Origin of the sequence: Vibrio sp. 10N.239.311.G01 (genome assembly GCF_041465805.1) — a bacterium.
GTDB classification, from domain to species: Bacteria; Pseudomonadota; Gammaproteobacteria; order Enterobacterales; family Vibrionaceae; genus Vibrio; species Vibrio crassostreae_C.
Genome location: NZ_JBFSRM010000005.1, coordinates 133,395 through 191,065, shown reverse-complemented (window position 1 = coordinate 191,065; position 57,671 = coordinate 133,395). Strand labels below are relative to the sequence as shown.

56 protein-coding genes and 1 pseudogene (1 of these 57 only partly in view) are annotated in these 57,671 nt (G+C 45.6%); 52 read left to right on the top strand and 5 right to left on the bottom strand.

Annotated elements, in window-relative coordinates; all coding sequences use genetic code 11:
• Together AB6D06_RS06090 and AB6D06_RS06085 are read left to right on the top strand one after the other, a co-directional pair.
• Window positions 1-323: the 3' end of a methyltransferase gene (locus AB6D06_RS06090; RefSeq protein WP_017062270.1), read on the top strand. Its footprint begins 751 nt before the window's first position; the window shows 323 of its 1,074 coding nt (coding positions 752-1,074); its start codon lies off the left edge, out of view; it ends in the stop codon at window positions 321-323.
• A gap of 23 nt (window positions 324-346) precedes the next feature.
• Window positions 347-1,588: an NAD(P)/FAD-dependent oxidoreductase gene (locus tag AB6D06_RS06085; protein WP_372110034.1), complete on the top strand. Its 1,242-nt coding sequence runs from the start codon at window positions 347-349 to the stop codon at window positions 1,586-1,588.
• A 128-nt stretch (window positions 1,589-1,716) separates the two neighbouring features.
• Here the strand turns inward: AB6D06_RS06085 and AB6D06_RS06080 are convergent, their stop codons facing one another.
• Both AB6D06_RS06080 and AB6D06_RS06075 read right to left on the bottom strand, forming a co-directional pair.
• Window positions 1,717-2,223 (bottom strand): hypothetical protein, encoded by a 507-nt coding sequence (locus tag AB6D06_RS06080; RefSeq protein ID WP_017062268.1) that lies wholly within the window; start codon window positions 2,221-2,223, stop codon window positions 1,717-1,719.
• Window positions 2,224-2,363: 140 nt separating this feature from the next.
• A complete protein-coding gene (locus tag AB6D06_RS06075; RefSeq protein WP_017062267.1) occupies window positions 2,364-3,497 on the bottom strand; it encodes a flagellar assembly protein FlgT in 1,134 nt (377 codons plus the stop codon).
• Between the two features lie 192 nt (window positions 3,498-3,689).
• On the opposite strand from AB6D06_RS06075, the gene AB6D06_RS06070 reads away from it, so the two are divergent.
• On the top strand, window positions 3,690-4,325 hold the full coding sequence (locus AB6D06_RS06070; RefSeq protein WP_017064137.1) for a FlgO family outer membrane protein: 636 nt from the start codon (window positions 3,690-3,692) through the stop codon (window positions 4,323-4,325).
• Between the two features lie 9 nt (window positions 4,326-4,334).
• The gene (gene flgP / locus AB6D06_RS06065; protein ID WP_017062265.1) at window positions 4,335-4,766 is read left to right on the top strand and encodes a flagellar assembly lipoprotein FlgP; all 432 of its coding nucleotides are present in this window, start codon (window positions 4,335-4,337) and stop codon (window positions 4,764-4,766) included.
• A 257-nt stretch (window positions 4,767-5,023) separates the two neighbouring features.
• Here flgP and AB6D06_RS06060 read toward each other — a convergent pair whose 3' ends face one another.
• From AB6D06_RS06060 to flgA, 3 genes are all read right to left on the bottom strand, one after another.
• Entirely contained in the window at window positions 5,024-5,449 is a 426-nt protein-coding gene (locus AB6D06_RS06060; protein ID WP_017064136.1) for a flagella synthesis protein FlgN, read from the bottom strand.
• Window positions 5,450-5,515: 66 nt separating this feature from the next.
• Window positions 5,516-5,833 (bottom strand): flagellar biosynthesis anti-sigma factor FlgM, encoded by a 318-nt coding sequence (gene flgM, locus AB6D06_RS06055; protein WP_017062263.1) that lies wholly within the window; start codon window positions 5,831-5,833, stop codon window positions 5,516-5,518.
• Between the two features lie 178 nt (window positions 5,834-6,011).
• Window positions 6,012-6,758, bottom strand: coding sequence for a flagellar basal body P-ring formation chaperone FlgA (gene flgA, locus AB6D06_RS06050; RefSeq protein WP_017064135.1), 747 nt, complete (start codon window positions 6,756-6,758; stop codon window positions 6,012-6,014).
• A gap of 77 nt (window positions 6,759-6,835) precedes the next feature.
• Here flgA and AB6D06_RS06045 point away from each other — a divergent pair, with 77 nt between their 5' ends.
• From AB6D06_RS06045 to AB6D06_RS05810, 48 genes and pseudogenes are all read left to right on the top strand, one after another.
• Window positions 6,836-7,762, top strand: a complete 927-nt coding sequence (locus tag AB6D06_RS06045) for a chemotaxis protein CheV (RefSeq protein ID WP_017066180.1) — start codon at window positions 6,836-6,838, stop codon at window positions 7,760-7,762.
• 11 nt (window positions 7,763-7,773) lie between these two features.
• Window positions 7,774-8,601 carry a protein-glutamate O-methyltransferase gene (locus AB6D06_RS06040; protein ID WP_004736174.1) on the top strand — a complete coding sequence of 276 codons (828 nt, stop codon included), beginning with the start codon at window positions 7,774-7,776 and terminating at the stop codon, window positions 8,599-8,601.
• Between the two features lie 255 nt (window positions 8,602-8,856).
• Complete coding sequence (flgB, locus tag AB6D06_RS06035) at window positions 8,857-9,252, top strand: flagellar basal body rod protein FlgB (protein ID WP_004736175.1); 396 nt, start codon at window positions 8,857-8,859, stop codon at window positions 9,250-9,252.
• A gap of 4 nt (window positions 9,253-9,256) precedes the next feature.
• Window positions 9,257-9,670: a flagellar basal body rod protein FlgC gene (gene flgC, locus AB6D06_RS06030; RefSeq protein WP_004736176.1), complete on the top strand. Its 414-nt coding sequence runs from the start codon at window positions 9,257-9,259 to the stop codon at window positions 9,668-9,670.
• Between the two features lie 17 nt (window positions 9,671-9,687).
• Window positions 9,688-10,401, top strand: a complete 714-nt coding sequence (gene flgD, locus AB6D06_RS06025) for a flagellar hook assembly protein FlgD (protein ID WP_010439286.1) — start codon at window positions 9,688-9,690, stop codon at window positions 10,399-10,401.
• A gap of 49 nt (window positions 10,402-10,450) precedes the next feature.
• Entirely contained in the window at window positions 10,451-11,755 is a 1,305-nt protein-coding gene (gene flgE, locus AB6D06_RS06020) for a flagellar hook protein FlgE (protein WP_017062260.1), read from the top strand.
• 253 nt (window positions 11,756-12,008) lie between these two features.
• A complete protein-coding gene (gene flgF / locus AB6D06_RS06015) occupies window positions 12,009-12,758 on the top strand; it encodes a flagellar basal-body rod protein FlgF (protein ID WP_017095944.1) in 750 nt (249 codons plus the stop codon).
• 21 nt (window positions 12,759-12,779) lie between these two features.
• On the top strand, window positions 12,780-13,568 hold the full coding sequence (gene flgG, locus AB6D06_RS06010) for a flagellar basal-body rod protein FlgG (protein ID WP_004736180.1): 789 nt from the start codon (window positions 12,780-12,782) through the stop codon (window positions 13,566-13,568).
• 88 nt (window positions 13,569-13,656) lie between these two features.
• On the top strand, window positions 13,657-14,433 hold the full coding sequence (gene flgH, locus AB6D06_RS06005) for a flagellar basal body L-ring protein FlgH (protein WP_004736181.1): 777 nt from the start codon (window positions 13,657-13,659) through the stop codon (window positions 14,431-14,433).
• Between the two features lie 94 nt (window positions 14,434-14,527).
• Window positions 14,528-15,619, top strand: a complete 1,092-nt coding sequence (locus tag AB6D06_RS06000; protein ID WP_017062257.1) for a flagellar basal body P-ring protein FlgI — start codon at window positions 14,528-14,530, stop codon at window positions 15,617-15,619.
• 10 nt (window positions 15,620-15,629) lie between these two features.
• A complete protein-coding gene (gene flgJ / locus AB6D06_RS05995) occupies window positions 15,630-16,547 on the top strand; it encodes a flagellar assembly peptidoglycan hydrolase FlgJ (protein ID WP_017064131.1) in 918 nt (305 codons plus the stop codon).
• A gap of 220 nt (window positions 16,548-16,767) precedes the next feature.
• Entirely contained in the window at window positions 16,768-18,648 is a 1,881-nt protein-coding gene (gene flgK / locus AB6D06_RS05990) for a flagellar hook-associated protein FlgK (protein ID WP_372099477.1), read from the top strand.
• Window positions 18,649-18,658: 10 nt separating this feature from the next.
• Window positions 18,659-19,849: a flagellar hook-associated protein FlgL gene (flgL, locus tag AB6D06_RS05985; protein WP_017064129.1), complete on the top strand. Its 1,191-nt coding sequence runs from the start codon at window positions 18,659-18,661 to the stop codon at window positions 19,847-19,849.
• A gap of 418 nt (window positions 19,850-20,267) precedes the next feature.
• On the top strand, window positions 20,268-21,404 hold the full coding sequence (locus tag AB6D06_RS05980; RefSeq protein ID WP_372099475.1) for a flagellin: 1,137 nt from the start codon (window positions 20,268-20,270) through the stop codon (window positions 21,402-21,404).
• 648 nt (window positions 21,405-22,052) lie between these two features.
• Window positions 22,053-23,186, top strand: coding sequence for a flagellin (locus tag AB6D06_RS05975; protein ID WP_120459687.1), 1,134 nt, complete (start codon window positions 22,053-22,055; stop codon window positions 23,184-23,186).
• A gap of 757 nt (window positions 23,187-23,943) precedes the next feature.
• A complete protein-coding gene (locus AB6D06_RS05970) occupies window positions 23,944-25,074 on the top strand; it encodes a flagellin (protein WP_372099473.1) in 1,131 nt (376 codons plus the stop codon).
• An 81-nt stretch (window positions 25,075-25,155) separates the two neighbouring features.
• Window positions 25,156-25,581, top strand: a complete 426-nt coding sequence (gene flaG / locus AB6D06_RS05965) for a flagellar protein FlaG (protein WP_017066380.1) — start codon at window positions 25,156-25,158, stop codon at window positions 25,579-25,581.
• 22 nt (window positions 25,582-25,603) lie between these two features.
• Window positions 25,604-27,631 carry a flagellar filament capping protein FliD gene (fliD, locus tag AB6D06_RS05960; protein WP_372110033.1) on the top strand — a complete coding sequence of 676 codons (2,028 nt, stop codon included), beginning with the start codon at window positions 25,604-25,606 and terminating at the stop codon, window positions 27,629-27,631.
• Between the two features lie 3 nt (window positions 27,632-27,634).
• Window positions 27,635-27,940 carry a flagellar protein FliT gene (locus AB6D06_RS05955; protein WP_017060688.1) on the top strand — a complete coding sequence of 102 codons (306 nt, stop codon included), beginning with the start codon at window positions 27,635-27,637 and terminating at the stop codon, window positions 27,938-27,940.
• A gap of 12 nt (window positions 27,941-27,952) precedes the next feature.
• The gene (gene fliS, locus AB6D06_RS05950; protein ID WP_004736194.1) at window positions 27,953-28,363 is read left to right on the top strand and encodes a flagellar export chaperone FliS; all 411 of its coding nucleotides are present in this window, start codon (window positions 27,953-27,955) and stop codon (window positions 28,361-28,363) included.
• Between the two features lie 228 nt (window positions 28,364-28,591).
• Window positions 28,592-30,058, top strand: a complete 1,467-nt coding sequence (locus AB6D06_RS05945; RefSeq protein WP_017064122.1) for a sigma-54 dependent transcriptional regulator — start codon at window positions 28,592-28,594, stop codon at window positions 30,056-30,058.
• A gap of 184 nt (window positions 30,059-30,242) precedes the next feature.
• Window positions 30,243-31,283, top strand: a complete 1,041-nt coding sequence (locus tag AB6D06_RS05940; RefSeq protein ID WP_017066378.1) for a PAS domain-containing sensor histidine kinase — start codon at window positions 30,243-30,245, stop codon at window positions 31,281-31,283.
• Between the two features lie 33 nt (window positions 31,284-31,316).
• The gene (locus AB6D06_RS05935) at window positions 31,317-32,726 is read left to right on the top strand and encodes a sigma-54 dependent transcriptional regulator (protein ID WP_017064121.1); all 1,410 of its coding nucleotides are present in this window, start codon (window positions 31,317-31,319) and stop codon (window positions 32,724-32,726) included.
• Window positions 32,727-32,858: 132 nt separating this feature from the next.
• On the top strand, window positions 32,859-33,170 hold the full coding sequence (fliE, locus tag AB6D06_RS05930) for a flagellar hook-basal body complex protein FliE (RefSeq protein ID WP_017060684.1): 312 nt from the start codon (window positions 32,859-32,861) through the stop codon (window positions 33,168-33,170).
• 16 nt (window positions 33,171-33,186) lie between these two features.
• Entirely contained in the window at window positions 33,187-34,929 is a 1,743-nt protein-coding gene (gene fliF, locus AB6D06_RS05925) for a flagellar basal-body MS-ring/collar protein FliF (protein ID WP_017060683.1), read from the top strand.
• A complete protein-coding gene (gene fliG / locus AB6D06_RS05920; protein WP_017060682.1) occupies window positions 34,922-35,983 on the top strand; it encodes a flagellar motor switch protein FliG in 1,062 nt (353 codons plus the stop codon). Before fliF ends, fliG begins: the two co-directional genes overlap by 8 nt.
• 124 nt (window positions 35,984-36,107) lie before the next feature.
• Complete coding sequence (gene fliH, locus AB6D06_RS05915) at window positions 36,108-36,908, top strand: flagellar assembly protein FliH (protein WP_017060681.1); 801 nt, start codon at window positions 36,108-36,110, stop codon at window positions 36,906-36,908.
• Window positions 36,908-38,227: a flagellar protein export ATPase FliI gene (gene fliI, locus AB6D06_RS05910; RefSeq protein ID WP_372110032.1), complete on the top strand. Its 1,320-nt coding sequence runs from the start codon at window positions 36,908-36,910 to the stop codon at window positions 38,225-38,227. Before fliH ends, fliI begins: the two co-directional genes overlap by 1 nt.
• Window positions 38,228-38,246: 19 nt before the next feature.
• Entirely contained in the window at window positions 38,247-38,684 is a 438-nt protein-coding gene (fliJ, locus tag AB6D06_RS05905; RefSeq protein WP_017060679.1) for a flagellar export protein FliJ, read from the top strand.
• Window positions 38,685-38,866: 182 nt separating this feature from the next.
• Window positions 38,867-40,987 carry a flagellar hook-length control protein FliK gene (locus AB6D06_RS05900; RefSeq protein WP_372110031.1) on the top strand — a complete coding sequence of 707 codons (2,121 nt, stop codon included), beginning with the start codon at window positions 38,867-38,869 and terminating at the stop codon, window positions 40,985-40,987.
• A 90-nt stretch (window positions 40,988-41,077) separates the two neighbouring features.
• The gene (gene fliL, locus AB6D06_RS05895) at window positions 41,078-41,566 is read left to right on the top strand and encodes a flagellar basal body-associated protein FliL (protein WP_017060677.1); all 489 of its coding nucleotides are present in this window, start codon (window positions 41,078-41,080) and stop codon (window positions 41,564-41,566) included.
• 7 nt (window positions 41,567-41,573) lie between these two features.
• The gene (fliM, locus tag AB6D06_RS05890) at window positions 41,574-42,617 is read left to right on the top strand and encodes a flagellar motor switch protein FliM (RefSeq protein ID WP_017066374.1); all 1,044 of its coding nucleotides are present in this window, start codon (window positions 41,574-41,576) and stop codon (window positions 42,615-42,617) included.
• Window positions 42,618-42,646: 29 nt separating this feature from the next.
• Entirely contained in the window at window positions 42,647-43,057 is a 411-nt protein-coding gene (gene fliN / locus AB6D06_RS05885) for a flagellar motor switch protein FliN (RefSeq protein ID WP_004736208.1), read from the top strand.
• Window positions 43,057-43,497, top strand: a complete 441-nt coding sequence (gene fliO, locus AB6D06_RS05880; RefSeq protein WP_017060675.1) for a flagellar biosynthetic protein FliO — start codon at window positions 43,057-43,059, stop codon at window positions 43,495-43,497. Before fliN ends, fliO begins: the two co-directional genes overlap by 1 nt.
• Entirely contained in the window at window positions 43,484-44,413 is a 930-nt protein-coding gene (gene fliP / locus AB6D06_RS05875; protein ID WP_017068982.1) for a flagellar type III secretion system pore protein FliP, read from the top strand. Before fliO ends, fliP begins: the two co-directional genes overlap by 14 nt.
• 11 nt (window positions 44,414-44,424) lie before the next feature.
• Window positions 44,425-44,694, top strand: coding sequence for a flagellar biosynthesis protein FliQ (gene fliQ, locus AB6D06_RS05870; protein WP_029235191.1), 270 nt, complete (start codon window positions 44,425-44,427; stop codon window positions 44,692-44,694).
• 6 nt (window positions 44,695-44,700) lie between these two features.
• Window positions 44,701-45,483: a flagellar biosynthetic protein FliR gene (gene fliR, locus AB6D06_RS05865; protein ID WP_017060672.1), complete on the top strand. Its 783-nt coding sequence runs from the start codon at window positions 44,701-44,703 to the stop codon at window positions 45,481-45,483.
• A 9-nt stretch (window positions 45,484-45,492) separates the two neighbouring features.
• Window positions 45,493-46,623: a flagellar biosynthesis protein FlhB gene (gene flhB / locus AB6D06_RS05860; RefSeq protein WP_372099467.1), complete on the top strand. Its 1,131-nt coding sequence runs from the start codon at window positions 45,493-45,495 to the stop codon at window positions 46,621-46,623.
• Window positions 46,624-46,833: 210 nt separating this feature from the next.
• Window positions 46,834-48,933 (top strand): flagellar biosynthesis protein FlhA, encoded by a 2,100-nt coding sequence (gene flhA, locus AB6D06_RS05855; RefSeq protein WP_017064115.1) that lies wholly within the window; start codon window positions 46,834-46,836, stop codon window positions 48,931-48,933.
• A gap of 27 nt (window positions 48,934-48,960) precedes the next feature.
• On the top strand, window positions 48,961-50,523 hold the full coding sequence (flhF, locus tag AB6D06_RS05850; protein ID WP_029235190.1) for a flagellar biosynthesis protein FlhF: 1,563 nt from the start codon (window positions 48,961-48,963) through the stop codon (window positions 50,521-50,523).
• Window positions 50,524-50,536: 13 nt separating this feature from the next.
• Complete coding sequence (locus tag AB6D06_RS05845) at window positions 50,537-51,424, top strand: MinD/ParA family protein (protein ID WP_017060668.1); 888 nt, start codon at window positions 50,537-50,539, stop codon at window positions 51,422-51,424.
• Window positions 51,417-52,151, top strand: coding sequence for an RNA polymerase sigma factor FliA (locus AB6D06_RS05840; protein WP_017060667.1), 735 nt, complete (start codon window positions 51,417-51,419; stop codon window positions 52,149-52,151). Before AB6D06_RS05845 ends, AB6D06_RS05840 begins: the two co-directional genes overlap by 8 nt.
• Window positions 52,152-52,193: 42 nt before the next feature.
• Entirely contained in the window at window positions 52,194-52,562 is a 369-nt protein-coding gene (cheY, locus tag AB6D06_RS05835) for a chemotaxis response regulator CheY (RefSeq protein ID WP_016767062.1), read from the top strand.
• A gap of 105 nt (window positions 52,563-52,667) precedes the next feature.
• A complete protein-coding gene (locus AB6D06_RS05830; protein WP_017064113.1) occupies window positions 52,668-53,399 on the top strand; it encodes a protein phosphatase CheZ in 732 nt (243 codons plus the stop codon).
• A 9-nt stretch (window positions 53,400-53,408) separates the two neighbouring features.
• Entirely contained in the window at window positions 53,409-55,601 is a 2,193-nt protein-coding gene (locus tag AB6D06_RS05825) for a chemotaxis protein CheA (protein WP_372110030.1), read from the top strand.
• Between the two features lie 13 nt (window positions 55,602-55,614).
• Window positions 55,615-56,739, top strand: coding sequence for a chemotaxis response regulator protein-glutamate methylesterase (locus tag AB6D06_RS05820; protein WP_017071205.1), 1,125 nt, complete (start codon window positions 55,615-55,617; stop codon window positions 56,737-56,739).
• Window positions 56,740-56,749: 10 nt separating this feature from the next.
• Window positions 56,750-57,532: a ParA family protein gene (locus AB6D06_RS05815; RefSeq protein WP_017064111.1), complete on the top strand. Its 783-nt coding sequence runs from the start codon at window positions 56,750-56,752 to the stop codon at window positions 57,530-57,532.
• Window positions 57,519-57,671: pseudogene (locus AB6D06_RS05810) on the top strand (chemotaxis protein CheW); the annotation flags it as partial. The gene AB6D06_RS05815 and the pseudogene AB6D06_RS05810, both read left to right, overlap by 14 nt.

The window sequence follows — 57,671 nt, the reverse complement described above, 5'->3', positions numbered from 1 at the left end:
TTTGGTGGATGAGTCAGTTCCTTGATTGTTTCTCGCCAATGGAGATTCTGAGCATATTAAAGCGCGTTCGCTCTCATATGTCAGAAGATGCGACTGTCTATATCCTTGAACTGTTTTGGGATTCACAGAAATACGATGCGGCTTCTTATAGCTTAAACGCGACGTCTCTCTACTTTACCTGCTTGGCCAATGGCAACAGTCGTTTTTACCGCAGTGAAGATTTCTTAGAGATTGTTGAAGAAGCGGGCTTTGAAGTGGTAACGCGTACCGACGATATCGGTCTTGGTCACACGCTTCTAGAATTGAAAGCTGGCGCGCAATAAAAATAACAAACATGGCTTAAATAATGAAAAAACTATCAACTCAAGTGGTGATCATCGGAGCTGGGCCATCAGGGTCTATTGCTGCGTCTTTACTTCATAAAAAAGGCATCGATGTTCGAGTGATTGAAAAGAGCGTATTCCCTCGCTTTTCTATTGGTGAAAGCCTATTACCAGCTTGTATGGAAGTGATTGAACAGGCTGGGATGACTGACGCAGTGATCAACGCTAACTTCCAATACAAAGATGGCGCTGCCTTTCGCAAAAATGGCGTTTATACGGCGTTTAATTTTGAAGACAAGTTCTCTTCTGGCCCTGGAACTACGTTTCAGGTTCAGCGAGGTGCCTTTGATAAGGTTTTGGCAGATACGGCTGAGGCGCAGGGTGTCTGCATTGATTACCAACATGAGTTAATGGGCATTAATTTCACCGACGACAGCACCATTTTAGATGTACAAGTGCTGGGTGGAGAGCGTTATCAGATAGAAGCGCAATACGTTCTGGATGGCAGTGGTTTTGGTCGAGTGCTACCAAAAATGCTTAACTTGGCAGAGCCGTCATCGCTCCCTCCACGCAAAGCTATTTTTACGCACATTAACGATCATATTGCAGAGGTGGATACCGATCTTGAATATGACCGAAATAAAATTCTTATCTCTGTGCATCCAACCAACCCTGATGTTTGGTATTGGTTGATCCCGTTTAGTAACGGTGTCTCTTCGTTTGGTGTCGTAGGAGAGCCTAAGTTCTTTGAGTCCTATCCAGAAGACAAGATTGCTGCAATTAAACAGCTGGCAGCGGAAGAGCCGGGCTTGGCTGAGATACTGGCAAGCGCCGAGTATCCAAACCCTGCGGGTGAAATTGGTGGCTATTCTGCCAATGTAAAACATTTGGCGACGGATAAGTACGCGTTGCTTGGCAATGCCGGCGAGTTCCTTGACCCGGTGTTCTCGTCAGGCGTGACGATTGCGATGAAGTCGGCACAGTTTGCGGTTGAGTGTGTCGAAAAGCAACTTAACGGTGAGAAGGTAGATTGGGAACGCGATTATGCCGCTCCTTTGATGGTTGGTGTAAACACCTTTAGAACGTATGTTGAGGGGTGGTACTCAGGTACTTTGCAGGATGTGATTTTCTATCAAGATCCAAATCCAAAGATTAAGCAGATGGTGTGCTCAATTCTGGCGGGTTACGCATGGGAGCAAGCCAACCCTTATGTGAAAGAGTCTAAGCGCCGATTGGCGACACTGGCTGAGATATGCCGAAACTAGGTAATCGATTTTGTATGTAGCAATACTCTAAATTGCCACGATGGATCGTCATAAATTAAAAACAGCCGCAATGTGCGGCTGTTTTTGTATCTGAAAAATATGGGCGGTCAGCTTAATCGGATTTAAGCCTATTTTAAGTCGATGCTGTTCAATCGTCCCATAAATATAAGTAGATCAATTACGTCTTTGTGAGCATCAAGCAGCGCACGTTTGGTTTGGCTGTAAGCGGCAAGTCTGCCGTGCTTTCTAATGGAGCACACCTTAGTTTTGTATTTGTAGTCGCCGTTTTCTGAGAATACACGCCACTTAGCGATGTAGCATTCGTCGCGGTGTTCGGGATCACTCTGAGTTGGATTTGGTTTGAATACAATTTTGGGTTCTAGACTATGAGGCAGGCGCGTCATCAGGTAGGGCTCTTTGAGGACTTTGGGCCAAAATTTGCCCCATAGCTGTCTGCCCAGTTCATCTCTTAATTTAATGGTTTTCTTCAGTGCTTTGTCTTCACCCATACGAACAAAACCGACCGACCGATGCAACACCGTATCTTCGGGAGTATGAATGTGGATCTTAAAAGCGGTTTTACCTTTTGAGATAAAGCGGTAACCGGTAGCACCAATTAGATTATTCTGACTCATAGTTTGCTAAGTGATGATTATGTTATTAATAAGATTACGCCAAATACTGCAAAACCGAAACTAATACCCATGAAAAAAAATAAAGCCTTAACAAAAGTGCTAAGGCTTTATTAGAAACTGTGAGGCGGGCGTGTCGCTAACTACATGATTTTCTGCATCACATCACCAATTTGAATGCTTCCAGCAAGGCTTGGTTGGTCGATCGTCAGTTCTGCTTCGTTTTCATAAACGCGAGAAACGGTCAGTGTGATATCGCTTTGAGATACCTTATTACGTGGCAAGCCGCGTTGGTCGATAAACGAACCTGTGTGCCACAGTTGCAGTTTGTCACCTTGTTGAACACCATGCATTCGACCTAAATCAATGGTCACCGTGTTACCAAATACCGCTGCCACCTCTGGAAGCGTGATCTTACATGACACTTCAGATTCCAAGTCCAACATAATATTGCGGCTAACACGCAGCATCATACTGCCGTAGGTTGATGCCCAGAAACGAGCACTGCGGGTGTCCACTTCACTGGTCTTAGCAAATGGCCACTTTGCCACTTCACGATAGCTACGGTTGTAAACCTGATGTCCTGTTTTACCATCGAAGACTTGCATCTCTAACGCAAACTGACGATTGATGATGTCGTCTTTCAAAAGCTTGGACTCGATGGTCGCGGTTAAATCGGTAATGTCGCCACCAATGATGTATTGTGCGCCAGTGTCTTGGGCGATCATCTTGATCACTTCAGGTCGACGTTTGTCGATGTCGTAATTGGTCGTGCCAACGGAAACAAAGCTGCGAGACTCTTGCGCCAGCTGTCGATCTACGACATGACCAAAATCATCACCGATGTTATAGATTCTGCCCATTACAGCTTGCTGTGGGGAAGTCACATCGATGTTGCCGACCAAAAATGTCTTCTTATATTGGCTCTCATGGCAAGCATTTGCCGAAGGATAGATATCGATCCTTGCGGTGATCATTATATTGCCACTGCGTTTTTTCTCTTTTTCTACCAAGATGTAGCGCACTTCATGATTGGTAAATTGAAACTCTTTTTTGTTTGCGTCGAGGTAGGGCGTGAGGTTGGCAATGCTACCAATGTCGGCTCCTGAGAACTGGATCGCTTTATATACCGCGTCTTCCAGAGCATGGACCCTTGCCGTTTCCTCTGACGATACGATGGCTGCGGTACCGGTAACCTCATACCAAGAGGCATGAGCACTGAAGCTTATGGTTATCAGTGAACTTATTGAAAATAAGTAAGAAATTATTTTTTTCATCTATTCGTTACCAGTTGGGTATAAATATTGCTTAACAAATAACTATAAGCTTGAAGCTGACTTAAGTGCGTTTTTCTTAATCTGAACCATTAATGAAAAGCAAAGACTGTTCCAACATTGTAATCCATTGAAAAGAATAATGGTGAGAACATATTGGAACAGGGAGCACTAAACCTATCTGGAGATAAGAGAATGAAAAAATGGCTCGTAGTAATGAGTGTCATGTTGTTGACCTCATGCGCTTATTCGCCAATCTATAACGGCAAGTCTGAATATTCAGGCAGTCAGTTTATGTTGATGGATAGCCCTCGTCATACCATGGATTTCTTCGTGGAAAGTATGACCGAAGATCTGATCATTTCGAATACGAGTATCTCAGCAAGAACGCCAATAGCAATTACTTCGTTTGTTGACCTGCAACACATGGACACAACGAACTGGCTAGGAAACTCGGTATCAGAAGGTTTCATTCATCAGTTTCAGCGTCGTGGCTTCAAGGTTGTTGATTTCAAAACAACAGGTTCTATTCAAGTGACTCATCAAGGTGACTTTGCGTTAAGCCGCGATTGGAAAGACTTAGCTCAAGAACAAGACGTACAGTACGTACTGACAGGCACTATGCTTCGCCAAGAAGGTGGTGTGTTAGTCAATGCTCGTGTTGTTGGCATGCAAACTCGCATTGTCGTGGCGACGGCACAAGGCTTCTTGCCTGCAGACCGTATTGGTCGTGACCTAGATACTCTAAACAGTATTCGAACTCAAGATGGCGTTATCATTCGTTCTGACCCAACGATCAGCCAGCCTTATACTGTTATTCTTCGCCCTTAGGAGTTCGAGATGAAGAAGTTAATATTTGTTGTTGCCGCTTTACTGCTTGTTGGCTGTCAGCCACTGCAAAACATGAGGCCAGACGACTACTTAGTTGCCGTTGGCTACGCGAGTATCAGTGAGCAGAAAGGACGTAACGATGAAGAAAGACGTATCCGTGCGATGAGAGCTTCTAAGATCGACGCCTATCGTGAACTTGCAGAACAAGTTTACGGTATGCGAGTGAGTGGTCGGGCAGAGTTGGAAGATCAACGCCTTGGTACGGAACGTACTTCTGGTGCGGTTGATGGCGTAATCCGCGGTGCAGAAGTGGTACGCAGCTACCCTGTGGGCGATAGCTATGTTACTGAGCTTCAGCTTGATATCCGTAAGATGGAACAGCTACGTAATTACGGTGAAGTTCAACCTGTACCTGAAAAGAGACAACAAACGCTGTTCTAGCCCAAGGGGCGTCTAGCGATAGGACTATCCAGTTATATTGGCTGCTTTCGTTTTCCAGATGGCGTATCGGCAACCAATAACTAATATGAATGTAAAAGCGGCAAGTATGAAAATACTTGCCGCTTTTTTGTTTATCGATTTTGTCAGGACGTTCAAAGGCTGATTAGGTGTTTTAATAAAAGATAACGACAGGAATAGTCTGAGATACAGATAAACGGTTAACAAGGGGTATTACTGAAGAGGAAGAGTTAACTTAACTAGGCTTTTACGTTGGTTCCCAGCGTAGAGATAGTATGCGTTTGACCACCGGCATTGTAGGTCATGCCAATTTTTCCGTGACTTTGCTGCATCATATTACTGAGTTTTTTGAAGCTAAGGTGCGCTCGATTTAAGGCTTCGCCATTCACAAGGTTCGCTTGCTGGCAATCGTGCACTATGGACTGGATCTTAGTGACTAACTGAGCAAGTTCAGGGTTCTCGGTCAGTTCTGAGATATTGGTATGGGCTGCGATTCGCTGATCGGTTGATCTTAGTTGTTCAACTAGGACCACTTTTTCTTTGGCGATTCGCTCAATATCGTTTGATTGTCGGCTCGTAATAGCGGTTTTCTCTGAACTTAGTAATTCAGATAAGGCTTTGGCATTTTGAAGTTGAAAATTAACTAAATCTGCTAGTGCCGCCATAACGTAAACCTATTCATAACCTCGTGTACTTTAAGACAATAACTTCAATGAAAAGTTAGTGTTTTCTTAAAGGCCTTTTAATTCATCTTCGAACTTGATCATGTTGTCAGCCAGTTTCTCTGGATCGACAGTGTATGAACCATTCGCAATTGCTTCTTTGATCGCTGCTACTTTCACAGAATCAAAGCTTGGCTGTGCTGCCATATCTTGGTGGAGCTGACCAATCGCTTTGCCTTGTTGGCTCAGTGAAACCGCATCTTTGCTTGCTGGTGATTTAGTTGATACATCAGAGCGTGATGCCTCAGAACTAGAATCAGAGCGTACTGCTGATCGGTTAGTGGTCGTTAGGGTTTGCCCTGAACGAATATTATCAATGCCTGCCATAGTTAAGCCTTTTTCTTCAAAAATGGGAACCTGTACAGTCAATATCGACCAAGGGTTCGAATACTTTAGCAATTTTTAGCTCAATAGTCGAAAAGGGACAAAACACCGCAGCCGTTATATTTGGCGTTAGAGTTGAGGGTGAAATCGCTAACGATACCGTCAATTTAGAAGTAAAGAGTCAAAAGTAAACCGTGACTTCAGACATGCTGGTAACAATCCCTTCAATTATACGCTGTGATTTATCATTTTTCACTCTTACTTGATCACCCATAGAGCCATCGGTAAGCGCAGTTCCTTTGGTGGTAATGGTCATGCCACCTTTTACTGCCTGTATGATAACCTTCTCGTTTCGGCACACGACACAGATATCACCTCTTTCTACAACATCGCCCGGTCTTAGGTTCTTTTTTACCTTAGCGCCGATGACCTGATGTGGAGCTGTGAAACCTTGGCGACGAAACTTGTTAAGAGAAATCATAGCGGTGGTGACATCGTATTGACCGACGATTTCGCCTCTCGCGAGTGAGCGAGTGGTGGTGACAAGAGGCACCGACATCGAAAGGCGCACCGGTACATAAACTCGCCACTCATCAGGAACACATTGCACTAAAACCGTAATACTGCTGCGGGTATTGGTGGTCGTTGAAGCGCTGGTCTCTAAAGGCACTGGGCAGTCTGTCGCTTTGATTCTTGAGTCAACATTTGCTGAATTAACAAAGAGTTCGCCACCTTGTGGCTGCTCAACTGTATCAAGGATATGTTGCTCCGCTGCAGACTGAATCATCTCAATTTGTTCTGGGGTCGCAGCTTGTACAAAAAAACTAAACAATATTGATAAAATGCCGATAAACTTAGCGACAGTTTTAAAAGTAGCTCTACACATTGCTATGGAAAGAGGTGGCAAATTTGTTTTATAATACGTCATTCCGTTTCTCTGGTGGTTCGTAGCCTGCAGTAGACTAACACTTTTTATACAAAAAAGTTTGATATGGAGATGAGCTCATGACGGGTATTCTTGATTCGGTGAATCAGCGTACGCAACTCGTCGGTCAAAACCGATTAGAATTACTAACCTTTCGCCTAATGGGGCGTCAGCGTTACGGCATTAATGTCTTTAAAGTAAAAGAAGTGCTGCAATGCCCTAAGCTGACAAAGATGCCAAACTTGAACCCACTGGTTAAAGGTGTAGCACACATTCGTGGCCAAACGATCTCTGTGATCGACTTGAGCTTAGCGATTGGTGGCCGTCCTACAACGGATATTGAAAAGTGTTTTGTGGTTATCTCTGAGTTTAACCGAACCATTCAAGGTTTCTTGGTAAGTTCAGTTGAGCGCATTATTAACATGCACTGGGAATCGATTCTTCCGCCGCCAGATGGCGCAGGTAGAGCTAACTACCTGACAGCGGTAACCAACATTGATAATGAATTGGTAGAAATTCTTGATGTTGAGAAGATCCTTGCAGAAATTTCTCCTGTTGATGAAACAATGGACAGCAAGATTGCTGAAGATATTGCGAAAGTAGAACAAGAGAAAGAACTGGTTCGCCGCATCTTGATTGCTGATGACTCGACCGTTGCTCGTAAGCAGGTTCAACGTGCTATTGAGTCGATTGGTTTTGAAGTTATCTCGGTGAAGGATGGTAAAGAAGCCTACGAGAAGCTGATACAGATGTCATCAGAAGGCAGTATTTACGATCAGATTTCATTGGTGATTTCTGATATCGAAATGCCAGAAATGGATGGATACACGCTGACTGCTGAGATTCGTCGTCACGCCGAACTTAAAGATTTATACGTAATTTTACACTCATCGTTGAGTGGTGTATTTAACCAAGCCATGGTTGAGCGTGTTGGAGCTAACTCCTTCATCGCTAAATTCAACCCAGATGAGCTTGGTGCAGCTGTAAAAGCTGCGTTAACTAACTAAAAGAGACATTAATGACTGCTATAACAATAAGTGATCAAGAGTATCGCGATTTCAGCCGTTTCTTAGAATCTCAATGTGGCATTGTATTAGGTGACAGCAAGCAGTATTTAGTGCGCAGTCGTCTAAGCCCATTAGTAACGAAGTTTAAGTTAGCTTCTTTGTCTGATTTGTTGAGAGATGTAGTAACAGGTCGAAACCGTGAGCTGCGTGTGGCTGCTGTCGATGCCATGACGACGAACGAGACACTTTGGTTCCGTGATACTTACCCGTTTGCTGTGCTTGCGGATAAGCTTCTACCGGAAATAGCGGCAAATAAACGTCCTATTAAGATTTGGTCTGCGGCAAGCTCTTCAGGCCAAGAAGCATACTCAATGGCAATGACGATTCTTGAAACTCAAGCTCGTAAGCCAGGTATGCTGCCAAATGTATCGATTACCGCAACTGACATCTCAGCAAGTATGTTGGATATGTGCCGCACTGGCGCTTACGACAACCTTGCATTGGGACGTGGACTTTCTCCAGAGCGCCGTCGTACTTTCTTTGAAGATGCGGGCGATGGCCGTATGAAAGTGAAAGATAACGTCAAGCGCATGGTGAACTTCCGCCCTCAGAACCTGATGGACAGCTATGCATTGTTAGGCAAGTTCGACATTATTTTCTGTCGTAACGTGCTGATTTACTTCTCGCCTGATATGAAGTCAAAGGTACTTAACCAGATGGCAAATAGCCTGAACCCTGGTGGGTACTTACTATTGGGCGCGTCTGAATCGTTAACAGGCTTAACCGATCGTTTTGAAATGGTTCGCTGTAATCCAGGCATCATCTACAAATTAAAGTAACGAGCGGCACCGATATTAGGTGTAAGGTTACCGTCTAAATTTAAAACCCAGCCAAGTGCTGGGTTTTCTTTTTCCTGCTTAAGCTATATCTTTAAGTCAGAGTGACATTCCAATTTACTCTATTTTTTGGCTTGTTTATTGCAAGTTTACCCACGAGTAACCTGTAAAAGCATTGATAGACCGCCTTGTTTCAAAAGTTGGTATATATATTGCTTTGGTTATTTCATAACAGTCAGTTCTTGAGTTGAGGTTTACATGGCTATTTCTTTTGACAATGCTTTGGGCATTCACCAGCACACAGTTGGTGTACGTGAGCGTAACGCTGAGGTGCTTTCCACCAATATCGCGCAAGCAAACACGCCTGGGTATAAAGCAAAGGGATTAGACTTTAAGAAATCACTGCAAGCGGCAAGTTCTGGGGCAAGCATTGGTCTTAGCCGTACAGATGGTCGGCACATTTCTGCCTCAACAACGGTGAACGGGGAAACGAAGTATCGCATTCCTACCCAACCTGATACAGGAGATGGCAACACGGTTGATTTGGATTTGGAAAGAAACCTTTTCATGCAAAACCAAATTAGGCATCAAGCCTCTCTCGACTTCTTAGGAAGTAAGTTCAAGAATTTAACTAAAGCGATTAAAGGGGAATAATTAGATGAGTTTATTCAATGTATTCAATGTGACTGGTTCTGCGATGAGTGCTGAATCTGTTCGTCTAAATACGACCTCGAGCAACCTTGCGAACGCGGACAGTGTAAGTAGTTCTGCTGAAGAAACTTACAAGGCTCGTCACGCAGTGTTCGGCGCTGAGTTAAATAAAGCACGCAACAGTGGTCACACTGTGCCTGTGAAAGTATTAGGTATTGTGGAAAGCGATAAGCCGCTAAGCGCGGAGTACAACCCGGATCACCCATTAGCGAACAACGAAGGCTATATCTACAAGCCTAATGTCAACGTTATGGAAGAAATGGCAAACATGATTTCGGCATCACGTGCGTACCAAACAAACGTACAGGTTGCTGACTCGAGTAAACAAATGCTGCTGCGTACGCTGCAGATGGGTCAATAAGGATAAGGAGGTAGCACATGGCTGGAATCAACAACAATGTTGGTCAAAGCGGCTTGTCCTATGTTGACCAGCTGAAGAGTCTTCAAGATGGCGCTAAAAAGCCCGACGAAACAACAGGTAAGCAGGATCTTAAACAAGAAGACTTCTTATCTTTGTTGACTAAGCAACTAGCACAACAAGACCCTTTCAAGCCGGTTAGCAATGACCAGATGATTGCGCAAATGGCTTCATTTGCGACCGTAGATGGCATTGGCAAAATGAATACACAGTTTGAAAGCTTGAATTCATCAATGACCTCTAACCAAGCTCTTCAGGCCTCCTCTTTAGTTGGGCGTGATGTATTGGTTCCTGGTGCGGCAGGTGTAAAACCCGGTGATGGCGGTATGGCGGCAATGGTTAAGCTTCCTCAGGCAATGGACAATGTAATGGTCCGTGTTGAGAACGAAGTTGGCCAATTGGTTCGCACATTTGATATCGGCTCTAAACCATCTGGTGATACACGTGTTGAATGGGACGGAAAAGACGAAGACGGTAACCCATTGCCGGCCGGTAAATACAACGTGAAAGCGTCGGGTTTGCTGGATGGCGAGAACACAGAGTTCCAAGTTTCCAGTTATGCGAACGTGAACAGTGTGCTTCTTGGTAAGGGCGATGGCAACGTACTACTCAATCTGGCTGGTTTCACATCGCCAGTACGACTTGCTGAAGTACTAGAAGTTGGTAAAGCGTAGCTCTTTATTGAGTGACTATGCTAGCTAGATAGATTAGGAGAATAATGGAATGTCATATGTAGCTTTAAGCGGCCTATCCGCTGCACAATTAGACCTGAATACAACCAGTAACAACATTGCGAACGCGAACACATTTGGCTTTAAAGAGTCTCGTGCCGAGTTTGGTGATGTTTACTCAAGCTCGTTGTTCACTAACGCAAAAACGACGGCAGGTGGCGGTGCGCAAGCTAGCCAAGTGGCGCAACAGTTCCACGAAGGTTCAAGTATTTATACGAACAACCCAATGGACTTACGTGTAAGTGGTACAGGTTTCTTTGCAGTATCGAAAGACCGCATGGTGCCAGAGATTAACGAATTAACGCGTAATGGTGCATTTCACCTAAACAAAGACAACTACATGGTTACCGCTAACGATGAGTTTCTTTTAGGTTACGATGTTGATCCAAACTCGGGTGAAGTTCTTTCTTACGCGCCAAAGCCTCTCGACATTCCTGCTGAGTTTGGTAAGCCAAAACAGACAGAAAACATTGAAGTAGGGGTTAACCTTCCTGCAAACGGTGATCTTAAAGACCCGGCTGCATTTAACTTCAAAGATGCTGATACTTATAACCGTGCAACGTCTTCGACGGTATACGATTCTATGGGTCAGTCTTACAAGTTAACGACTTACTACCTCAAAGATCAGACTCAACCAAACACTTGGCAAACGTACTACACCATGTCAGATGAGAACGGTGAAAAGCCGGTCAACATTACTGGTGGTGATGCGACGAATGCACAAGGTCATGTTGGTCACACAATGAAGTTCAACAATGACGGTACGTTAGCAAGCCTAAACAATGGTCAGCCGATTAACTCGGAACCACTGGGTGCTGGCGCGAACCCAATTGACTTGAACGGTGCTGATCCAACTCAAGTGCTTAAGTTTGGTCTAGATTCGTCAACTCAGTTTGCCGCTCCGTTTGAATTGACTAAGTTTGATGAAGATGGCGCGACAACAGGTTTCTTAACAAAAATCGATTTCGATGAGTACGGCAGTGTTCTAGGTACTTACTCAAATGGTGAAAACGTGATGCTTGGCCGTGTAGGCTTGGTTCGTGTACCAAATGAGCAAGGTCTGGATAAGAAAGGCGGTACTCAATGGGATTCTACCAACGACTCTGGTGACAAGATCTGGGGTGAATCGAACAAAGGTTCATTTGGTAGCATCAACAACGGCTCACTAGAGCAGTCGAACATCGATATGACTCAAGAACTGGTTGATTTGATTTCTGCTCAACGTAACTTCCAGGCGAACTCGCGTTCTCTAGAAGTACACAACCAGCTACAACAGAATATTCTTCAGATTCGTTAATCGTTTAAAGCGTTTGAATCATCTGCGAATACCCAATTCAATGTTATTGAATTGGGTATTGTTGTTTGTCTTTTTATTTGCCGCCCCTATTGCCGCCCGGTAATGCCTCTGGCAACAATTATTCCTCAATGATCCTTTGACGATCACCCCTTTCCGTTCTTTCTCTATTTAAATTACTGATAAATAACAGTAAAAAATATTGGCACAGTGTTTGCTTTATTAGCCCCAGAAGATGATTTTTTGGAGCAAAATTATGGATCGTGCACTGTTTCTTGCCATGAGTGGCGCTAAGCAAAATATGCAAGCTTTGCAGCTACGTGCTAACAACCTTGCCAACGTAAGTACAACGGGTTTCCGTGCTGATTTAGCACAAGCACGTTCAATGCAAGCGTACGGTGAAGGCATGCCTACTCGTGTTTTCAGCATGACAGAACGTCCGGGTCATAATTTCGCACAAGGTAGTGTGGTCACCACTGGCCGAGATCTTGATGTCACTATTCAAGGTGATGGTTGGATTTCAGTGATGGATAACACAGGCCGTGAAGGTTTAACGCGTAATGGTAATCTAAAGGTAGACCAAAACGGTTTGTTAACCAACGCAAGCGGTCACTTGGTGTTAGGTGAGAATGACGCGCCAATCACGCTCCCAATCCCAGTCAGCAAAGTAGAAATTGGTACAGATGGTACGATTTCGGTGATTCCTCAAGGCGCTCCAGCTGAAGAATTAGCGATTGTCGACCGTATCAAACTTGTACGCCCAGACAACCAAAGTTTGTTTAAAGATACGAATGGTCTATTCCGTTCGAAAAACCCAGATCAGGCATACGAAGCGGATGCAGCGGTAACGTTGCTTAAAGGTGCTATCGAAGGCAGTAACGTAAATGCTGTAGGTGAAATGACCAGCCTAATTGACTTACAACGTCAGTTTGAAATGCAGGTCAAGATGATGAGCACGGCAGAGGAAATGGACAAGTCGTCTGATTCACTGCTTCGTATGAGCTAATAGAATTTAAAGGAATTTACTATGCATCCAGCATTATGGGTAAGTAAAACAGGTTTAGACGCACAACAAACCAATATATCAACAATTTCGAACAACCTTGCCAACGCCTCGACCATTGGTTTTAAAAAGAGCCGTGCGGTATTTGAAGATCTGTTCTATCAGAATATCAACCAGCCAGGTGGCCAATCGTCTCAAAATACTGAGCTGCCTAGTGGCTTGATGTTAGGTGCAGGTTCAAAAGTAGTCGCAACTCAAAAAGTGCACACTCACGGTAACGCGCAAACAACGTCGAACAGCTTAGATATGATGATTGAAGGCGACGGCTTCTTCCAAGTTGAAATGCCAGACGGTGAAACAGGTTACAGCCGAAATGGTCAGTTCACTCTGAACGGTGACGGCGCGATCGTTACATCAGGTCAAGGTTATGCTCTGCAACCAGAAATCGTGATTCCTGAAGATGCGATTTCGGTAACTGTTGGTAACGACGGTGAAGTATCAGTACGTCTACGTGGTGAGCAAAACAACGTCGTGGTTGGCCAAATCACCATCACTGACTTCGTAAACCCAGGTGGTTTGGAGCCTGTAGGTCAAAACCTTTACTTACCAACCGGTGCTAGTGGCGATCCGCAAGAGGGGGTTCCTGGCTTTGATGGCTTAGGTAATATTCGTCAGTCGATGCTAGAAACATCGAACGTCAACGTCACCGAAGAGCTGGTTAATATGATTGAAGCTCAACGTGTTTACGAAATGAACTCGAAAGTTATCTCGTCGGTAGACAAGATGATGAGTTTTGTTAACCAACAGCTGTAATTGGTTTATTTGCCGTTTACTTTTTTAATTAATAGATCTGTTTTTGCTAATTGATCCATTTACCATTGCCTGCTGAGAGTATATCGCCATGAAACGTATTTTTTGTTTAGCTCTGTTTATGTCTATGACGGGGTGTTCTGTCTTGGATCCTATTGAGACTCCGGCAGAAGAAAACGCAACCACAGTGGTTGATGCCGTGGAAGGTGATAAGTCGGCTCAAGAGAGCTCTGGCATTATTGATACACTTCGTGGTCGAACCGATCCAGTTGCCGGTGACCCAGCATGGGCGCCAATCAATCCAAAAGAAAAACCAGAACACTACGCAGCAGCAACGGGCTCACTGTTCAATGTTAATCACATTGGCAGCATGTATGACGACTCAAAACCTCGTGGCATTGGTGACATCATTACCGTGGCGTTAGACGAGAATACTCGAGCGACCAAGAAAGCCAACGCAGACATGTCTAAGTCGAACGATGCATCGATGGAGCCGCTGGCAGTTGGTGGTCAAGAGCTGACTATCGACAAGTACAACTTTTCTTATGATCTGAGCAACACCAACACCTTTGCGGGTGATGCGTCAGCCAACCAAAGTAACAGCATCAGCGGTTACATTACCGTTGAAGTTATCGAAGTATTAGCCAATGGTAACCTAGTCGTTCGTGGCGAAAAGTGGATGACACTGAATACGGGCGATGAGTACATCCGCCTAAGCGGCACCATCCGTCCTGATGATATAGACTTCGAAAATACCATCGCTTCAAACCGTGTTTCTAACGCACGAATTCAGTATTCAGGGACTGGCGTACAGAAAGATATGCAAGAGCCTGGATTCTTGGCACGATTCTTTAATGTATCTCTGTAGAGCTTGATAGGACGACGACATACTGACAGCCTCTATCACTCAGCCACATTTAGCTAAGCTATTATAAATTAAAGCAATACAGACAGGTTACTCAATGAAAAAACTGACACTCGTACTATTCGGCATGCTATTTCTTGCCACCAGTGCCCATGCTGCGCGAATCAAAGACGTGGCAAAAGTGGCGGGTGTTCGTAGTAACCAACTTGTAGGTTATGGTTTGGTCACGGGCTTGCCGGGTACTGGTGAGACAACTCCCTTTACCGATCAAACATTTAACGCAATGCTGCAAAATTTTGGCATCCAATTGCCGCCCGGCACTAAGCCAAAAACCAAAAACGTCGCGGCTGTTATTGTGACTGCTGAACTGCCAGCATTCTCTAAGCAAGGCCAAGAAGTTGACGTAACCGTTTCTTCTATCGGTTCAGCAAAAAGCCTTCGTGGTGGTACCTTGCTACAGACCTTCTTGAAAGGTCTAGACGGTCAAGTGTATGCGGTCGCGCAGGGTAACTTGGTGGTAAGTGGCTTTAGTGCACAAGGTAACGACGGTTCTAAGATTGTCGGTAACAACCCTAACGTTGGTATCATCTCTAGCGGTGCGACGGTTGAACAAGAGATCCCAACGCCATTCGGTCGTGGTGACTACATCACCTTCAACCTAATCCAATCAGATTTCACAACGGCTCAGCGTATGGCTGATGCGGTTAATAATTTCCTAGGCCCACAAATGGCTTCAGCGGTAGACGCAACTTCAGTAAAAGTTCGTGCACCGCGTGAAATCAGCCAGCGTGTAGCATTCTTGTCGGCTATCGAAAACATCGAGTTCGACCCTGCTGAAGGCTCTGCAAAAATCATCGTCAACTCTCGTACAGGTACGATTGTGGTTGGTAAGCACGTTCGCCTAAAAGCGGCGGCGGTCACCCACGGTGGTATGACGGTTGCAATTAAAGAAAATCTAAACGTAAGCCAACCGAATGCATTCTCTGGTGGCCAAACGGTAGTGGTCCCTGATTCTGATATCGAAATCACGGAAGGCGATGGTAAGATGTTCAAATTTGAACCTGGCCTAACGCTGGACGATTTGGTACGCGCAGTCAATGAAGTGGGCGCTGCACCTTCTGATTTAATGGCAATCCTTCAAGCACTGAAACAAGCGGGTGCGATTGAAGGCCAATTGATCATTATCTAAGGAATAAAGCATGATTAAGAATAACAATGACATCGGCTTTATTCACGACATCGGTAGTTTAGACCGTCTTCGTCAACAAGCGGTAAACGGTGAAGAAGGTAGCGAGAAAGAAGCATTAACCGCGGCGGCAAAACAGTTTGAATCGATTTTCACCTCGATGTTGTTTAAGTCAATGCGCGATGCTAACTCGAGCTTTAAGTCGGATATGTTGAACAGCCAGAACGAGCAGTTCTATCGTCAGATGCAAGATGACCAAATGGCGAGTGAGTTAAGCGCTTCAGGTTCATTAGGTCTTGCAGATATGATCGTGGCTCAACTAAGCGCTGGCCAAGCAAGCGATACGTCTGAAGAGAAGGTTCGCAGTGAAGGCTTTGATGCTTCATTGCAAAGACCGCAATATTCAGGCCGTTCGGAAGAGCGAGCGTCAGACGTTCAACCTGCGCAAGCAGCAAAACAGCCAGTATCCTTTGATTCTCCAGAATCGTTTGTGACCTCAATGAAGCCTTACGCGGAAAAAGCGGCAAGTGCGCTTGGTGTGGACTCGTCTCTTCTATTGGCACAAGCTGCCCTTGAAACGGGTTGGGGGTCTAAAATGGTTAAGAACTCTTTGGGCAACAGCAATAACTTATTTAACATCAAAGCAGATAGAAGTTGGAAGGGCGATAAGGTCGCGACTCAAACTCTTGAGTTCCATGGCAAAACCGCCGTTAAAGAGTCAGCTTCCTTCCGTTCTTACTCTAATTTCGAAGATAGCTTTAATGATTACGTGAAGTTCTTGAACGAAAATCCAAGATACGAAACGGCGCTACAGCATCAAGGCAATTCAGAGAATTTCATCAAAGGTATTCATCAGGCTGGTTACGCAACTGACCCTAACTATGCAGACAAGGTTTTACGAGTTAAAGCCAAGATTGATGAGATGAACTAGCGTCATAAATCAACATAGAGAGCTTGCTACTGGCAGGCTCTTTTCTTCTCCGCCCCTTCAGTTTTTACGCGTAATCCATAGTTATCTCCTTACACTTCAATAAATTATCGTCTTTTAATTTCCTATTGTTTGTGTTGGCACACATATTGCATTTATCTTAGTAATATACGGTTGTAGTTAATCAGTTCATTCTGGTTTTGTTAAGTTTTTTGGGGGCATTATGGCGTCGGATCTTCTGAATGTAGGGGCACAAAGTGTTCTTACGGCTCAGAGACAGCTCAACACCACAGGTCATAACATTTCTAACGCTAACACAGAGGGCTATAGCCGCCAGTCTGTGATTCAAGGTGTGAATGACCCGCGCCAGTACGGTGGGCAATCCTACGGTATGGGTGTACATGTGGAAAATGTTCGCCGCTCTTGGGATCAGTTTGCCGTCAAAGAACTTAACTTATCGACAACCAATGCCGCCAACAAAGGCGATACCGAAGCCAACCTCGATATGCTGTCGAGCATGTTGTCGTCGGTCGCTTCAAAGAAGATTCCAGAAAACCTCAACGAATGGTTTGATTCCGTTAAGACTCTCGCCGATACCCCAAATGATGTGGGTGCGCGTAAGGTCGTGTTAGAGAAAGCAGGGCTTGTAACTAAAACCTTGAATGAATTTCATGAAACAGTTCGTCAACAGTCTGATTCTACGAATAAAAAATTAGATATGGGTATCGAGCGAGTTAACCAACTTGCGTACGAGATCCGTGATGTTCAGCGTTTAATGATGCGAACTCCTGGGCCTCATAATGACCTACGAGATCAGCATGAAAAGTTGATTAATGAGCTTTCTGGTTACACCAAAGTTACGGTGACACCACGCTCAAATGCCGAAGGGTTTAATGTCCATATTGGTAATGGCCATACCTTGGTCTCTGGTAGTGAAGCGAGTCAGCTGAAGATGGTTGATGGCTTACCCGATGCACATCAGCGCCGCCTAGCGATTGTTGAAGGTAAGTCTTTAAAACCGATCACCAGCAGTGATATCGACGGAAAAATCGGCGCCATGCTAGACATGCGTGACGAACATATCCCAGCAATCATGGATGAGCTTGGTCGTTTGGCGACCGCGTTTTCATATGAGGTCAATAGTCTTCAAGAACAAGGTTTGGATCTTAACGGCAACGTAGGTAAGGACTTGTTTACCGACGTGAACTCAGAGCTGGTGGCAAAATCTCGTGTCACGGCTAGCGGGCAATCGAAAGCCGATGTTGCGGTATACATTGATGATACTTCTGCCTTAAAAGGCGGTGAGTATGGACTGAAATACGATGGCAGTGATTATGTCGTGACTAAGCCGAACGGTGAGACCGTTAAGATGGCGACCGACTCTAGCGGTAGTGCTTTTTATCTTGATGGCATGCGAGTGGAAGTACGTAACCCTCCTGAACTAGGAGATAAACTGTTACTGCGTCCAACGCGTAATTTTGCTGCGCAGATTCATATGGAAACCCAAGACCCGAAAGACATTGCTGCGCAAAGTTATGAGGCATCGACCACGTTTGCCAAGGGTACAGCGGGATTTAAAATCCTAGAAGCAGGTCAACTGCGTGAGTTTGAAGTGATTGTCTCACCAAAAGGTGAGCAGTTTGCTGTGACGGATCCGAAGGGTAACATTTTAATGCAGCCTCAACCGTATCCGCCACAAGGGCCAGTGACCATCAACGGTACAACGTTTGAGCTCACACCCGGTGCGGTGGCAAATGATAAGTTTACGGCAAACCTTGTCCCATCAGAAGGTGACAACGGTAACCTGCGTAAGCTACAAGATCTTCAAACAGGAAAGCTGTTGAATGATGGTGAGTCTACGATTTTAGACCTTTACCACAACTTGAATACTAATACGGGCTTGAAGTCTTCAACGGCAAATCGCCTGAGTGATATTGCGACATTAGAAAAACAGTCGGCTCAAGAACGTATTGCTTCTATCTCGGGAGTAAACCTCGATGAAGAAGCGGCAAACATGATGAAATTTCAGCAAGCGTATATGGCTTCTTCACGTATCATGCAAGCAGCCAACGATACGTTTAACACTATTTTGGCTCTGAGATAGGAAGGTATAAATGTTGAATCGTATCTCTAGCTTCCATAATTATCAGTCAGTACAAAACGACTTGCGCCGTCAAGAGAACAAGGTGCATCACAACCAAGCACAACTTGCTTCGGGTAAGAAGTTACAGTCGCCAAGTGATGACCCATTAGCGACGCACTATTTACAGAACATTGGTCAGCAGTCAGAACAGCTTAAACAGTATGTCGATGCGATTACTCTAGTCAGAAACCGTCTTGAGCATCATGAAGTATTGGTTTCTAACACTGAAGGCTTTGCTGATGAAGCAAAACGAACCGTGATGGAAATGATCAACGGTGCGCTTTCTCCGGAAGACCGTTTAGCTAAGAAGCGTGAAATTCAAGAACTGGCGAATAACTTCCTGCATTTAGCCAACTCTCAAGATGAGTCGGGTAACTACACGTTTGCAGGCACTAAGCCGAAAAATCAGCCTTTCTTTCGAGATAACGAAGGGAATGTGACATATCAAGGTGATGACTACCAACGCAAGATGCGTGTGGCAAGCAGCTTTGAAATGGCAATGAATGATCCGGGCAGCAAGATGTTTATGGAAATAGACAACCCGTTCGGTGACTACGAACCTCAGTACGAGCTTGAACCTGCGTCTGAGTTATTGCTCGGGCGTGCGACCAACAGCGATGAAGATGGGTCTACTTATAAAGTGACGTTTGTCGACATGCAGACGGGCAATTTCGCTTATCAGCTTGAAAAAGACGGCGCAGTGGTTGCGGCAGAAGATTTTGATCCTTCGACAGGCATTGTTTATGAAGGGCTGAATATTCAAATCAAAGGCCAAATCACTAAAGGTGATTCGATCACCTTAGAACCACGAGAGACTTTCTCTATCTTTGATACGTTCAAAGAGGCTGCTGAGCAGGCTGAAAACCCGGTATCGGATGCATCAGCAACAGCGAAACTGCACCAAGTAACTGAAGAGTTCCACGCTGCGTTTATCCATTTGACCAAGGCAAGAACCGATGTTGGTGCACGCTTGAGTACTTTGGATATTCAAGAGCAACAACATGAAGATTTCAAGTTGTCTTTAGCAAAAGCAAAAAGCAACTTTGAAGACTTGGATTACTCGAAAGCGATCATTGAGTTCAATGAAAACTCTCGAGCACTACAAGCTTCTCAACAAGCGTTTGGCAAAACCAAAGACCTGACCTTGTTTAACTATATTTAATGATCAATCGGTATTTAATGGTGGCTTGTCGATCACCATGGCGTTGATTCCTTGCCGTATGTGCTATGCCATACGTGCGAATGACGCCACAGTTTGCCGCTTTTTTGTACGAAGCATGATGTTTCTAGAATAGCGGCAAAAAACGGCAATAAGGAAGGTGAATGTTTTTCATCTTCTAATAGTAGAAAATCATAATTGCGCAGTGTTGTTTGTAAGCTTCTGATTTTTAGATAATTAAAAAATTATTTATATGATATTAAACTTGGCATACAACTTGTATCTGTGTTGGTTATAAATGATTAATACAGATCTTAAACCTTGTATAGGGTTTATCGAGTAATACACGGTCAGTGCTTATCCATATGAGAGTAAAGCTGGCCGCTTCGCAGAAACTTTGCGAACTCATAAGGAGAGCAAAATGGCTATCAATGTAAGCACTAACGTATCTGCTATGACAGCACAGCGTTACCTGAATAAAGCATCTAATGATTTAGCGACTTCTATGGAGCGTTTGTCATCTGGTCACAAGATCAACAGCGCGAAAGATGATGCGGCAGGTCTGCAAATCTCGAACCGTCTAACCGCTCAGTCTCGTGGTCTTGATGTGGCAATGCGTAATGCCAACGACGGTATTTCGATTGCTCAAACAGCAGAAGGTGCGATGAACGAATCGACTAACGTACTACAACGTATGCGTGATCTAGCGATTCAATCATCAAACGGCACTAACTCGCCGGCAGAGCGTACTGCACTGAACGAAGAGTCAATGGCACTTCAAGATGAGCTTAACCGTATTGCGGAAACCACATCGTTTGGTGGTCGTCGTCTACTGAACGGTTCATTCGGTGAAGCTTCATTCCAGATCGGTTCTAACTCTGGTGAAGCAATGATCATGGCTCTGACAAGTATCCGTGCAGATGACTACCGTATGGGTGGTACTACGTTCGATTCAGAAAACGCGAAAGATAAGAACTGGGAAGTGCCGCCAACAGCGAGCGATCTTAAGTTCGAATTCAAAACCAAAGCGGGTGAAGACATCGTTTTAGATATCAATACCAAAGCGGGCGATGATATCGAAGAGCTTGCGACTTACATTAATGGTCAGTCTGATCTTGTGAACGCATCGGTTACTGATGATGGTCGCATTCAACTGTTCGTTGCTGAACCTGACCTTGAAGGTGCAATGTCGATCTCTGGTGGCCTAGCATCTGAGCTAGGTATTAAGAGTGAAGGCCGTGCAACATCGGTTCAAGATATCAGCCTGACTAGCGTTGCAGGTTCACAAAACGCAATCAGCGTGATTGATTCTGCAATGAAGTATGTAGATTCACAGCGTGCTGATTTGGGTGCTAAACAGAACCGTCTAAGCCACAGTATTAATAACTTGGCAAACGTACAAGAGAACGTAGACGCTTCAAACAGCCGAATCAAAGATACGGACTTTGCGAAAGAGACGACGCAAATGACCAAATCACAAATTCTGCAACAAGCAGGTACTTCGATACTTGCTCAAGCGAAACAGTTGCCTAACTCTGCGATGTCACTATTGCAATAGTTATTGGTTGAACTCGCTGCTCGTGTTCAGACGTGAGCCATGCAGCAAGGGAAACTGGCAAGCATACTTACTATTGAGTGTTTAGCTCTCTCATCTCTCACCTGCTATCCATTTTTACAGTAAGAATGCAACGGCAAGTCGGAAATGTGTTCATTTCTCGATGATCTCCACACAGGCTCTGACGCGCCAACTAGCCCCGGTTCTCTCAAAGGAAAAGGGGCTTTTTCCTTTCTGTATTTCTTGTTTTTGCTATTTACTTTCCTGCGAATTTTCTCGCTCTACCTTTTTCAAATCTCTATTTGACTGTTCTTCATCACGATAAATAATGTCATCTATTACACAAGATTTGCGTAAGTCAGAGATCTTTGGCGATTGATCATTTCTCGACCTTGAGCCATTTAGACGGCGGTTCGTACGCTTTCTGAACAGATTAAGATCTTTTTCCAATTGAAATCTATCGCTGTATTAGAAAATGATGAAAATTAAGTTGTTGATAAATATTAGATTAATATTTTTTTTGTGGTTTTTTGAAAGTTTTTCTAAAGCTTCTGATTTTCGCGCCGTTATTAAAAGTAACTTTGAGAGAACTACTTGGTTTTCCGAGACGTCGGAAACCGCTATACCGGAAAATCAATTGGAGAAATCACCATGGCAGTGAATGTAAATACAAACGTTTCAGCGATGACAGCGCAACGTTACCTAAACAACGCAAACAGCGCACAACAAACATCAATGGAGCGTCTAGCTTCTGGCTCAAAAATCAACAGCGCAAAAGATGACGCTGCGGGCCTACAAATCTCGAACCGTTTGAACGTTCAGAGCCGTGGTCTTGATGTTGCTGTACGTAACGCGAACGACGGTATCTCTATTGCACAAACTGCTGAAGGTGCAATGAACGAGACAACGAACATCCTGCAACGTATGCGTGATTTGTCTCTACAGTCTTCAAACGGCTCAAACTCAAAATCTGAGCGTGTAGCGATTCAAGAAGAAGTAACTGCGCTTAACAATGAACTTAACCGTATCGCAGAAACCACATCTTTCGGTGGTAACAAACTCATTAATGGCACTTACGGAACTCAGTCATTCCAAATCGGTGCGGACAACGGTGAAGCGGTAATGCTTCAACTGAAAGACATGCGCTCTGATAACGCTCAGATGGGTGGTAAGAGCTACCAAACTGAGAACGCGAAAGATAAAGATTGGAACGTTCAATCAGGCTCTAACGACCTAAAAATGTCGTTTACTGATAACTTCGGTCAAGCACAAGAAATCGACATCAGCGCAAAAGCGGGTGACGACATTGAAGAGCTAGCAACGTACATCAACGGTCAACAAGATTCTGTTAAAGCATCTGTAACTGAAGACGGCAAGCTACAAATGTTCACTGGCAACAACAAAGTGAGCGGCGATGTGTCTTTCTCTGGTGGTCTTGCTGGTGAGTTAGGTATTCAAGCAGGTAAAGACGTAACGGTTGACACTATCGATGTAACATCAGTTGGCGGCGCACAAGAGTCTGTAGCTGTTATCGATGCGGCACTTAAGTATGTAGACAGCCACCGTGCTGAATTGGGTGCTTTCCAAAACCGTTTCGACCACGCTATCAGCAACTTAGACAACATTAACGAGAACGTTAACGCATCTAAGAGCCGTATTAAAGATACCGATTTCGCGAAAGAAACGACTCAGATGACTAAGTCTCAGATCCTTTCTCAAGCTTCAAGCTCGATTCTTGCTCAAGCGAAGCAAGCGCCGAACTCGGCACTTAGCCTACTAGGTTAATCGATTAAAAAGCCACGTTGACCAATAGTGTTGACGCAAGGCTTCCACAAATTAGCTCGTGGTGAGAGATGAGCGCTAAACAGACCCAGCTTCGGCTGGGTTTTTTATTGCCTGCAATTTGGCGAAGGTGTATTTGAAAAAGTGCAATGTTGGTAAGCAGGAGCAAAAGCGAGATTCCCTATCGCGTTCGTTCCTCACTGTAGGGAATGACGGGGTTGGGTTGTGGATACTGTATAGCTGCTTTGGCAAGGTTAGATCGAGTAAATAATTACTCAGATTCAAACAATAGTTTTCAATCGTCATTCCAGAATCGAGTAGAACGAGGTATCAGGAATCTAGTTTTTTGAGGAAGGAGTTTGTTTCGTTCTTATCTACCACTGTAAGGAATGAAGAGTGAACCATAAGCCAGTGAGGTAATTAACCGTCATCCCAGAATCGAGTAGAACGAGATATCAGGGATCGGCTTTGGTTTTTATGTGCAAGGCGACACTTATAAATGAGCGAGGATACGAAACTTTAGCGAATGCCGCTCTATTAATTGAAGCCTGATCACACTTTTCTTTGTTGTTGAAAAGAATACGAAAAAAATCGCATTTTTTATTAAAGCTTCTAATTAAGGGGCCGTTAAAGGGATTGAGAGAAATGATATGTACCAATGTAAGGTGAGAGAGACACTGGTGCATAAACAAATTGACATGTATTTGTGTGAGGTGAGAGTCACATAAGTGCATTAAAAAATGCCTAAAGGAGATCAACTATGGCGATTAATGTAAACACTAATGTGTCTGCAATGACGGCTCAGCGCTACCTGAATAGCGCGGCTGAAGGTACTCAAAAATCAATGGAGCGTTTGTCTTCTGGCTATAAAATCAATAGCGCAAAAGATGATGCTGCAGGCCTACAAATCTCTAACCGCTTAACGTCGCAAAGCCGTGGCCTAGATATGGCTGTGAAAAACGCGAATGATGGTATCTCTATTGCACAGACAGCTGAAGGTGCAATGAATGAGTCAACCAACATTCTGCAACGTATGCGTGACCTTTCTCTTCAATCTTCAAATGGTTCAAACAGCAAATCTGAACGTGTTGCGATCCAAGAAGAAGTCTCTGCTCTGAACAAAGAACTTAACCGTATCGCTGAAACGACCTCTTTTGGTGGTAACAAGCTTCTGAACGGTACTTACGGCAGCCAATCTTTCCAAATCGGTGCTGACTCAGGTGAAGCAGTAATGCTATCTATGAGCAACATGCGTACTGACACTCAAGACATGGGTGGTAAGAGCTACGGCGTTACAGAAGGCAAAGATGCTTCTTGGCGTGTAGGTGCGGGTGCTGATTTAACAATCAAATACAACGATAAGTTTGGTGAAGCGCAAGAGCTATCTATCTCTGCTAAAGAAGGCAACGATATCGAAGAGCTAGCAACTTACATCAATGGTCAAAGCCAAGACGTTAAAGCGTCTGTGGGTGAAGGCGGTAAACTGCAACTTTTCGCTTCAAGCCAAAAAGTTGAAGGTGATGTTGAGTTTGGCGGCAGCCTTGCGGGCGAACTAGGTATCGGTGCTGGTAAAGACGTTACCGTTAACGATATCGACGTAACTTCTGTTGCAGGTGCAAACGAAGCAGTATCTATCATTGATGGTGCTCTAAAATCTGTTGATAGCCAACGTGCTTCTCTAGGTGCTTTCCAAAACCGTTTTGACCATGCAATCAGCAACTTAGACAACATCAACGAAAACGTTAATGCGTCTAAGAGCCGTATCAAAGATACCGATTACGCGAAAGAAACAACAGCTATGACGAAGTCTCAAATCCTACAACAGGCGAGTACTTCTATCCTAGCTCAAGCAAAACAGTCACCATCAGCAGCTCTAAGCTTATTGGGCTAAACTTACCTCGGTAAGTAGCGGTAAACTCTACTCTGGGTAGAGTTTTACTGTTTGGCTCATAAAGGAGGGAGGGAGAGTGTTATGGAAATATCATCCAACGCATCGAACATCCAGCCTTATGGCTCACCTAATGGCATTAAAATTGCAAGCGATGAAGGTAGTAGTGCGTCGAGTCTTTCGCGACTAAAAGAAGCAACATCTTATGACAAGGTAGAGAAATCGAAAGAGGAAGCTACCGAAGCGGCGATTCAATTAGCTCAACATAGACAAGAGTTAAATGATGAAGAGCGAGTCAAAATGGTGGAGAAGGTAAACGAGTTTATCTCCTCTCTCAATAAAGGTGTGGCTTTTAAGGTCGATGAAGAATCTGGGAGAGATGTGGTTACCATTTATGAGACCACAACCGGTGATATTATTCGCCAGATCCCTGATGAAGAAATGCTTGAAATTCTAAGACGCCTAGCAGCCCAAAACTCGAATAGTCGAATATTTGAGGTGAAGGTTTAAGTCGTATTATTGAGGTGATTTAATGAGTTTTGGCCCAATGGGGATTTCGTCTGGCATGGATATCAATTCCATGGTCAGCAAAATTGTTGATTCGGAGCGTGTACCTAAACAGCAACGAATCGACAATGAACGAACGCGAATCGATACCAGCATTAGTGCCTATGGAAGACTCAGAGAATCCCTTGATTCGATGAAAAATCTGATGACAAACTTTCGTCAGGAAAAAGCTTTTGCTGTGCGAACAGTCGAAAGTACCGATGAAGGTCTTGTCTCTGCAACCGCGACTACCGAAGCGATCGCTGGCAAATATGCCATCGATGTGTTGCAGCTTGCCCAAAGCCATAAAGTGGCTTCTGATGTACTGTCAGAGGACATGAAATTTGGCCCAGGTAAGCTGCAGGTTTCGCTTGGTGATGACAGCTTTGACGTGCAAGTTGGCGACAGATCGAGACTTATCGAAGTTGTTCGTGGTATCAACGGTGCAGATAGCAACCCAGGCGTTCGTGCATCTATTATCAACGATGTCGAAGGTCCAAGACTTATTATTGCCTCGAACCAGTCTGGTTCAGATCAGCAGATCAACATTAATGTTGAGTCAGATGCTGCCAATCCCTTAAAAAAACTCGAATACAAAACGCTTGAAGAACGTGTTAAAGCGCTAGAGAAAGCGCGCGTTGCTGCTCAAGATATTCTAGCTCTAACCCCTGCAGGAAAAGCCGTTGAACTCATCGATGAAGTGATCGCTAGCGATGACCCAAATGCGAATGAAACACTCGATAAAGATGGCAATGTCATCCCTGCATCCCAAACTGATTCTACCTCCGTTGCTGACGAAGACTCTCAAAGCCTTAGCTACGGAGAACAAGCCGCCGCCGACGGCCAAGCAGCTCTTGATGCAGCTAAAGCGGCAAAATCTGTCATGCCTGAAGACAATATCCCAGGTTGGACGGAAACTGCCTCTGGTACGCTTCTTGACTCTTACTATACACCAGAACTTGAGCTTGATGAAAAAGCAATAGAGAAGGCACCTGATGTACCGGGATGGTCAAATGCTGCCTCAGGTACGTTGACGGATTCCTACGTGACACCGAAAGAAGCCCAACAAAAGCTTGAGGCTGAGCAAGCGCGTATCGAAGAGAAGATTTCACAAGAAAAAGCGGAGTTGGCTGAGAAAGTTCAAAAAGGCGAACTCACCGCAGAGCAAGCCAAGAAAATTGAGCGTGCCAAATTAGAACCCGAAGAGCGCGATCTCTTAGAGAAGGTCGATAAAGCGCAAGCAGATCTTGAACAAGCACAGCAATCTTTTGATACCTATAGTGGAATGACTGAAGTTCAGGCTGGCCAAGATTCTATGGTTGTCCTAGATGGTGTTGCTCAACTCTCTAGTAATAACAATGTGATTGAAGATGCCATTGAAGGTATTGATATTACGGTGAAAGGAAAAACGCCAAAAGATAAGCCGCCGGCAGAAATTGGTGTGGAGTACGACCGTAACAGTGTTCGCCAAGATATCGAATCCTTTGTGAGCTCTTATAACCAGTTCTATCAAGTGTCGAAAGACCTCGCGGGTGTTGATCCAACGACTGGTCAAAAAGGCCCGCTCTCTGGTGACAGTACAGTGCGTAACGCCGACTCCCGATTGAAAGGGGTGTTCTCATCAAGTATCGAAGGTGCGCCAGACAATCTAAAGTCTTTGACTGAATTCGGTATCACCACCACAAGACAAGGCTCGCTAGAAATCAACTACGATATGCTTGACCGTCAACTCAACAATAACTTTGATAAGTTGGGTGAGTTCTTTGGTGGCAACAACGGTTTCGCCAAAAAAGTGGAAGATGCGATTCAAGGTATCACAGGTATCACGGGTTCAATCCGTACTAGAGAAAAGAGCTTGGTCGAGCAAAACTACCGTTTGGTTGATGACCAAAGCGCGCTCGACCGCCGCATGGACAGCCTAGAGAGCCGTACCCACTCTAAGTTCACAGCCATGCAAGATGCGACCAGTAAGATGCAATCTCAGCTGGGCAGTATGATGAATGCGTTGGGCTAATAGATGAATAGCCAGCTACAAGAGCTTTGTGAACTCGATCAACTAATTATCTCTAAACTGGAATTTAGTGAAATTAATGCTGAAGAAATAACGCAGCTTGTCGATAACAGAGAACAGTTATTGCAAAACGTGCTTCAAATAATCGACTCACATCCCGACGTTAAGCAAAGTTCTGAATGGTTTGAAGCCATTACCAGAACCAGAAAATTAGTCGAATTGATGCAGTCTGAGACGAGTCGAGTAGGTAAGACCCTACATAAATACCGTCACGGCGCTAAATCAGTTCAACAATACAAAAAGTTTTTATAGAAGAGGTTTACTATGCGCGGTTCTTTACAGGCATATAAAAAGGTATCAGTGGATAGTCAGCTAACGGCTGCCTCACCGCATAAGATTGTACAAATGCTAATGGCCGGTGCTATCGAGCGTTTGATTCAAGGCAAAGCGGCAATGCAAGCAGGCAACATCCCAGTGAAAGGTGAGCGACTTGGTAAGGCTCTAGATATCATTATTAGCCTACGTAGTTGCCTATCTATGGACGATGGTGGCGATATTGCGAAAAACCTAGATCAACTTTATGAGTTCATGATCACGCAAATTTCTGCGGCAAATCACAAAAATGACCCACAGCCTATTGATGATGTTATCGATATTATTCGCGAAATTAAGAGCGCTTGGGACCAAATTCCGAACGAATATCACAACTTGACGTCCGCTGACGTAGGTATTTAAAGAAAAATTGCAGTTTTAACCAATCTCATATCCCTTAATTGGTTGGTTGCCTTATTTTTTTAATCAAATAAAATAGAAGCCATTAGATAGCCTAATGGCTTTTTTCGTTGCTGATTTCCTAAATTTGTCCACGTAGACCATAATCATTGATACATCTCACTGTTTTATAGACTACGTTGCTCACCGTTTTTCCGCATCGCACCAAAATAAAGGCAATAATTCCTACTTATGCAAGGTTTGGCAAAACTGCTTGTCGTCGACGATAACGCTCAAGATCGTCACAATTTAAGCACAATATTAGAGTTTGTAGGAGAGAGCTGCGAAGTAATCAGCTCTGAACAAGCACGTAAAGTTGACTGGTCACTACAGTGGGCCGGCTGCATTATTGGTACCATTAAAGGTAAAGGCTTCAACGCATTACTGAATGAGAAGCTTGTTCACGCCAATCACATCCCTTTACTGGTGATTGGCAAAAACAATCACCCGGTTGACGAGTTGACTAACTATGTTGGTGAGCTTGAACTTCCTCTTAACTACCCGCAATTAAGTGATGCATTAAGACACTGTAAAGACTTCTTAGGCCGCAAAGGTGTTCAAGTTGTGTCTTCGGCACGCAAGAACACCCTGTTTCGCAGCCTAGTAGGACAAAGTGCTGGCATTCAAGAAGTACGTCACTTAATTGAACAAGTCTCTTCTACGGAAGCGAACGTGCTGATTCTTGGTGAATCTGGTACAGGCAAAGAAGTCGTAGCGCGTAACATTCACTATCACTCTAAACGTCGTTCAGGGCCTTTTGTTCCTGTAAACTGTGGCGCGATTCCACCTGATTTGCTTGAAAGTGAACTGTTTGGTCATGAGAAGGGCGCATTTACTGGGGCGATTACCGCACGTAAAGGCCGTTTTGAATTGGCTGAAGGTGGCACACTGTTTCTTGATGAAATTGGCGATATGCCGATGGCGATGCAAGTTAAGCTGCTACGAGTACTGCAAGAGCGATGCTTTGAGCGTGTAGGTGGCAATAGCACCATACAAGCTGATGTTAGAGTGATTGCGGCAACCCACCGCAACCTTGAAGATATGATCGACGATGATTCGTTCCGTGAAGATCTTTACTACCGCTTAAATGTATTCCCGATTGAAATGCCGGCGCTTCAAGATCGTAAAGAAGATATTCCACTGTTGCTTCAAGAGCTGATGACTCGAATGGAAGCGGAAGGCAGCATGCCTATCTGTTTCACGGCTCGTGCTATCAACTCTTTGATGGAGCATTACTGGCCAGGTAACGTTCGTGAACTAGCGAACCTGGTTGAACGAATGGTTATCTTGTATCCAAACAGCTTGGTTGATGTGAATCACCTGCCAACTAAATATCGATACAGCGATATCCCTGAGTTCCAGCCAGAGTTTAATAGCTTTGGATCTGAAGAGGAGCAAGAGCGTGATGCACTTGCTGACTTATTCTCAGAAGATTTCAGTTTTGATCAGCAAGATGATATTGCCGACAATGCTAATGCGCCTCAAGAGTTACCGCCAGAAGGGGTTAACTTGAAAGAGCTACTCGCGGATATGGAAGTGAATATGATCAATCAAGCGTTGGAAGCGCAGGGCGGCATTGTTGCTCGTGCTGCTGACATGCTTGGAATGCGTAGAACCACTCTGGTTGAAAAAATGCGTAAATATAACTTGCAGCGATAGTGTCCAGTTTTCGATGAAAACGAAAAACTAGCACACACTTTTTAGCTATTTGGTAACTCTAGCTAAGTGAACAGATAAACCATAGTCGAGTTGTTGCTTGCTTAACTATGTGATAAATATAGCAAATAGCCTGACTCGTGTTGTACGTCTCAGGCTGTTTTAGTATTTGAGGCAAATTTTTGACATGTGCGTATCTAACGAACCAGAAAATCAATCACACCTAGATTCTGTTGAACAGCAGGTTGAGCGCTATAAGCAAGTACTCGACGTGATGCCAGCAGGGGTTATCTTGTTAGATACACACGGCGAAGTGAGAGAAGCGAACCCTGAAGCGCATCGTATTCTTGGTGTTGAGTTGGTTGGCGAGAAGTGGTTTTCAGTGATTCAAAGTGCCTTTGACCCAAAAGACGATGACGGTCATGAGATCTCATTGAAGAACGGGCGAAAAGTGCGTTTGGCGATTTCAGCCTCTACCACGGGTCAGCTGATTTTGATTACCGATCTGACCGAGACCCGACTATTGCAGTCTCGCGTGAGTGATCTTCAGCGTTTGTCTTCATTAGGTAGAATGGTGGCCTCGCTTGCCCATCAAGTGCGAACGCCGCTTTCAAGTGCGATGCTGTATGCATCAAACCTTGCCGCGCCAAATCTGCCGCCGGCAACAAAAACGCGTTTTCAATCTAAGCTTATGGATAGATTGCATGACTTAGAGAAGCAAGTGAACGACATGCTGTTGTTTGCCAAAGGTGGTGACAACAAAGTCGTTAAGCCATTTACTGTGGCTGAATTGATCACTGAATTTCACCCTATGGTGGAAGCGGCATTGAAAACTAACCAGATTGATTATTGCCAAGAAGTTGAGGGCGAACAGACTCAAATGTTCGGCAACGCCAATGCTATCGCCTCAGCGTTAAGCAACCTAGTGTTGAACGCGGTTCAAATTGCGGGTAAGGAATCGCAGATCGATGTGTTTTTTAGGCCCGTAAATGGCGAGCTTAAGATATCAGTGCAAGACAGTGGCCCCGGCGTACCGAAAGAGCTTCAAGGTAAAATAATGGAACCCTTCTTTACCACTCGTTCACAAGGTACAGGTCTAGGCTTAGCGGTTGTACAAATGGTATGTCGAGCACATGAAGGCCGACTGGAATTGATATCAGAAGAAGGCGACGGCGCATGCTTTACCATGTGTCTACCGCTTGAAAGAAGTGCTTCTTCTGAAGACTAATAAGTTTTAACTGAATTTACACTGGAGAATCCTATGGCTCAAAGCAAAGTGTTAATCGTCGAAGATGATGAAGGTCTACGCGAAGCCCTTGTCGACACACTCGCGCTTGCTGGCTATGAATGGCTGGAAGCGGATTGTGCGGAAGATGCTCTGGTCAAATTAAAATCGAACTCCGTTGATATTGTCGTATCTGACGTGCAGATGGCGGGCATGGGTGGCTTGGCACTATTGAGAAACATTAAGCAGCATTGGCCAAATTTGCCGGTATTGCTAATGACAGCGTACGCCAACATCGAAGATGCCGTTGCTGCAATGAAAGAGGGCGCTATCGACTATATGGCAAAGCCATTTGCGCCAGAAGTGCTGCTCAACATGGTCAGCCGTTATGCGCCTGTAAAGTCGGATGACAACGGCGACGCTATCGTTGCTGATGAAAAAAGTATCAAGCTAATGATGCTGGCTGATAAAGTTGCGAAAACCGATGCCAACGTCATGGTGTTGGGCCCGAGTGGTTCTGGTAAAGAGGTGATGTCTCGCTACATTCACAATGCTTCTAGCCGAAAAGATGGCCCGTTTGTCGCGATTAACTGCGCGGCGATCCCAGACAACATGTTAGAAGCGACCCTGTTTGGTTATGAAAAAGGCGCATTTACTGGCGCTATTCAAGCTTGCCCGGGGAAATTCGAGCAAGCGCAGGGCGGTACAATTCTGTTGGATGAGATCAGTGAAATGGATCTTAGCCTACAAGCCAAACTACTGCGTGTTTTGCAAGAGCGCGAAGTTGAGCGATTAGGTAGTCGTAAGAGCATCAAATTGGATGTTCGTGTATTAGCGACCAGTAACCGAGACCTTAAACAGTATGTTTCTGAAGGGAATTTCCGTGAGGATTTATACTATCGTTTGAATGTATTCCCAATTTCTTGGCCACCACTGTGTGAGCGAAAAGGTGATATTGAGCCTTTAGCTAAGCACTTAGTTGAGCGTCATTGCACCAAACTTGGTATGCCTGTACCGGTTATGTCAGCGCAAGCGATCAGTAAACTCGTCAATTATCCGTGGCCGGGCAATGTTCGCGAATTAGACAATGTGGTACAGCGTGCGTTAATATTGAGCGAACAAGAGAACATCTCTGGTGAGCATATCCTTCTTGAAGGTGTCGATTGGCAAGACGCAAGCAGCCTACAACAAATCGTCGAAGGCACTGACGTAGCTGCGCCAGAAATCAAGCCTATTGCCGAAGCAAACCCAATCAATAAAATCGCGGCTAGCAGCGAAGGGTTAGGTAATGAGCTTAGAGATCAAGAGTATGCGATCATTCTTGAAACCCTGATTGCATGTAATGGTCGACGCAAAGATATGGCTGAAAAACTGGGTATTAGCCCTCGTACACTGCGTTACAAGTTGGCTAAAATGCGCGATGCTGGAATAGATATCCCAAACTGAGGATAGATTAGTAGTGTCAGCTTTCTGACTAGTGTAATACGATATCTAGTCAATTTAATGTGTGGCACGCTAATTGCTCTGTCAATAATATAGCTAAATAGATGGTCATAATTTTGACTCCTGAGGTAGTAGATGAGAATAGATGGTTTACAAGGCGAAATGCAGGCGATGATGGTCGAAGCTGCCAGCGCGCGTCCCGCAGCAACGGGGCAAGCGGTCGGTGCAGATTTTGGCAACATGCTGACTAATGCCATCAATAATGTGAACTCATTACAAAAGACCTCAGGTGATCTTCAAGCTCGTTTTGATAGTGGTGACCAAAGCGTATCCCTATCGGACGTGATGATTGCTCGTAATAAATCTAGTGTGGCTTTTGAGGCGACGATCCAAATTAGAAATAAATTGGTCGAATCGTACAAAGAGCTGATGAATATGCCGGTATAAGTTGGGTAGTTAAATAGTGGCAGATAATAGTCAAACAACAGATTTAACCGTAAGCGATAGCAACGACCACGCACTGATTGCAGGCTCTGAGCTAGACGGAGAAGGGCAAAATCCCGATCTAGGTGAACGCAGTTCATCGAAGTTCGATATGGCTGTCGGTGATCTTGATTTACTTCGTCAGGTCGTCTTAGTCCTTTCTATCTCTATCTGTGTAGCGCTGATTGTGATGCTGTTTTTCTGGGTAAAAGAGCCAGAAATGCGTCCATTAGGGGCTTACGAAACAGAAGAATTGATCCCCGTTCTTGATTACTTAGATCTGCAAAAGATCGATTACACGCTTGAAGGCAATACCATCTCAGTACCGGCGAGTGAGTACAACTCATTAAAGCTTAATATGGTACGAGCGGGTTTGAATCAAGAGCGAAACGCGGGTGATGACATCCTCATGCAAGACATGGGTTTTGGTGTATCACAACGTTTAGAACAAGAACGCCTTAAATTAAGCCGCGAAAGACAACTTGCCAAAGCCATTGAGCAGATGAAACAGGTGCGTAAAGCTCAGGTTTTATTGGCCCTGCCGAAGCAGAGTGTTTTTGTACGTCATAATCAAGAAGCCTCTGCTTCTGTATTCCTAACTCTAAAAACAGGTACTAACCTCAAGCAGCAAGAAGTTGATTCTGTTGTGGATATGGTGGCAAGTGCCGTTCCGGGAATGAAAACCTCACGTATTACGGTGACCGATCAGCATGGCCGATTGTTGAGCTCAGGCTCTCAAGACCCTATGTCAGCGGCGCGTCGTAAAGAACACGAGTTAGAGCGCAATCAAGAACAAGCGCTGCGTGAAAAAATTGACTCCATCCTGATTCCTATTCTTGGGTTTGGTAACTACACCGCTCAGGTTGATATCCAGCTCGATTTCAGTGCTGTGGAGCAAACCAGAAAACGTTTTGATCCGAATACACCGGCGACTCGAAGTGAATACACCTTAGAAGATTACAACAATGGAAATACGGTGGCGGGTATTCCGGGTGCGTTGAGTAACCAGCCTCCAGCGGATGCCTCAATTCCACAAGATGTGGCTCAGATGAAAGACGGCGCGATGACAGGTCAAGGCTCTGTTCACAAAGAAGCGACTCGAAACTTTGAGCTAGACACCACCATCAGTCATGAACGTAAACAGAGCGGCACGGTTAATCGTCAGACGGTTTCTGTTGCGATCAAAGACCGCCAATCCTTGAACCCAGATACGGGTGAAGTGGTTCATACGCCAATCCCGGCGAGCGAAATCAATGCGATTCGCCAAGTACTGATTGGTACGGTGGGCTTTGATGAAACTCGTGGTGATTTGCTCAACGTATTAAGCATGCAGTTTGCACCTCAAGTAACAGATGTTGTTGCTGATGTGCCAATCTGGGAGCATCCAAACTTCAATGATTGGGTTCGTTGGTTTGCAAGTGCCTTGGTTATCATTGTGGTGGTGTTGGTACTTGTTCGCCCTGCAATGAAGAAACTGCTTAACCCAGCAGCAGACAACGATGAACAGATGTACGGACCTGATGGCATGCCAATTGGTGCCGACGGCGAAACCAGCTTAATTGGTGGTGATATTGAAGGTGGTGAGTTGTTTGAATTTGGTTCAAGTATCGACTTACCAAACCTTCATAAAGACGAGGACGTGCTGAAAGCAGTACGTGCACTTGTAGCGAATGAACCAGAGCTAGCAGCTCAAGTAGTTAAGAATTGGATGGTAGATGGCTAACGAAATAGTTCCACAACAAACTGAAGGCGGTGAAGTGCTTGATGTCTCTAGCGTGGATATCGGCTCTATCTCAGGCGATGAGCGCGCTGCGATCTTGTTGCTCAGTTTAAATGAAGAAGATGCTGCTGGTATTATTCGTCACCTAGAGCCAAAGCAGGTTCAGCGTGTGGGTAGTGCGATGGCGCGAGCTACAGACCTATCCCAAGAGAAAGTAGGCGCTGTGCACCGTGCTTTCTTAGATGATATTCAGAAGTACACCAACATTGGTATGGGCAGCGAAGACTTCATGCGTAATGCGTTAGTTGCTGCTCTGGGTGAAGACAAGGCGAATAACCTTGTTGACCAAATCCTTCTCGGCACAGGTTCGAAAGGTTTGGATTCGCTTAAGTGGATGGATCCTCGTCAGGTGGCGAGCATTATCATCAACGAGCACCCTCAAATTCAAACTATTGTGTTGTCGTACCTCGATGCCGATCAATCGGCTGAGATCCTGTCTCAGTTCCCAGAGCGAGTTCGTCTGGATCTGATGATGCGTATTGCCAACCTTGAAGAAGTTCAACCTTCGGCGCTTGCTGAACTGAATGAAATCATGGAGAAACAGTTCGCGGGTCAAGCGGGTGCTCAAGCTGCCAAAATTGGTGGCCTGAAAGCCGCGGCTGAGATCATGAACTACATGGATAACAACGTGGAAGGCGTCTTGATGGATCAAATCCGTGACCAAGACGAAGACATGGCAACACAGATTCAAGATCTGATGTTTGTCTTTGAAAACCTTATTGAAGTTGATGACCAAGGTGTTCAACGACTACTACGTGATGTTCCACAAGATATTCTACAGAAAGCACTTAAAGGTGCAGATGAAGGTCTACGTGAGAAGATCTTCAAGAACATGTCTAAACGTGCTGCCGATATGATGAGAGACGATATTGAGGCGATGCCGCCAGTCAAAGTCTCTGATGTTGAAGCGGCTCAGAAAGAGATTTTGGGTATCGCGAGGAAGATGGCAGACAGTGGCGAAATTATGCTGTCTGGTGGCGCCGACGAGTTCCTTTAATACAGAAATCTCAAAAGCCCCACACTGTTGGGGCTTTTCTTTATCCAATCTCGAACCACAGATTAACTCAGTTTAACTGCTTGAATTCACAATACAGTTAAGCCACTCATAGATAGGTACTGATATGTCAGGTGATAGAAAACGCGGCTTCCTTCGCCCTGAAGAAGATAATACGGTTGCCCAACCTCAGAAATGGGGGCTGCCTGACTACACCTCTGACGTGAGCAAACAAGCCAAAGAAACCGCTTTTAACTACGACCCTAGTTGGATGCCAACGGTTGAAGAAGCCATTGAAGATGAAGAGCTGGTTCTGACTGAAGAGCAAATCGAGCTGATTAAACAAGGCGCTTATCAGGAAGGGCTGCATCAAGGCCAAGAGGCGGGCTTTAAGCAAGGCTATGAAAAAGGCAAAGAAGAAGGTTTTGCTGCCGGTCACGAAGAAGGCAACGAAGCCGGCAAGCTTGAAGGCGTAACCGCGGGTCAAGAGTACATTCAACAGCAGGTGGCCGTCTTCATGGGGCTGGCAAACCAGTTCGCTCAACCATTAGAGTTGATGAACGCTCAGGTGGAGAAGCAATTGGTCGACATGGTGCTTACCATGGTCAAAGAAGTGGTTCATGTTGAAGTGCAAACCAACCCACAAATCATATTAGATACCGTTAAAGAATCGGTAGAGTCGTTGCCGATTTCTGGTCACGCAATCACATTGAAACTCAATCCGGAAGATGTGGCGATCATTCGCTCTGCGTATGGCGAGACTGAATTGGACTGCCGTAATTGGACGCTGGTCGCAGAGCCAGCACTCAACCGTGGTGATGTACAAATTGAAGCGGGTGAGTCGAGCGTTAACTACCGTATGGAAGATCGCGTAAAGAACGTCATTCAAAACTTCTGCGGCGCAAACCGTCACCAGGGTCATGAGTAATGCTTGAGTTAGCGAACCGTCTCAGTCAGTACAAAGTCGAAGGGTTAAAATCACGACCGATTGCCTCAGGTAAGTTAGTACGCGTTGTTGGCTTAACGCTTGAAGCGACCGGCTGTAAAGCGCCAATCGGAAGTTTGTGTTTAGTCGAAACTATGTCTGGTCAGATGGAAGCCGAAGTCGTCGGTTTCTCTGGCGATAACCTCTTTTTGATGCCGAGTGAGCAAATCACCGGGATCTTACCTGGCGCTCGCGTCACGCCAATGACTACCGAAAGTGGTATCCCTGTTGGAATGGAACTGCTCGGTCGAGTGATCGACGGCGTAGGTAATCCACTCGACGGTTTAGGTCCAATCTATACAGAGCAACGCGCTTCATTTAATGCGGAGCCAATCAACCCGTTAGCTCGTAAACCGATTTCTGAACCACTCGATGTCGGCTTGAAAGCCATTAATGGTTTGCTAACCGTGGGTAAAGGGCAACGTATCGGTCTGTTTGCTGGCTCTGGTGTCGGTAAATCCGTAACTCTGGGCATGATGACTCGAGGCACAACTGCGCAAGTAGTGGTCGTAGGCCTAATCGGTGAGCGTGGACGAGAAGTTAAAGAATTTATTGAAGAGATTCTTGGTGAAGATGGCCGTAAGCGTTCGGTTGTTGTTGCCGCTCCTGCCGACTCATCACCATTGATGCGCTTAAAAGGCTGTCAAACCGCGTTGGCTGTCGCCGAGTACTTCCGCGACCAAGGCTTAGATGTTCTGCTACTCATTGATTCATTGACCCGTTTTGCTCAAGCTCAGCGTGAAATTGCTCTGTCTGTGGGTGAGCCGCCAGCAACCAAGGGCTATCCGCCATCAGTCTTCGCTAAGCTTCCTGCGCTGGTGGAACGAGCAGGTAACGGCAATGATGAACAAGGTTCTATCACGGCTTTCTTTACCGTGTTAACCGAAGGCGATGACTTACAAGATCCGATTGCGGATGCGTCGCGAGCAATTCTCGATGGTCACGTTGTGTTATCTCGTGAGATGGCCGATGCCGGTCACTACCCAGCGATTGACGTTGAGAAATCCGTCAGTCGTGTTATGCCGCAAATCACCACTGAAGAACATGTCTTGATGTCGAAAGCGGTAAGGCAAGTGCTGTCTATCTGCCGTAAAAACCAAGATTTGGTGTCGATTGGTGCTTACAAGCCAGGAACGGATCCAGCAATCGATAGTGCCTTCACGTTGAAACCAAAACTGGATGAGTACTTGCAGCAGAAGATGAAAGAGACCGTCCCATACGACATGTGCGTCAACATGTTGAAACATGTATTGGGTGGCTAACGGGTGAATAAGGTTAGTCATGGATAACGCATTAGAATTTTTGCTCGATCAAGCCAAAGATCAAGAGAACCAAGCGGTACTTGCGCTCAACAAAGCGAACTCTGAGCTGCAAGGCTACTATGAGCAGGTTGCGCAGATTGAAAAGTATCGACTGGATTACTGTCAGCAGCTCGTTGACCGCGGCAAGGCAGGCTTAACGGCGAGCCAATATGGTCACTTGAACCGCTTCTTAACTCAGTTGGATGAAACATTATCCAAACAGAGAGAAGCCGAGCACCACTTTAAAAATCAAGTCGACAACTGCCAAAGCTACTGGATGGAGTTACGCAAAAAACGTAAATCCTACGAGTGGTTGATGGAGAAAAAGCAGAAAGAGAAAGCAAAGCTGCAAGATCGAAGAGAACAAAAGCAAATGGATGAGTTTTCGACTCTGTTATACAGCCGAAAGAAGATGTGATCCTAAGCCACGAATGACGTCAGTGCTGTTCTCTATATTGTGAAAACCGAACTTATAGGCATGTTTCTTGCTCCGTTTTATATAAAATTGCGCGTTATGCCCACCAAAGGCATGAAAAGCATCCGACTTTCTTTTTGTTGCCTGATTCATGGCAGCAAAGCTAGTAGATAGAGCTTGTATATATGAATGTTAGTCTTTCCTCAAATTCAGCGACCAACAAAATGTCATCGTTGTTGGACACCGGTTCTGCCTCTTCCAAGGTAGAAGAAACCGGCGACTCTAAAGGTTTCTTTGAGTCCTTTAAAGAAGCGCTCGGCTTTGAAGAAAGTGACAGTAAAGTCGCAGCAAAAGACACAGAAAGCACTGCGAAACCTGATACTAAACAGACATCTACCGAAGGTGAAGCGTCAGCCGAAGCGAACAAAGGTGATTCCGCTGAATCAAAGGCTACTGACGAAGTGAGCGAAGCGCAAAGCAAGCAAGCAGCTTCAGAAGTAGAAGGCGAGAAAGCTGCTGATAAAACATCAGCAGAGGCTGCGTCTGGATCTGAGGCTCAGCTCAAAGCCAATTCGGGCACTGATAGCACTGTCGCTGATAAGACTGTTGCAGATGGTAAAGATGCGCAGGATACGACTAACGAATCTAAAGAACATATTGCTCAATCCCAAACTCAGGGTCCATCAGCGGTAGATGGTGCTACGCAGGCATCGCAAGCCAATGCAGCGATGAGCGAAGGCAATAAATTGCTTGGTCAATTGGATGAGGCAAACAAAACCCTAAATCAAGCGCCAAACGGCAAAGGCTTGCCTCAGCAAGGTCAGGTAGAACAAGCCCAAGGTAATATCACCGGTGCTTCTGTTGCAGGAGTTTCCGTTACGGATAAGGCGACACAACAAGCTAAGGCTGCAAATCAGGAGAAGAGCCTTGAAGTCGATTCTGAAATCGCTGTACTTACCGGAGGTAAGGGTGTTTCTCAGCTAACTGATACTGAAATTCGACAGTTGATGGATAAAGGCGTCACTCCAGAACAAATTGAAGCCAGTATGAGCCGAGAGCTGAGCCAAAAGAATGCAGCTAGTGCGGTTGCTGCCGAGCAGAGCCAAGCATTGTCAGCCGTGGATATTGAACTGGCAAAGCAAGTAGATGCCCATACCAAAGCGCTAAACCAATTGAATGGACAAATCGAATCAGAGCAGTCTGTTGTCGATAGCTTGCTTGATAAGCAACAAAGTGGCGCTAAGTTGACGGTTGATGAGCAAGCCGCTTTGGCTAAAGCGACCTCTAACCTAGACCTGTTGAATCAACAGCTCGCTAACGTTCAACAACAAGTAACAGCTTTGCTAAGTCAAGCTCCGGCTGCGAACAGTGCGTCTGGTGAACCCACTGCTATCGATTGGGATAATACGGATTCAAGCGAAACTAAAGCCTTAGCTGCGGCAGCATCAACAGCAGCTGTAGCGACGGCTACACAACAAGTGTCAGCGCAGGCCGCTTCTCAATCAGCAAACAATGCTCTTACGGACAAGGCGGCAATGCTGCACGCCAATAATGCACATGCAGCCCAACAGGCCGCAGCTCAACAAGCTAATGTGGCTTCACCTCAGCAGCAAGCAACGTTGGATCCAGCTTTAACCGCGCAAGGAATGGCGATGAATGCAACGCCAGCTGCCACAAAAGCAGGCTCGACTGATACGCTTCTTAAAGCGGGCGCCGGTGCAGCAGCACTGTCTGGTTTGGGTAAAGCGGGTGCTAAAGAAGATTCTAAAGATTCGACCTTTGCTCAGCAGATCGCTTCTGCGGCTGGTGCACAAGGTACGGCAACGGTGGGTTCAGCACCTACGCGAGCTGAAATTCAAGCTGCTCAACAAGCGCCCTTACAGCTCACCAAAGAGCTAGCCAATGAGCAAGTGGCTGAAAAAGTACAAATGATGATGTCTAAGAACCTTAAGAACTTGGACATTCGTCTCGACCCACCAGAATTGGGCCAAATGAAAATCCGCATGACCATGAATAATGACGTGGCAAACGTGCACTTTACGGTGAGTAATCAGCAAGCGAGAGATGTGATTGAACAAACCTTACCTCGCTTGAGAGAGATGCTTGCTCAGCAAGGTCTGCAGCTTGCCGATTCGTCTGTTCAACAACAGAACTCCGGTCAGGGACAAGATAGATACAACAATGGTGAGCAACAATCCGGCGCTAACCGCACAAATGATACGCAAGGTGATGAAAACCTTGATAGTGGCAGCAATCTTGAATTGAATGTCGCATCAAAGCGTGATGGAATTAGTTATTATGCCTAATATCAGGCTAAGAACGCTTGGTTAATAGAAAAAAACAGTTAATAAAAAGAACCATCAGTTAATCGCAAGAACAGGAAGTTAGAGTAAGATATGGCCGAAGAACAAGATGCACCTAAAGGGAAGAGCAAGCTCCTTATAATTATTATTGCCGTAGTTGTGTTACTGCTTGGTATAGGTGGTGCGCTGTACTTTTTCTTAGGTTCTGACGATAGCGCCTCTGAATCTCAGTCTCAGCCAGCAACGGCTGTGGTCGCTGCAGAGCCGGTTATGTATGTTAATATTCCTCAGCCCTTCTTGTTTAATGTGACAGGTGACAAAAAAGATCGCCTAGTTCAGATAAAAGCACAGCTCATGGTACGTGGCAGTAAGAATGAAGACCTGGCTCGTTACCACTCTCCACTTGTAGAAAGTACGCTACTGGCCACGTTCGCTTCGGCAACGGTTGATCAATTGCGCTCACCAACAGGCCGCGTGGAACTGCGTAATAAGGCAACAGAAGATATTAAAGCAAGCCTGGCTCAAGCTGTTGGCCAGCCTGTGATTGAAAAAGTGTTATTCACTGACTTCGTAATTCAATAGGTAATTTGTGACCGATTTATTAAGCCAAGACGAAATTGATGCGCTGTTACATGGCGTTGATGATGTTGAAGAAGTTGAAGATGTCTTAGAAACCGAAAATGACAATGCGGTCAATTTCGACTTCTCATCTCAAGATCGAATCGTCCGTGGTCGAATGCCGACCCTTGAACTTATTAACGAGCGCTTCGCACGTCATATGCGTATCAGCTTGTTTAATATGTTACGTAAAACGGCTGAAGTGTCGATCAACGGCGTACAGATGATGAAGTTTGGTGAGTACCAAAACACATTGTATGTACCCACCAGTTTAAACATGGTTCGTTTCCGTCCATTGAAAGGTACGGCACTCATCACCATGGAAGCTCGTCTGGTTTTCATTCTCGTAGAGAACTTTTTTGGCGGTGATGGTCGTTTCCACGCCAAGATTGAAGGTCGTGAATTCACGCCTACTGAAAGACGAATCATTCAGTTACTGCTGAAAATTGTTTTTGAAGATTACAAAGAAGCTTGGTCGCCAGTGATGGGGGTTGAGTTTGAATACTTGGATTCCGAAGTGAACCCAAGTATGGCGAACATTGTGAGCCCAACCGAAGTGATTGTTGTGAGTTCGTTCCACATTGAAGTGGATGGCGGTGGTGGTGACTTCCACGTTGTCATGCCTTACTCCATGGTTGAGCCGATCCGTGAACTGCTTGATGCGGGTGTTCAATCAGACAAGATGGAAACCGATGTTCGTTGGAGTACCGCACTGCGTGATGAGATCATGGATGTGCCCGTCAATTTCCGCGTGAATTTGCTAGAGCAAGATATTTCCCTTCGTGATCTGATGGAGCTGCGCCCTGGTGATGTTATCCCAATGAACATGCCTGAGCACGCAACCATGTTTGTCGAAGAACTGCCGACTTATCGTGTGAAAATGGGCCGTTCTGGTGAGAAGCTTGCAGTACAGATTTCGGAAAAAATTCAAAGACCACATGTGGTTAAAACTGATCTCGCTTTTCTAGGTAAAGACTTATTGTCTGAGCTCGAAAACAGTGATGATGACGAATAGTAAAATAGATAAAAGTATAGGAATTGGTAATGGAACCTAGTGAAGATCAAAAGCTAGCAGACGAATGGGCTGCAGCACTTGGTGAAGATCCTTTAGCGCCGTCAATTGATGTTGATGATGTGCTTGCGGCACCACTTGATGAGCTAACCGATTCATCATCTCCGATTTCTGAAGATGAGCGTCGTAAGCTGGATACCATTATGGATATCCCCGTGACTATTTCGATGGAAGTTGGCCGCTCTCAGATCAGTATCCGTAATTTACTTCAGTTGAACCAAGGTTCGGTTGTTGAGCTAGATCGAATCGCTGGTGAGTCACTAGACGTGATGGTCAACGGAACTCTGATTGCTCACGGTGAAGTGGTTGTAGTAAACGACAAGTTTGGTATTCGTTTGACTGACGTTATTAGCCAGACAGAACGAATTAAGAAGCTGCGTTAATGAGCTTTTTGTCTCAAAGACTTGCGGGCTCTTTTCTCGGAATGACAGGTTTGTTACGAGGAATCTTGGGAGTAGGGCTATTAACGGCTCCTTCCATTGCCTTTGCAGCAACACCGCCTTCTCTCGATTTAGCGACCACCTTTGGGTCGCTAATTTTCGTTATAGCCTTCATTTTATTTATTGCTTGGCTACTCAAGCGAATGCAAGTACCTGCGATGTCGAATCAACAAGGTTTGGCGATTGTTAGGCAAATCCCTGTTGGTACTAAAGAGCGTATCGCTATTGTGCAAGCGGGTGATGAACAGTTCTTGGTAGGGATTACCACACAATCGATTCAGCTGATCTCTAAGCTCGATAAACCTCTTACTCAGGAGATGCTGGAAAAAAGTACATTTTCAAGTCAGCTTTCCCAGCTAATAAAAAAAGATGCAAACAAGTAACGGACTTTTGAACTCCTCTTACTTTCACCAAGCCGGAGCTTTCCGAACGGTGAAAGTGTGGTTGGTTCAGCTTATTCTCCTATGCTCAATCGTATTCAGTGTGTCGGTATTTGCACAAGCTGAAGACGGCACCGTCATTCCTGCGAATACCGCTGGCTCGGAATCGGTCACTATCAGCACGATGGAACAAGACCAAGCCAAATCGACAACCATGACCACGGGCAGCTTGACTGGCAATGGTGGCGGCATACCTGCCTTTACCATGACAACCAATGCCAATGGCGGTGAAGACTACTCGATTAACCTGCAAATTCTCGCGTTAATGACCATGCTTGGCTTCTTGCCGGCGATGGTGATTTTGATGACATCGTTCACTCGTATTGTGGTTGTGATGTCTATCTTGCGTCAGGCGATGGGTCTACAACAAACACCGTCTAACCAAGTCATTATTGGTATCGCGATATTCTTGACCTTCTTCATCATGTCGCCAGTGATTAATCAAGTTAACGAACAAGCAGTTCAGCCTTATCTTAATGAACAGATATCGGCACGACAGGCATTTGATGTTGCCCAAAAACCGATTAAATCCTTCATGCTCAAGCAGACTCGAATCAAAGATCTTGAAACCTTTGTTGAGATTTCTGGCGCGGAAGTGACTAACCCTGAAGATGTTTCGATGGCGGTTCTGATTCCAGCATTTATCACATCGGAATTAAAAACGGCTTTCCAAATCGGATTTATGCTGTTCTTGCCTTTCCTAATCATCGACTTGGTGGTGGCATCGGTATTGATGGCTATGGGTATGATGATGTTGTCACCGATGATTGTATCGCTGCCGTTTAAGTTGATGCTGTTTGTTCTTGTTGATGGCTGGAACTTGATACTCTCCACACTCGCCGGCAGTTTTGCCTTGTAGCTGGGGGAATAATGAATCCTGAAATATTCGTAGAGTTGTTCCGAGATGCCCTTTGGATGGTATTAATCATGGTTTGCGCCATCATTATTCCTAGCCTGCTGATCGGTTTGGTTGTGGCTGTTTTCCAAGCTGCGACCTCAATCAACGAACAAACCCTGAGTTTCCTGCCGCGTTTGATCGTAACTTTGTTGGCGTTGATGCTATTCGCACACTGGATGACCCAGATGATGATGGAGTTCTTTTTTGAGCTCATCGAACGCTTGCCGCAAGTTCTGTATTAAACCGATATGGAATACCCAACGAGCCTTGTACTAGAGTGGTTAGCCAATTATTTTTGGCCATACACTCGCATCTCAGCGATGCTGATGGTGATGACGGTAACAGGGGCACGCTTCGTGTCGCCGCGTATTCGTCTGTATTTAGGCTTGGCGATCACTTTTGCGGTGATGCCTGCGATTCCGGCCGTTCCCAAAGAGATTGAACTTCTGTCCTTTCAAGGCTTCCTGACTGTCTTCGAGCAAATTGTGATTGGCGTGGCCATGGGTTTTGTTACCCAGTTCATGATTCAAACCTTTGTTATGCTGGGTCAGATCCTCGGTATGCAATCGAGCTTGGGTTTTGCATCAATGGTCGACCCGGCTAACGGGCAAAACACGCCGGTACTTGGTCAGCTGTTCATGCTGCTAGCGACCATGTTTTTTTTGGCGACCGATGGTCACTTGAAAATGCTGCAGCTGGTGGTGTTTAGTTTTAAGACCTTGCCGATTGGCAGTGGCTCTCTAACCTCTGTGGATTTTCGAGAGCTCGCGTTGTGGCTCGGCATCATGTTCAAAACGGCATTAGCGATGTCATTGTCGGGGATTATTGCGCTGCTAACGATTAACCTTTCTTTTGGTGTAATGACGCGTGCGGCACCTCAATTAAACATCTTTTCTTTGGGTTTTGCATTTGCGCTACTCGTGGGTCTGTTACTTTGTTGGTACATCCTTGGCGGCTTGTATAGTCACTATGAGCTATTCTGGATGCAGGGCGAACAACAGATATGTCGTCTAATCCGGTTAGATTGCTAGGAGACTGAAATGGCAGAGTCAGACGGTCAAGAACGCACAGAAGACGCCACGCCCAAACGCTTGCAACAGGCCAAAGAGAAAGGGCAGGTTGCAAGGTCAAAAGAGCTAGCGTCAGCATCGGTATTAATTGTCGGTGCGATTGCTTTAATGTGGTTTGGCGAATCGATGGCGAAGGCTTTGTTCGAGGCCATGCAACGTCTGTTTTCACTCAGTCGTGACGAGATTTTTGATACTAACAAGCTACTGGAAATAGCGGGTGGCGCATTAGTAAACCTGTTGTTCCCACTGTTCTTGATTCTCATCACTTTGTTCGTTGCTGCTGTGATTGGCGCTGCGGGTGTTGGTGGGGTCAATTTCTCAATGCAAGCCGCTATGCCAAAGGCATCTAAACTCAATCCTTTGAGTGGTATCAAGCGTATGTTTGGCTTACAAAGCTGGGTTGAACTGCTGAAATCTATCTTGAAAGTGGCTTTGGTATCGGGCATGGCCATTTACCTGATTCAAGCTTCTCAACATGACTTGATGCAGTTGAGTATGGATGTGTATCCACAGAATATATTCCATGCCTTAGATATTTTGCTTAACTTCATCCTATTGATCAGTTGTTCTCTACTCATCGTGGTCGCCATTGATATCCCATTCCAGATTTGGCAACACGCCGATCAGCTGAAGATGACCAAGCAAGAAGTTAAAGACGAATTCAAAGACACTGAGGGTAAGCCCGAAGTGAAAGGTCGTATTCGTATGCTGCAACGAGAAGCCGCTCAACGTCGAATGATGGCTGACGTTCCTCAAGCGGATGTGATTGTGACTAACCCTGAGCACTTTTCAGTGGCGCTGCGCTATAAGCAGAATCAAGATAAGGCACCAATTGTGGTTGCTAAAGGTGTCGACCACATGGCGATGAAGATCCGAGAGATTGCGCGTGCAAACGACATCTATATAGTTCCAGCGCCGCCATTGGCGAGGGCGCTTTATCATACCACTGAGCTAGAACAACAAATTCCTGACGGTCTGTTTACGGCAGTTGCACAAGTGCTTGCATATGTTTTCCAGCTTAAACAGTACCGAAAACGAGGTGGTGAGCGACCAAAACTGCAAGATTCTAATATGCCGATCCCACCTGATTTACGTCATTAGATCAATTGCTTGAGCTCTGCGTGATGAACCCTGATAATAGCGAGCTAGCTAATCTTCCTTTTATAGAGGTGATGGCGATAATTTGACGTGAGATGTTGGTACAGTGTTTGCTGTAGTAGCCTGAACATTATAAGCCCATAGCAAACAGCCCTGACTAAGACCTAATCCACTTGTTCAGAGAGCTACAACATAGCGAAACTGTCTAGATTTATGAAATTCTCCCTGCCTTTTGTGGACAAGCTACCTAAAATCCCTAACCGTGCCATGCCTGCGATTGGTGCACCTGTTATGGTACTTGCAACGCTTGCTATGGTGGTGTTGCCCATTCCAGCTTTCTTGTTGGATATGTTCTTCACCTTCAATATTGCACTGTCTATGGTTGTGCTATTGGTATCGGTTTATACCCGCAGGCCTTTAGATTTCGCTGCATTCCCGACCGTCCTGCTGATTGCGACTCTACTTCGATTGGCCTTGAACGTTGCTTCGACACGTGTGGTATTGCTCCATGGTCACGAAGGTGGCGACGCGGCAGGTAACGTGATTGAAGCCTTCGGTAACGTGGTTATCGGTGGTAACTACGCGGTTGGTTTAGTGGTGTTCTTGATTCTTATGATCATCAACTTCATGGTTGTAACCAAAGGTGCGGGTCGTATCTCGGAAGTAAGCGCGCGTTTCACGTTAGACGCCTTACCGGGTAAACAGATGGCAATCGATGCCGACTTGAACGCAGGTTTGATCGACCAAGACCAAGCGCGTCTGAGACGTTTTGAAGTCACCAAAGAAGCTGACTTCTACGGTTCGATGGACGGTGCTTCTAAGTTTGTTAAAGGCGATGCGATCGCTGGTATCTTAATCTTATTCATCAACATCATTGGTGGCTTGAGCATTGGTATGGCTCAGTTTGATCTTGGTTTTGGTGAAGCAATCGAAATCTACACGCTACTGACTATCGGTGATGGTCTGGTTGCACAAATTCCATCTCTATTACTGTCTATTGCAGCTGCGATGATGGTAACGCGCCAAAATACTGATGAAGATATGGGTGAGCAACTTGTCTTCCAGATGTTCGACAATCCAAAAGCCTTGATGATCACCGCCGCCATCCTTGGCATCATGGGTATTGTTCCGGGTATGCCACATTTCTCGTTCTTGAGCCTTGCCATCGTTGCAGGCGCGGGGGCGTATTACATCGATAAAAAGAACAAGAAGAAGGCGGAAGAGCCTAACCTTCCGGCGACAGTTGAAGCGAATGGAGAAGTAGGCTCTCAGAAGGAGCTCTCTTGGGATGATGTTCAACCTGTCGATATTATTGGTTTAGAAGTGGGTTACCGTTTAATTCCTTTGGTTGATAGAGACCAAGGTGGTGAATTGCTTGAACGCGTTAAAGGTGTGCGTAAAAAGCTGTCTCAAGACTTTGGTTTCTTGATCCCAGCGGTACACATTCGCGATAACCTAGAACTGACACCAAACAGCTACCGTATTACCCTGATGGGTGTTGCTGTGGGTGAAGCTGAGATTAAGCCAGACATGGAGCTCGCGATTAACCCGGGCCAAGTCTATGGCATGATCGATGGCGAGCCGACGATTGACCCTGCCTTTGGCCTTGAAGCGGTTTGGATTCGTGAAGAGCAGCGTGAACACGCACAAGCTCTAGGTTATACCGTTGTAGATTCTTCTACAGTACTGGCGACACACCTTAGCCAGCTGCTAACCAACAACGCATCGCAGCTCATTGGCCACGAAGAAGTTCAGAACTTACTTGAGATGCTCAGCCGCTCAACACCTAAGCTGGTGGAAGGTTTTGTACCGGATCAATTGCAGTTGGGTGTGGTTGTGAAAGTGCTACAGAACCTGCTGAATGAAGCGATTCCAATTCGTGACATTCGAACCATAGTCCAAACTTTGTCGGAGTATTCAGGTAAGAGTCAAGAACCTGACATACTTACTGCGGCGGTTCGCATCTCATTGAAACGATTAATTGTTCAGGAAATCAATGGTATAGAGCCCGAGTTACCAGTGATAACCTTGATTCCTGAGCTGGAACAAATCTTGCATCAAACCATGCAGGCATCCGGCGGAGAATCTGCTGGTATTGAACCTGGTTTAGCCGAACGTTTACAGACCTCCCTCAGCCACGCTACGCAAGAGCAGGAGCTGAAAGGTGAACCAGCGGTGCTACTGACCTCTGGTGTGTTACGCTCGACTCTGGCTAAGTTCGTGAAAAACACGATCCCAAGCTTGAGAGTCTTGTCTTACCAAGAGATACCGGACGAAAAACAGATACGTATAGTACAAGCTGTTGGTAATTAAGCCGCCTAATTAGAACGGACGATCGAATTGAAAATTAAACGATTTTTTGCAAAAGATATGCGAACGGCGCTGCTCCAAGTTAAAGAAGAACTTGGTTCAGAAGCGGTGATCATGTCTAACAAAAAGGTCGCAGGTGGCGTGGAAATTGTTGCCGCTATTGATGGCGAATCCAGCCCGTCGACAGCGAGCCAGAGATTAAATAAACCTCAGCAGCCTGCACAAAGCCAATATACGCAAATGGCCGCGCCCGCAGCTCCTGCTGGGCGACGTCAACTAGACGATGACAAGGTTAGCCTACAGTCGAATGTTGAAGGTGGACGCTCAATGACTAAGCGCTTTGCGAATATGCTTAAGCAATACAGTCATGGCGCCGATGATGAGCCACAGCATCGTGCAGAAAATGAAGATTCATTGTCAGCATTGCTCAATCGCCAATCAAGCACGGGCCATAAGCCTCATAGTCATCAGACTCAAAGCAATTTGCAGTCTCATGGCCATCAGCAATCTCACGGTAACCAACAGTCTCACGGAAATCTTGATTCTGCATTTGCTCGTGAAACGGGTTTGTCTAAGTTGATTGCTGAAGACCGCAGAGTAGAGCGCCCGACACCTCGCTTGGATCCTACCCGTTATGATCGTGGTCGAGAGAACACTCAGTCCAAAGGTTCTGATACTGAAATGGAAACGATGCGCGAAGAGATGACCTCAATTCGTCGTCTGTTAGAGCATCAAGTTTCTGGGTTGATGTGGCAAGAAGTTGAGCGCCGTGAACCACTGAGAGCCATGCTTATTAAGCGCCTTGAACGTATGGGTGTATCTGCAGAGCTTGCCGATCAAATGGCTTGCTACATTCCTGAAGATACTAAACCTGCACGTGCATGGAAGGCTCTGTTAGCTCTGGTTGCTGACCAAATCTCCGTTACACAAAAAGATATTTTAAAACGCGGCGGTATTGTGGCTCTACTTGGCCCAACCGGCGTGGGTAAAACAACGACTGTTGCAAAGCTAGCTGCACGTGCTGCCATGGAATATGGCGCTGATAACGTCGCACTAGTGACAACTGACACATATCGTATAGGTGCACATGAGCAGTTATCGATCTACGGCCGAATTATGGGTTGTCCTGTAAGAGTTGCTAAAGATTCTAGCGAACTGGCCGATGTAATATATCAGTTACGTAATCGTCGCCTGATTCTGGTCGATACTGCAGGCATGGGACAACGAGATGTTCGCCTATCTGAGCAGTTAGACACATTGATGCAAGAGAGTGGTTCCGTTATCAATAGCTACCTTGTGTTGCCTGCAACCGCGCAACGCAAAGTGCTGCAAGAAACAATTGAACACTTTAGAAGAATCCCGTTGTCGGGATGCATCATGACTAAGCTGGATGAATCCCTAAGTCTAGGTGAATTCATCAGTGTCGTAATACAAAATGCATTACCAGTTGCTTACATAGCAAATGGTCAACGAGTTCCTGAAGATATCGTTATAGCTCAGCCAAAGTACATGATTGCTAAGGCTAATGAGCTATTAGAAAAATCTACAGAGAATGAACCTCATTACTGGAATAGCGATTCTGAAGGGCTCTAGGCGGCGGATAAATATGAATGAAAATATGATACATGACCAAGCTAGCGGCCTCCGTCGCTTAACCAAGCCTTCACTCACAAAAGTTATCGCTGTAACCGGTGGTAAGGGAGGCGTTGGTAAATCTAATGTGACGTTAGGTATGGCTATTTGCATGGCGCGCCAAGGCAAAAAAGTCATGGTGCTAGATGCCGATTTAGGACTAGCGAACGTCGATATCATGCTAGGTATTCGTTCTAAACGAAACCTTGGGCATGTGTTGGCTGGCGAATGTGAACTTAAGGATGCGATTGTCGAAGGGCCGCACGGAATTAAAATTATTCCAGCGACATCGGGCACTCAAAGCATGACTGAACTTTCACACGCACAGCATGCTGGTTTGATTCGCGCATTCGGTTCGCTTGAAGACGAGATGGATATCTTGTTGGTTGATACCGCAGCCGGTATTTCGGACATGGTGATCAGCTTCTCAAGAGCGGCGCAAGACGTGGTTGTCGTGGTATGTGATGAACCTACCTCGATCACGGATGCATATGCTTTGATTAAGCTTTTAAGCAGAGAACACCAAGTTCAGCGATTCAAAGTTGTTGCAAATATGGTCAGAAGCTACCGCGAAGGCCGAGAATTATTTGCAAAGTTGACTTTGGTCACAGAGCGCTTCTTGAATGTGAGCCTCGAACTCGTAGCATGTATTCCTTTAGATGATAAAGTACGTCAATCAGTCAAGAGACAGAAAATCGTAGTCGATGCGTTTCCTCGCTCTCCAGCTGCATTGGCAATCAGCTCTTTGGCTAACAAAGCCTTGACCTGGCCAATACCAAAAACACCGAGCGGACACTTGGAGTTCTTTGTTGAAAGGCTGCTGAATCGTACTGAATTTATAGAGGAACCATTTGGTGAATAAAGCGCTTACTTACGACCAACACGCTAATCACAATAGCCAACAGGCTTTTTTTGAGAAGTACTCTGTGTTGGTTAAACGTATCGCTCATCACTTGTTGGGGCGATTACCGCCTAATGTATTGGTTGATGACTTAATTCAAGCTGGCATGATCGGCTTGATTGAAGCGCAACAAAACTATGATGGTACCAAAGGCGCAAGCTTTGAGACGTATGCTGGTATTCGGATTCGCGGGGCAATGTTGGATGACATTCGCCGTGGGGACTGGGTGCCGAGATCGGTTCATAAGAACAATCGAGAAATCAGCAGTGCAATTGCGGAATTAGAGGGTATCCTCAACCGCGACCCGAGTGATGCCGAAGTGGCAAAACACATGGGGCTCAGTTTAGAGCAGTATCACAGTGCTTTAACTGACATTAATTGCTCAAGACTGGTTGGAATTGAAGATTTAGGCGTCTCAGATGATGTAATATCTCCGAATGAAGACTCTCAAGATAATACGCCTTTTCAAGGGGTTGCTGATGAGTCATTCCGCCAAGCTTTGATCGATTCGATAAAACAACTTCCGGAAAGGGAAGGCCTTGTGCTTTCGCTTTATTACGACGAAGAACTCAATTTAAAAGAGATTGGGGAAGTGTTAGGTGTCAGCGAATCTCGTGTCAGCCAAATACTGAGCCAATCTATGCAGCGTTTACGCACTAAGTTAAGTGCTTGGACACAGAACGACTAACAACACTGATCCTATTCAGTGGAGGCTAATTTGAACAAAAACATGAAAATTCTCATTGTTGATGATTTTTCAACGATGCGCCGAATTGTTAAAAACCTACTTCGCGATTTAGGTTTCAACAACACTCAAGAAGCAGATGATGGCTTGACCGCGTTACCTATGCTGAAAAAAGGCGAATTTGATTTCGTGGTAACTGACTGGAACATGCCAGGCATGCAAGGGATTGACCTGCTTAAACACATTCGCGCAGACGCAGAACTTAAGCACCTTCCAGTGCTTATGATCACAGCTGAAGCGAAGCGTGAGCAGATCATCGAAGCTGCGCAAGCGGGTGTTAATGGTTACATTGTGAAGCCTTTCACTGCTGCAACGCTGAAAGAGAAACTTGATAAGATTTTTGATCGCTTATAAGCATCAATAAATTTAGGCACTTCTAGGTAAACACTGACTGATAAGTTATCTGTTTATCTCGATAGCCTAAGCGCACAAAGTATGCGGAGTAAGGCCGAATTCAGGATGATTTCATTAGAACAAGCAAAAAAATTAGTAGAGCTGCTTGAGAACGATGAGCAGCAAAATGCTGATTCTCTTGTGAGAAGCATTTATGAAGATAACTTTAGTCTTCAAGACAATCCAATGCTTCAAGAAATAGGAAGTCTGACACGCGACCTCCACGACTCTTTGACTCAATTCAATTTCGATGAACGCATCAGCGTTATCGCAAATGACGAAATCCCTGATGCAAGGGATCGCCTTCAGTATGTCATTGATAAAACGGAAGTTGCGGCAAATAAGACGATGGACGCTGTCGATCGCTGTATGCCAATCGCAGACAACCTACACGAGTGTTTACTTCAAGTAAGGCCTCAATGGAATGAACTGATGCATGGCCGCATTGAGCTGGCACAATTTAAAGCTTTATGTCACCGCATTGATGGATTGCTTGTCCAAGTAGAAGGCGACAGTACTGAACTACGCGGACAATTGACTGAAATCTTGATGGCTCAGGATTTCCAAGATTTAACTGGGCAGATAATCAGCAAAGTTATTACCTTGGTGAATGAGGTGGAAGGACGTTTGGTCGAGATTCTCACGGTATTCGGTGCGAATCAAAAAGAGCCAACTCCAGAGTCAGAGAAGAAAGCATCGATTGCGCCTGAAGGTCCAATTATGAACCCAGAAGAGCGCGAAGACGCTGTCGCATCTCAAGATGAAGTCGACGATTTGTTATCCAGTCTTGGATTTTAAAGGTAACGTATGAGCTACGATTTAGACGAAGATATTCTTCAGGACTTTTTAGTCGAAGCAGGAGAGATCCTTGAACTCCTATCAGAACAACTGGTAGAGCTTGAGAATAACCCTGACGACAAAGACCTATTAAATGCTATTTTCCGTGGTTTCCATACAGTAAAAGGTGGTGCTGGTTTCCTAGCATTAACTGAGCTGGTGGATACTTGTCATGGTGCTGAGAATGTGTTCGACATTCTGCGAAACGGCCAACGCAGCGTAACATCAGGTTTGATGGATACCATGCTGCAGGCGCTAGATACAGTCAATGTACAGTTTCGCGCCGTGCAAGATCAGGAACCTTTAGTGCCAGCCGACCAATCTTTATTGGATGAACTTCACCGTCTCTGTAAACCAGAGTCTGCGGATGAAGTGGCACCAGTAGAAGCGCCTGCACCTATTATCCCTGAACCTGTTGTTGCAGCGCCTGAGCCTGTTATTGCTCCGGAACCTACTGCTGAAAGCTCAAACATCAATGCATCTTCAGTCGATGATATCTCTGAAGATGAGTTTGAACGCTTGCTTGATGAGCTTCACGGTAAAGGTGGTTCACCAACAGCGCCTTCTGCACCAACACCGCCGCCAGCACCCGCTGCACCTCAGTCTGTTGCTGACAGTGGTGATATTACTGATGACGAATTTGAAAAGTTATTAGATGAATTGCACGGTGCGGGTAAGAGCCCGACAGCGGCAAGTTCAACGCCTCCTCCACCGCCAACGCCGCTAGCAGCACCTGTTTCGGCGATGTCTGAAGGCGATGATCTGATGACTGACGAAGAGTTCGAGAAGTTACTTGACCAACTACATGGCTCAGGTAATGGACCTTCGATTGAAGAATTGGATGCCGCGACTAAGCCAGCAGAAGTTAAGGCAGTAGCACCTCAAGCTGCGCCTAAACCTGCTGCGCCAGTTGCCGTTAAAGCTGAGCCAAAACCGAGCGCTCCAGCAAAAGCTGAAGTTAAAGTGCCGGCTAAGAAGCAACAAGCTGAAGCGACAGTTCGTGTTGATACATCAACACTGGACACCATCATGAACATGGTGGGTGAACTGGTATTGGTGCGTAACCGACTAGTCAGCCTAGGCCTCAACAGCAACGACGAAGAAATGTCGAAAGCTGTCTCTAACTTAGATGTTGTTACTGCAGACCTTCAAGGTGCGGTAATGAAGACTCGTATGCAGCCGATCAAGAAAGTATTTGGTCGCTTCCCACGAGTTGTCCGTGACCTTGCTCGTAGCTTGAAGAAAGACATCGTTCTTGAAATGCGTGGCGAAGAAACGGACCTTGATAAAAACTTAGTAGAAGCACTTGCTGATCCCCTGATTCACTTGGTGAGAAACTCTGTCGATCATGGTATTGAAATGCCAAACGACCGTGTTGCTGCGGGTAAATCACAAACGGGTAAAGTGATTCTGTCTGCCTCTCAAGAAGGTGACCACATTGAACTGGCTATCGTTGATGACGGTGGCGGTATGGACCCTGATAAGCTTCGTGCTATCGCGGTTAAACGTGGCCTGATGGATGAAGATGCAGCGTCTCGCTTATCAAATAAAGAGTGTTTTAACCTGATTTTTGCTCCTGGCTTCTCAAGCAAAGAGCAGATCTCGGATATCTCTGGTCGTGGTGTGGGTATGGACGTTGTGAAAACAGCGATCAACACACTGAACGGCTCTATTGATATTGATTCAGAAATGGGACAGGGCACCAAGATCACCATCAAGGTTCCACTAACCCTAGCGATTCTACCAACCTTGATGGTCGGTGTTGCAGGTCACCCATTTGCATTGCCATTGGCATCGGTTAACGAGATTTTCCACCTAGATTTGAGCCGCACAAACGTGGTTGATGGTCAGCTGACGATCATCGTTCGCGATAAGTCTATTCCGTTGTTCTACTTGCAAACCTGGCTTGCACCTAAAGCGGGTATTGTTGAACTGCGCAAAGGACACGGTCATGTTGTTATCGTGCAACTTGGTAGCCAACGTGTTGGTTTTGTTGTCGATACGCTGATCGGTCAAGAAGAAGTAGTCATCAAGCCGCTTGATAAGCTTCTGCAAGGCACGCCAGGAATGGCAGGCGCGACAATTACAAGTGACGGACACATTGCATTGATTCTAGATGTGCCGGACTTGTTGAAGCAGTACGCAGCAGCGTCAAGAATTTAATTTAAGGATAAATATGGCGATTAAAGTATTAGTCGTTGATGATTCGAGTTTTTTTCGTCGTCGCGTTAGCGAGATCATCAACTCAGAGGCTCGCCTAGAAGTCATTGATGTTGCAGTAAACGGTAAAGAAGCCGTTGAGAAAGCGAAACAGCTAAGACCTGACGTAATCACTATGGACATTGAAATGCCTGTCATGGACGGTATCACTGCCGTTCGTGAAATCATGGCCGCGTCTCCAACGCCTATTTTGATGTTTTCATCGTTAACGCATGATGGAGCGAGAGCAACGTTAGATGCGTTAGATGCAGGTGCTCTCGACTTCTTACCTAAGAAGTTTGAAGATATTGCACGTAACCGCGACGATGCAGTTGCATTGCTTCAACAGCGTGTGATTCAGATTGCAGCAAAGCGTGCGTTTATGCGCCGTGCTCCTATTACGCCGAGAGCGACAGCAACGACTTCAACAGCTACGCCATTGCGCCAGCCGATTTCAACAGCAGCTTCGACTTCGACAGCGAAGCCTGCGGTTGCATCTACGGCGAAATTCAGAGCGTCAGGTAAGAAGTATCAATTAACAGCAATTGGTACGTCGACTGGCGGCCCTGTTGCTCTACAGAAGATTTTGACTCGCATCCCTGCTAACTATCCACACCCAATTGTGTTAGTTCAGCATATGCCAGCAACATTCACTGCTGCTTTTGCGAGCCGATTGAACACCTTGTGTAAGATTGAAGTTCGCGAAGCGCAAGACGGTGATGTGTTAAAACCTGGCGTGGCGTATCTTGCTCCAGGTGGTAAACAGATGATGGTTGATGGCCGCGCAGGGTCTGCACGTCTAAGAATTATCGATGGCGGCGACCGCATGAACTACAAGCCTTGTGTGGATGTCACATTCGGCTCTGCAGCGAAGATCTACGGCGACAAAGTGTTGTCTATGATCCTGACTGGTATGGGCGCAGATGGTCGAGAAGGTTCGCGTATGTTGAAAACTGCGGGCTCGACAATTTGGGCACAAGACGAAGATAGCTGTGTTGTATATGGTATGCCTCAAGCTGTAGCAAAAGCTGGCATTTCTACTGAAGACCTCCCTCTAGACCGTATCGCGGAAAGGATCTTGGTCGAAGTTGGGTTAGCTTAGGTAAATCGAAATGATTGTTTGGAGTGTTGCAAACCAAAAAGGTGGTGTTGGTAAAACGACCACGACCGTGACTCTAGCAGGTTTACTTGCGTTGAAGGGGCACCGTGTTCTGTTGGTTGATACTGACCCACATGCATCACTGACCACCTATCTGGGTTACGATTCAGATACGGTGGAATCGAGCCTGTTTGATCTGTTCCAGCTGCGTGAATTTAACGCGCAGACGGTAAGACCTTTGCTTTTACAAACGGAAGTCGAAGGTATCGATATTATCCCTGCGCATATGTCTTTGGCGACATTAGACCGTGTAATGGGAAATCGAAGCGGCATGGGGTTGATCTTGAAGCGTGCTTTGGCCGCTTTAAAAGATGACTACGACTATGTGTTGATCGATTGCCCGCCAATTCTTGGTGTGATGATGGTCAATGCATTGGCTGCAAGCGATCGTATATTGATTCCGGTACAGACGGAATTTTTGGCGATGAAGGGCTTAGAGCGCATGATTCGCACTTTGACCATTATGCAGAAGTCGCGCAAAACACCGTTTAAGGTGACGATTGTCCCGACGATGTACGACAAGCGAACCAAAGCCTCACTGCAAACATTAACGCAGCTCAAAGATGATTACCCAAACCAAGTTTGGACGTCTGCTGTGCCGATTGATACCAAGTTTCGAGATGCGAGCCTAAAGCGCTTGCCAGCCTCTCATTTTGCATCGGGTAGCCGTGGTGTATTTGCTTATAAACAGTTGCTTATTTATCTCGAAAGGTTGGCGATAAATGAGCGCGAATAAAGAATCAACATTGGCGCAGCCAAGTCTCTCCAGTGAACAAGCACTGGATGATTATTTTACTGCGCTGTTAGGTGATGAAAGCTTTGAATCTGACGATTTTTTTGTTGACGAGTCGAGCGACGAATCACAATCTGAAGAG

Coding starts and splice junctions, on each gene's coding strand:
- AB6D06_RS06085 (WP_372110034.1), top strand. CDS start 347: ATGAAAAAACTATCAACTCAAGTGGTGATCATCGGAGCTGGGCCATCA.
- AB6D06_RS06080 (WP_017062268.1), bottom strand. CDS start 2,223: ATGAGTCAGAATAATCTAATTGGTGCTACCGGTTACCGCTTTATCTCA.
- AB6D06_RS06075 (WP_017062267.1), bottom strand. CDS start 3,497: ATGAAAAAAATAATTTCTTACTTATTTTCAATAAGTTCACTGATAACC.
- AB6D06_RS06070 (WP_017064137.1), top strand. CDS start 3,690: ATGAAAAAATGGCTCGTAGTAATGAGTGTCATGTTGTTGACCTCATGC.
- flgP (WP_017062265.1), top strand. CDS start 4,335: ATGAAGAAGTTAATATTTGTTGTTGCCGCTTTACTGCTTGTTGGCTGT.
- AB6D06_RS06060 (WP_017064136.1), bottom strand. CDS start 5,449: ATGGCGGCACTAGCAGATTTAGTTAATTTTCAACTTCAAAATGCCAAA.
- flgM (WP_017062263.1), bottom strand. CDS start 5,833: ATGGCAGGCATTGATAATATTCGTTCAGGGCAAACCCTAACGACCACT.
- flgA (WP_017064135.1), bottom strand. CDS start 6,758: ATGACGTATTATAAAACAAATTTGCCACCTCTTTCCATAGCAATGTGT.
- AB6D06_RS06045 (WP_017066180.1), top strand. CDS start 6,836: ATGACGGGTATTCTTGATTCGGTGAATCAGCGTACGCAACTCGTCGGT.
- AB6D06_RS06040 (WP_004736174.1), top strand. CDS start 7,774: ATGACTGCTATAACAATAAGTGATCAAGAGTATCGCGATTTCAGCCGT.
- flgB (WP_004736175.1), top strand. CDS start 8,857: ATGGCTATTTCTTTTGACAATGCTTTGGGCATTCACCAGCACACAGTT.
- flgC (WP_004736176.1), top strand. CDS start 9,257: ATGAGTTTATTCAATGTATTCAATGTGACTGGTTCTGCGATGAGTGCT.
- flgD (WP_010439286.1), top strand. CDS start 9,688: ATGGCTGGAATCAACAACAATGTTGGTCAAAGCGGCTTGTCCTATGTT.
- flgE (WP_017062260.1), top strand. CDS start 10,451: ATGTCATATGTAGCTTTAAGCGGCCTATCCGCTGCACAATTAGACCTG.
- flgF (WP_017095944.1), top strand. CDS start 12,009: ATGGATCGTGCACTGTTTCTTGCCATGAGTGGCGCTAAGCAAAATATG.
- flgG (WP_004736180.1), top strand. CDS start 12,780: ATGCATCCAGCATTATGGGTAAGTAAAACAGGTTTAGACGCACAACAA.
- flgH (WP_004736181.1), top strand. CDS start 13,657: ATGAAACGTATTTTTTGTTTAGCTCTGTTTATGTCTATGACGGGGTGT.
- AB6D06_RS06000 (WP_017062257.1), top strand. CDS start 14,528: ATGAAAAAACTGACACTCGTACTATTCGGCATGCTATTTCTTGCCACC.
- flgJ (WP_017064131.1), top strand. CDS start 15,630: ATGATTAAGAATAACAATGACATCGGCTTTATTCACGACATCGGTAGT.
- flgK (WP_372099477.1), top strand. CDS start 16,768: ATGGCGTCGGATCTTCTGAATGTAGGGGCACAAAGTGTTCTTACGGCT.
- flgL (WP_017064129.1), top strand. CDS start 18,659: ATGTTGAATCGTATCTCTAGCTTCCATAATTATCAGTCAGTACAAAAC.
- AB6D06_RS05980 (WP_372099475.1), top strand. CDS start 20,268: ATGGCTATCAATGTAAGCACTAACGTATCTGCTATGACAGCACAGCGT.
- AB6D06_RS05975 (WP_120459687.1), top strand. CDS start 22,053: ATGGCAGTGAATGTAAATACAAACGTTTCAGCGATGACAGCGCAACGT.
- AB6D06_RS05970 (WP_372099473.1), top strand. CDS start 23,944: ATGGCGATTAATGTAAACACTAATGTGTCTGCAATGACGGCTCAGCGC.
- flaG (WP_017066380.1), top strand. CDS start 25,156: ATGGAAATATCATCCAACGCATCGAACATCCAGCCTTATGGCTCACCT.
- fliD (WP_372110033.1), top strand. CDS start 25,604: ATGAGTTTTGGCCCAATGGGGATTTCGTCTGGCATGGATATCAATTCC.
- AB6D06_RS05955 (WP_017060688.1), top strand. CDS start 27,635: ATGAATAGCCAGCTACAAGAGCTTTGTGAACTCGATCAACTAATTATC.
- fliS (WP_004736194.1), top strand. CDS start 27,953: ATGCGCGGTTCTTTACAGGCATATAAAAAGGTATCAGTGGATAGTCAG.
- AB6D06_RS05945 (WP_017064122.1), top strand. CDS start 28,592: ATGCAAGGTTTGGCAAAACTGCTTGTCGTCGACGATAACGCTCAAGAT.
- AB6D06_RS05940 (WP_017066378.1), top strand. CDS start 30,243: ATGTGCGTATCTAACGAACCAGAAAATCAATCACACCTAGATTCTGTT.
- AB6D06_RS05935 (WP_017064121.1), top strand. CDS start 31,317: ATGGCTCAAAGCAAAGTGTTAATCGTCGAAGATGATGAAGGTCTACGC.
- fliE (WP_017060684.1), top strand. CDS start 32,859: ATGAGAATAGATGGTTTACAAGGCGAAATGCAGGCGATGATGGTCGAA.
- fliG (WP_017060682.1), top strand. CDS start 34,922: ATGGCTAACGAAATAGTTCCACAACAAACTGAAGGCGGTGAAGTGCTT.
- fliH (WP_017060681.1), top strand. CDS start 36,108: ATGTCAGGTGATAGAAAACGCGGCTTCCTTCGCCCTGAAGAAGATAAT.
- fliI (WP_372110032.1), top strand. CDS start 36,908: ATGCTTGAGTTAGCGAACCGTCTCAGTCAGTACAAAGTCGAAGGGTTA.
- fliJ (WP_017060679.1), top strand. CDS start 38,247: ATGGATAACGCATTAGAATTTTTGCTCGATCAAGCCAAAGATCAAGAG.
- AB6D06_RS05900 (WP_372110031.1), top strand. CDS start 38,867: ATGAATGTTAGTCTTTCCTCAAATTCAGCGACCAACAAAATGTCATCG.
- fliL (WP_017060677.1), top strand. CDS start 41,078: ATGGCCGAAGAACAAGATGCACCTAAAGGGAAGAGCAAGCTCCTTATA.
- fliN (WP_004736208.1), top strand. CDS start 42,647: ATGGAACCTAGTGAAGATCAAAAGCTAGCAGACGAATGGGCTGCAGCA.
- fliO (WP_017060675.1), top strand. CDS start 43,057: ATGAGCTTTTTGTCTCAAAGACTTGCGGGCTCTTTTCTCGGAATGACA.
- fliP (WP_017068982.1), top strand. CDS start 43,484: ATGCAAACAAGTAACGGACTTTTGAACTCCTCTTACTTTCACCAAGCC.
- fliQ (WP_029235191.1), top strand. CDS start 44,425: ATGAATCCTGAAATATTCGTAGAGTTGTTCCGAGATGCCCTTTGGATG.
- fliR (WP_017060672.1), top strand. CDS start 44,701: ATGGAATACCCAACGAGCCTTGTACTAGAGTGGTTAGCCAATTATTTT.
- flhB (WP_372099467.1), top strand. CDS start 45,493: ATGGCAGAGTCAGACGGTCAAGAACGCACAGAAGACGCCACGCCCAAA.
- flhA (WP_017064115.1), top strand. CDS start 46,834: ATGAAATTCTCCCTGCCTTTTGTGGACAAGCTACCTAAAATCCCTAAC.
- AB6D06_RS05845 (WP_017060668.1), top strand. CDS start 50,537: ATGAATGAAAATATGATACATGACCAAGCTAGCGGCCTCCGTCGCTTA.
- cheY (WP_016767062.1), top strand. CDS start 52,194: ATGAAAATTCTCATTGTTGATGATTTTTCAACGATGCGCCGAATTGTT.
- AB6D06_RS05830 (WP_017064113.1), top strand. CDS start 52,668: ATGATTTCATTAGAACAAGCAAAAAAATTAGTAGAGCTGCTTGAGAAC.
- AB6D06_RS05825 (WP_372110030.1), top strand. CDS start 53,409: ATGAGCTACGATTTAGACGAAGATATTCTTCAGGACTTTTTAGTCGAA.
- AB6D06_RS05820 (WP_017071205.1), top strand. CDS start 55,615: ATGGCGATTAAAGTATTAGTCGTTGATGATTCGAGTTTTTTTCGTCGT.
- AB6D06_RS05815 (WP_017064111.1), top strand. CDS start 56,750: ATGATTGTTTGGAGTGTTGCAAACCAAAAAGGTGGTGTTGGTAAAACG.